This is a genomic window from Micromonospora sp. NPDC049201, assembly GCF_055586805.1.
The window spans coordinates 1-52,444 of sequence record NZ_JBVJHM010000022.1 but is presented as its reverse complement, the minus strand read 5'-3'; the positions used below and the strand labels follow the sequence as shown (position 1 = coordinate 52,444).

At 73.1% G+C, this 52,444-nt stretch carries 49 protein-coding genes and 2 tRNA genes; 32 read left to right on the top strand and 19 right to left on the bottom strand.

Annotated elements, in window-relative coordinates:
* Positions 1-339 precede the first annotated feature (339 nt).
* Positions 340-2,940 (bottom strand): trehalose-phosphatase, encoded by a 2,601-nt coding sequence (gene otsB, locus ACZ6O5_RS30890; protein WP_465981807.1) that lies wholly within the window; start codon positions 2,938-2,940, stop codon positions 340-342.
* Complete coding sequence (locus tag ACZ6O5_RS30885) at positions 2,937-4,337, bottom strand: alpha,alpha-trehalose-phosphate synthase (UDP-forming) (RefSeq protein WP_091069502.1); 1,401 nt, start codon at positions 4,335-4,337, stop codon at positions 2,937-2,939. Before ACZ6O5_RS30885 ends, otsB begins: the two co-directional genes overlap by 4 nt.
* A gap of 331 nt (positions 4,338-4,668) precedes the next feature.
* Between ACZ6O5_RS30885 and ettA the strand changes: the two genes are divergently transcribed.
* From ettA to ACZ6O5_RS30865, 4 genes are all read left to right on the top strand, one after another.
* Complete coding sequence (gene ettA, locus ACZ6O5_RS30880; RefSeq protein WP_281937369.1) at positions 4,669-6,345, top strand: energy-dependent translational throttle protein EttA; 1,677 nt, start codon at positions 4,669-4,671, stop codon at positions 6,343-6,345.
* The gene (locus ACZ6O5_RS30875; RefSeq protein ID WP_107155939.1) at positions 6,338-6,781 is read left to right on the top strand and encodes an acyl-CoA thioesterase; all 444 of its coding nucleotides are present in this window, start codon (positions 6,338-6,340) and stop codon (positions 6,779-6,781) included. Before ettA ends, ACZ6O5_RS30875 begins: the two co-directional genes overlap by 8 nt.
* The gene (locus ACZ6O5_RS30870; RefSeq protein WP_465981805.1) at positions 6,778-7,452 is read left to right on the top strand and encodes a DUF8185 domain-containing protein; all 675 of its coding nucleotides are present in this window, start codon (positions 6,778-6,780) and stop codon (positions 7,450-7,452) included. The genes ACZ6O5_RS30875 and ACZ6O5_RS30870 overlap by 4 nt, the downstream gene beginning before the upstream one ends.
* A gap of 131 nt (positions 7,453-7,583) precedes the next feature.
* Entirely contained in the window at positions 7,584-8,168 is a 585-nt protein-coding gene (locus ACZ6O5_RS30865) for a type III secretion system chaperone family protein (RefSeq protein WP_281937367.1), read from the top strand.
* Between the two features lie 22 nt (positions 8,169-8,190).
* Here ACZ6O5_RS30865 and ACZ6O5_RS30860 read toward each other — a convergent pair whose 3' ends face one another.
* The 3 genes from ACZ6O5_RS30860 to ACZ6O5_RS30850 all read right to left on the bottom strand — a co-directional run bounded on the left by ACZ6O5_RS30860 (position 8,191) and on the right by ACZ6O5_RS30850 (position 11,310).
* Complete coding sequence (locus ACZ6O5_RS30860) at positions 8,191-8,577, bottom strand: globin (protein WP_107155936.1); 387 nt, start codon at positions 8,575-8,577, stop codon at positions 8,191-8,193.
* A 78-nt stretch (positions 8,578-8,655) separates the two neighbouring features.
* Entirely contained in the window at positions 8,656-10,023 is a 1,368-nt protein-coding gene (locus ACZ6O5_RS30855) for an MFS transporter (protein ID WP_465981803.1), read from the bottom strand.
* Positions 10,024-10,254: 231 nt separating this feature from the next.
* Positions 10,255-11,310 carry a mechanosensitive ion channel family protein gene (locus ACZ6O5_RS30850; RefSeq protein WP_465981801.1) on the bottom strand — a complete coding sequence of 352 codons (1,056 nt, stop codon included), beginning with the start codon at positions 11,308-11,310 and terminating at the stop codon, positions 10,255-10,257.
* Between the two features lie 281 nt (positions 11,311-11,591).
* Between ACZ6O5_RS30850 and ACZ6O5_RS30845 the strand changes: the two genes are divergently transcribed.
* A complete protein-coding gene (locus ACZ6O5_RS30845; RefSeq protein WP_107156075.1) occupies positions 11,592-12,131 on the top strand; it encodes an HNH endonuclease in 540 nt (179 codons plus the stop codon).
* A 12-nt stretch (positions 12,132-12,143) separates the two neighbouring features.
* Here ACZ6O5_RS30845 and ACZ6O5_RS30840 read toward each other — a convergent pair whose 3' ends face one another.
* The 3 genes from ACZ6O5_RS30840 to ACZ6O5_RS30830 form a co-directional block, all read right to left on the bottom strand.
* Positions 12,144-12,983: a class F sortase gene (locus ACZ6O5_RS30840; RefSeq protein WP_465981799.1), complete on the bottom strand. Its 840-nt coding sequence runs from the start codon at positions 12,981-12,983 to the stop codon at positions 12,144-12,146.
* A 12-nt stretch (positions 12,984-12,995) separates the two neighbouring features.
* Positions 12,996-13,505 carry a hypothetical protein gene (locus tag ACZ6O5_RS30835; protein WP_465981797.1) on the bottom strand — a complete coding sequence of 170 codons (510 nt, stop codon included), beginning with the start codon at positions 13,503-13,505 and terminating at the stop codon, positions 12,996-12,998.
* Between the two features lie 111 nt (positions 13,506-13,616).
* Entirely contained in the window at positions 13,617-14,063 is a 447-nt protein-coding gene (locus ACZ6O5_RS30830) for an Lrp/AsnC family transcriptional regulator (RefSeq protein WP_405090886.1), read from the bottom strand.
* 141 nt (positions 14,064-14,204) lie between these two features.
* Between ACZ6O5_RS30830 and ACZ6O5_RS30825 the strand changes: the two genes are divergently transcribed.
* From ACZ6O5_RS30825 to ACZ6O5_RS30775, 11 genes are all read left to right on the top strand, one after another.
* Entirely contained in the window at positions 14,205-15,089 is an 885-nt protein-coding gene (locus ACZ6O5_RS30825) for a tryptophan 2,3-dioxygenase (RefSeq protein WP_465981795.1), read from the top strand.
* A 13-nt stretch (positions 15,090-15,102) separates the two neighbouring features.
* Positions 15,103-16,380, top strand: coding sequence for a kynureninase (gene kynU, locus ACZ6O5_RS30820; RefSeq protein WP_465981793.1), 1,278 nt, complete (start codon positions 15,103-15,105; stop codon positions 16,378-16,380).
* Positions 16,377-17,708: an FAD-dependent oxidoreductase gene (locus ACZ6O5_RS30815; RefSeq protein ID WP_465981791.1), complete on the top strand. Its 1,332-nt coding sequence runs from the start codon at positions 16,377-16,379 to the stop codon at positions 17,706-17,708. Before kynU ends, ACZ6O5_RS30815 begins: the two co-directional genes overlap by 4 nt.
* A gap of 20 nt (positions 17,709-17,728) precedes the next feature.
* Positions 17,729-19,210, top strand: a complete 1,482-nt coding sequence (locus ACZ6O5_RS30810; protein WP_465981811.1) for a 2-hydroxymuconic semialdehyde dehydrogenase — start codon at positions 17,729-17,731, stop codon at positions 19,208-19,210.
* 168 nt (positions 19,211-19,378) lie between these two features.
* Positions 19,379-20,176: a 2-keto-4-pentenoate hydratase gene (locus ACZ6O5_RS30805; RefSeq protein WP_465981789.1), complete on the top strand. Its 798-nt coding sequence runs from the start codon at positions 19,379-19,381 to the stop codon at positions 20,174-20,176.
* Complete coding sequence (locus tag ACZ6O5_RS30800) at positions 20,173-21,102, top strand: acetaldehyde dehydrogenase (acetylating) (protein ID WP_465981787.1); 930 nt, start codon at positions 20,173-20,175, stop codon at positions 21,100-21,102. Before ACZ6O5_RS30805 ends, ACZ6O5_RS30800 begins: the two co-directional genes overlap by 4 nt.
* On the top strand, positions 21,099-22,160 hold the full coding sequence (gene dmpG, locus ACZ6O5_RS30795) for a 4-hydroxy-2-oxovalerate aldolase (protein WP_465981785.1): 1,062 nt from the start codon (positions 21,099-21,101) through the stop codon (positions 22,158-22,160). The genes ACZ6O5_RS30800 and dmpG overlap by 4 nt, the downstream gene beginning before the upstream one ends.
* Complete coding sequence (locus ACZ6O5_RS30790; protein WP_465981783.1) at positions 22,157-22,930, top strand: 2-keto-4-pentenoate hydratase; 774 nt, start codon at positions 22,157-22,159, stop codon at positions 22,928-22,930. The genes dmpG and ACZ6O5_RS30790 overlap by 4 nt, the downstream gene beginning before the upstream one ends.
* A gap of 56 nt (positions 22,931-22,986) precedes the next feature.
* Positions 22,987-23,412, top strand: coding sequence for a RidA family protein (locus ACZ6O5_RS30785; RefSeq protein WP_465981781.1), 426 nt, complete (start codon positions 22,987-22,989; stop codon positions 23,410-23,412).
* Positions 23,405-23,929, top strand: a complete 525-nt coding sequence (locus tag ACZ6O5_RS30780) for a 3-hydroxyanthranilate 3,4-dioxygenase (protein WP_465981779.1) — start codon at positions 23,405-23,407, stop codon at positions 23,927-23,929. Before ACZ6O5_RS30785 ends, ACZ6O5_RS30780 begins: the two co-directional genes overlap by 8 nt.
* Positions 23,929-24,951: an amidohydrolase family protein gene (locus ACZ6O5_RS30775; protein WP_425786063.1), complete on the top strand. Its 1,023-nt coding sequence runs from the start codon at positions 23,929-23,931 to the stop codon at positions 24,949-24,951. Before ACZ6O5_RS30780 ends, ACZ6O5_RS30775 begins: the two co-directional genes overlap by 1 nt.
* A gap of 66 nt (positions 24,952-25,017) precedes the next feature.
* Here ACZ6O5_RS30775 and ACZ6O5_RS30770 read toward each other — a convergent pair whose 3' ends face one another.
* Positions 25,018-25,890 carry a poly(ethylene terephthalate) hydrolase family protein gene (locus tag ACZ6O5_RS30770; protein ID WP_465981777.1) on the bottom strand — a complete coding sequence of 291 codons (873 nt, stop codon included), beginning with the start codon at positions 25,888-25,890 and terminating at the stop codon, positions 25,018-25,020.
* Between the two features lie 265 nt (positions 25,891-26,155).
* Here ACZ6O5_RS30770 and ACZ6O5_RS30765 point away from each other — a divergent pair, with 265 nt between their 5' ends.
* From ACZ6O5_RS30765 to ACZ6O5_RS30755, 3 genes are read left to right on the top strand one after another with little or no spacing between them, the layout of a single operon-like run.
* Positions 26,156-27,619, top strand: a complete 1,464-nt coding sequence (locus ACZ6O5_RS30765; protein ID WP_465981775.1) for an amidase — start codon at positions 26,156-26,158, stop codon at positions 27,617-27,619.
* A gap of 55 nt (positions 27,620-27,674) precedes the next feature.
* Positions 27,675-27,977, top strand: a complete 303-nt coding sequence (gene ctaJ / locus ACZ6O5_RS30760) for an aa3-type cytochrome oxidase subunit CtaJ (protein ID WP_465981773.1) — start codon at positions 27,675-27,677, stop codon at positions 27,975-27,977.
* Positions 27,964-28,377: a DUF5130 family protein gene (locus ACZ6O5_RS30755; protein WP_107155922.1), complete on the top strand. Its 414-nt coding sequence runs from the start codon at positions 27,964-27,966 to the stop codon at positions 28,375-28,377. Before ctaJ ends, ACZ6O5_RS30755 begins: the two co-directional genes overlap by 14 nt.
* A 68-nt stretch (positions 28,378-28,445) precedes the next feature.
* Here ACZ6O5_RS30755 and ACZ6O5_RS30750 read toward each other — a convergent pair whose 3' ends face one another.
* Positions 28,446-29,009, bottom strand: a complete 564-nt coding sequence (locus ACZ6O5_RS30750) for a Uma2 family endonuclease (protein ID WP_465981771.1) — start codon at positions 29,007-29,009, stop codon at positions 28,446-28,448.
* 84 nt (positions 29,010-29,093) lie between these two features.
* A complete protein-coding gene (gene pepN / locus ACZ6O5_RS30745; protein WP_465981769.1) occupies positions 29,094-31,640 on the bottom strand; it encodes an aminopeptidase N in 2,547 nt (848 codons plus the stop codon).
* Positions 31,641-31,869: 229 nt separating this feature from the next.
* On the opposite strand from pepN, the gene ACZ6O5_RS30740 reads away from it, so the two are divergent.
* The 4 genes from ACZ6O5_RS30740 (at position 31,870) to ACZ6O5_RS30725 (ending at position 34,887) form a co-directional block, all read left to right on the top strand.
* Positions 31,870-32,493: a mycothiol-dependent nitroreductase Rv2466c family protein gene (locus ACZ6O5_RS30740; RefSeq protein WP_465981767.1), complete on the top strand. Its 624-nt coding sequence runs from the start codon at positions 31,870-31,872 to the stop codon at positions 32,491-32,493.
* Positions 32,494-32,666: 173 nt separating this feature from the next.
* On the top strand, positions 32,667-33,011 hold the full coding sequence (locus ACZ6O5_RS30735; RefSeq protein ID WP_465981765.1) for a hypothetical protein: 345 nt from the start codon (positions 32,667-32,669) through the stop codon (positions 33,009-33,011).
* Positions 33,012-33,140: 129 nt separating this feature from the next.
* The gene (locus ACZ6O5_RS30730; protein WP_465981763.1) at positions 33,141-34,340 is read left to right on the top strand and encodes a DUF1015 family protein; all 1,200 of its coding nucleotides are present in this window, start codon (positions 33,141-33,143) and stop codon (positions 34,338-34,340) included.
* 76 nt (positions 34,341-34,416) lie between these two features.
* Positions 34,417-34,887: a ribose-5-phosphate isomerase gene (locus ACZ6O5_RS30725; protein ID WP_465981761.1), complete on the top strand. Its 471-nt coding sequence runs from the start codon at positions 34,417-34,419 to the stop codon at positions 34,885-34,887.
* Positions 34,888-34,933: 46 nt separating this feature from the next.
* Here ACZ6O5_RS30725 and ACZ6O5_RS30720 read toward each other — a convergent pair whose 3' ends face one another.
* Together ACZ6O5_RS30720 and ACZ6O5_RS30715 are read right to left on the bottom strand one after the other, a co-directional pair.
* Positions 34,934-35,275 (bottom strand): hypothetical protein, encoded by a 342-nt coding sequence (locus ACZ6O5_RS30720; protein WP_465981809.1) that lies wholly within the window; start codon positions 35,273-35,275, stop codon positions 34,934-34,936.
* Positions 35,276-35,619: 344 nt separating this feature from the next.
* The gene (locus ACZ6O5_RS30715) at positions 35,620-36,840 is read right to left on the bottom strand and encodes a GNAT family N-acetyltransferase (protein ID WP_465981759.1); all 1,221 of its coding nucleotides are present in this window, start codon (positions 36,838-36,840) and stop codon (positions 35,620-35,622) included.
* A gap of 100 nt (positions 36,841-36,940) precedes the next feature.
* On the opposite strand from ACZ6O5_RS30715, the gene ACZ6O5_RS30710 reads away from it, so the two are divergent.
* Positions 36,941-37,480 (top strand): hypothetical protein, encoded by a 540-nt coding sequence (locus ACZ6O5_RS30710; RefSeq protein ID WP_465981757.1) that lies wholly within the window; start codon positions 36,941-36,943, stop codon positions 37,478-37,480.
* Between the two features lie 116 nt (positions 37,481-37,596).
* On the opposite strand, the gene ACZ6O5_RS30705 is transcribed toward ACZ6O5_RS30710, so the two are convergent.
* The 3 genes from ACZ6O5_RS30705 to ACZ6O5_RS30695 all read right to left on the bottom strand — a co-directional run bounded on the left by ACZ6O5_RS30705 (position 37,597) and on the right by ACZ6O5_RS30695 (position 43,663).
* Complete coding sequence (locus ACZ6O5_RS30705; RefSeq protein WP_465981755.1) at positions 37,597-38,094, bottom strand: hypothetical protein; 498 nt, start codon at positions 38,092-38,094, stop codon at positions 37,597-37,599.
* Positions 38,095-38,496: 402 nt separating this feature from the next.
* Complete coding sequence (locus ACZ6O5_RS30700) at positions 38,497-40,602, bottom strand: M14 family zinc carboxypeptidase (RefSeq protein ID WP_465981753.1); 2,106 nt, start codon at positions 40,600-40,602, stop codon at positions 38,497-38,499.
* Positions 40,603-40,741: 139 nt separating this feature from the next.
* The gene (locus tag ACZ6O5_RS30695; protein ID WP_465981751.1) at positions 40,742-43,663 is read right to left on the bottom strand and encodes an Hsp70 family protein; all 2,922 of its coding nucleotides are present in this window, start codon (positions 43,661-43,663) and stop codon (positions 40,742-40,744) included.
* A gap of 129 nt (positions 43,664-43,792) precedes the next feature.
* Here ACZ6O5_RS30695 and ACZ6O5_RS30690 point away from each other — a divergent pair, with 129 nt between their 5' ends.
* Positions 43,793-44,443: an MOSC domain-containing protein gene (locus ACZ6O5_RS30690; protein WP_465981749.1), complete on the top strand. Its 651-nt coding sequence runs from the start codon at positions 43,793-43,795 to the stop codon at positions 44,441-44,443.
* Positions 44,444-44,466: 23 nt separating this feature from the next.
* Here ACZ6O5_RS30690 and ACZ6O5_RS30685 read toward each other — a convergent pair.
* Positions 44,467-44,540, bottom strand: a tRNA-Gly gene (locus ACZ6O5_RS30685).
* 153 nt (positions 44,541-44,693) lie between these two features.
* On the opposite strand from ACZ6O5_RS30685, the gene ACZ6O5_RS30680 reads away from it, so the two are divergent.
* From ACZ6O5_RS30680 to clpX, 5 genes are all read left to right on the top strand, one after another.
* Positions 44,694-44,767 (top strand) — tRNA-Pro (locus tag ACZ6O5_RS30680).
* Positions 44,768-44,915: 148 nt separating this feature from the next.
* Positions 44,916-46,262: a trigger factor gene (gene tig / locus ACZ6O5_RS30675; protein ID WP_465981747.1), complete on the top strand. Its 1,347-nt coding sequence runs from the start codon at positions 44,916-44,918 to the stop codon at positions 46,260-46,262.
* Between the two features lie 174 nt (positions 46,263-46,436).
* Positions 46,437-47,078: an ATP-dependent Clp protease proteolytic subunit gene (locus ACZ6O5_RS30670; RefSeq protein ID WP_107155907.1), complete on the top strand. Its 642-nt coding sequence runs from the start codon at positions 46,437-46,439 to the stop codon at positions 47,076-47,078.
* 14 nt (positions 47,079-47,092) lie between these two features.
* Positions 47,093-47,755, top strand: coding sequence for an ATP-dependent Clp protease proteolytic subunit (locus ACZ6O5_RS30665; RefSeq protein ID WP_091069591.1), 663 nt, complete (start codon positions 47,093-47,095; stop codon positions 47,753-47,755).
* A gap of 225 nt (positions 47,756-47,980) precedes the next feature.
* Positions 47,981-49,273: an ATP-dependent Clp protease ATP-binding subunit ClpX gene (clpX, locus tag ACZ6O5_RS30660; RefSeq protein ID WP_281937306.1), complete on the top strand. Its 1,293-nt coding sequence runs from the start codon at positions 47,981-47,983 to the stop codon at positions 49,271-49,273.
* Between the two features lie 23 nt (positions 49,274-49,296).
* Here the strand turns inward: clpX and ACZ6O5_RS30655 are convergent, their stop codons facing one another.
* On the bottom strand, positions 49,297-49,920 hold the full coding sequence (locus tag ACZ6O5_RS30655; protein WP_465981744.1) for a helix-turn-helix domain-containing protein: 624 nt from the start codon (positions 49,918-49,920) through the stop codon (positions 49,297-49,299).
* A 41-nt stretch (positions 49,921-49,961) separates the two neighbouring features.
* Between ACZ6O5_RS30655 and ACZ6O5_RS30650 the strand changes: the two genes are divergently transcribed.
* Both ACZ6O5_RS30650 and ACZ6O5_RS30645 read left to right on the top strand, forming a co-directional pair.
* Complete coding sequence (locus ACZ6O5_RS30650) at positions 49,962-50,795, top strand: EamA family transporter (RefSeq protein ID WP_465981742.1); 834 nt, start codon at positions 49,962-49,964, stop codon at positions 50,793-50,795.
* Positions 50,796-50,834: 39 nt separating this feature from the next.
* The gene (locus tag ACZ6O5_RS30645; RefSeq protein ID WP_465981740.1) at positions 50,835-51,632 is read left to right on the top strand and encodes a carbon-nitrogen hydrolase family protein; all 798 of its coding nucleotides are present in this window, start codon (positions 50,835-50,837) and stop codon (positions 51,630-51,632) included.
* Positions 51,633-51,638: 6 nt separating this feature from the next.
* Here the strand turns inward: ACZ6O5_RS30645 and ACZ6O5_RS30640 are convergent, their stop codons facing one another.
* On the bottom strand, positions 51,639-51,860 hold the full coding sequence (locus ACZ6O5_RS30640) for a hypothetical protein (protein ID WP_465981739.1): 222 nt from the start codon (positions 51,858-51,860) through the stop codon (positions 51,639-51,641).
* Positions 51,861-52,444 lie beyond the last annotated feature (584 nt).

The window sequence follows — 52,444 nt, the reverse complement described above, 5'->3', positions numbered from 1 at the left end:
TGCCTCAAGCGCTACATCGTCCGCGAGGTCCACACCGCCCTCCTCGCTGACTTCACCACCCTCAACACCCCTTGACTTCTATAGGAGCATCCCCCCGGCCCTCCTGCCTTCGCGCCACCGCCCCACTGCGGCGATCTTGCACTTGGTGCCCCCGAGATGTCCTTATTCGCCCGTTTGGCCGGGGCAGTAAGCGCAAGATCGACGCGGTGGGGGGGGGGGCGGGGGGGGGGGGGGGGGGGGGGGGGGGGGGCGGGGGGCGGGGGGGGGGGGGGGGGGGCCCCGGGGGGGGGGGGGGGCGGCCCGGGACGGTGGGGTCCCGGGCCGCGTCAGGGGGTCGGGTTACTGCTTGAGCATGTTGTCCAGGAGCAGGGCGCAGCGGATCAGGCCGAGGTGGCTGTACGCCTGCGGGTGGTTGCCCAGGCCCCGCTCGGCCAGCGGGTCGTACTGCTCCGGGAGCAGGCCGGTGGGGCCGGCCGTGTCGATCATCTGGGTGAACAGCTCCTCGGCGTCGGTGCGGCGGCCGGTGCGCAGGTACGCCTCGATCAGCCACGCCGTGCAGATGTGGAAACCGCCCTCCCGGCCGGGCAGGCCGTCGTCCCAGTGGTAGCGGTAGACCACCGGGCCGCTGCGCAGGTCCGCCTCGATCTTGAGCACGGTGGAGAGGAACCGCGGGTCGTCGCCGGGGAGCAGCCCGGACAGGCCGATCCAGAGCGACGAGGCGTCCATCTCGTCGTGCCCGTACGCGACGCTGTACGCCTCGGCCTCCGGGTGCCAGCCCTCCTCCAGCACGTTGGCCCCGATCCGGTCGCGCAGGTCGACCCACTCCGGCCGGTCCTCCCCGCCGTGCTGCCGCACCACGTGCAGCGCCCGGTCGACGGTCATCCAGAGCATGACCTTGGAGAACACGTGGTGCCGGGGTGGGAGGCGGGCCTCCCAGATGCCGTGGTCGGGCTCGTGCCAGCGGCGGCGTACCGCCTCGACCATGTTCTCCAGCACCCGCCACTCGTCGTCGCGGACCGACCCCCGGGCGTCGGCCACCGCGGCGATCAGGTCCGCCACCGGGCCGAAGACGTCGAGCTGGAGCTGGTGGTTGGCGAGGTTGCCCACCCGCACCGGCCGGGAACCGGCGTAGCCGGGCAGCGTGTCGATGACCGCCTCGGCGCCCAACTCGTAGCCGTCGACGGTGTAGAGCGGGTGCAGCCGCTCCGGGTGCCCGCCGGTGCGCTCCACCACGCCGTCGATCCAGCGCAGCAGCCCCTCGGCCTCCTCGGTGGACCCGAGGTCGACGAGTGACCGCGCGGTCATCGCCGCGTCCCGCAGCCAGCAGTAGCGGTAGTCCCAGTTGCGGACGCCGCCCAGCTCCTCGGGGAGCGAGGTGGTCGCCGCGGCGAGGATCGAACCGGTCGGCTCGTGGGTGAGGCCGCGCAGGGTCAGCGCGCTGCGGGCGACCAGGTCCCGGGCGGTGGTGGGCAGCCGCAGCGAGGCCACCCAGTCCTTCCAGGGCTGCTCGGCGGCGGCCTGCCGCTCGTGCACCGGCACCCGGTGCGGCTCCAGGCTCTGCGTGCCGAAGCGCAGCTCCAGCACCACCTGTCCGCCGGCGGCGGAGAGGTCCACCACCGCCTTCGCGGTCTCGTACCCGGCGTCGTTGGTGACCTCCCACTCGACGCCGGGGGAGTGCAGCGCGACCGGCTCGTTGGAGCCGAGCACCAGCAGCCCGTCGTCGAGCGGCTGGAGCTGCACCGCGACCTGCCCGAACTCGGGGCGCGGGGCGAACTCGACGCGGGCCCGCCCGGTGCCGCTGAGCACCCGGACCAGGGTCGAGTCGCCGCTGACCACGGCCGGGTCGTCAGGCGTGGTCTCCCGAACCGGCAGGTCCAGCCAGTCGGTGACGGTCAGGCCGGACCAGCGGGTCTCCACCGTCATGGTGTTGCTGCGGTAGCGCTGGCCCAGCGGGATGCCGCCGCGCTCCGGGCCGATGGTGAAGTGCCCGGCCGGGCTGCCACCCACCAGGTCGGCGAAGATCGCCGCCGAGTCCGGCTTCGGGTGACACAGCCAGGTGATCTTGGCTTCCGGTGTGACGAGCGCGACCGTACGCCCGTTGGCGAGCATCGAGTGCCGCTCGATCGGCACCGCCCGCTCCCCGAAGAGCCAGTGCCGCCGGGTCTCCAGCAGCAGGCCGAGCGCGCGGGCCGCCTCGATCGGCTCGGCCACCCGGTAGTCCGCCTGGGTGTCGCCGGGGCCGATCTTGATGCCGACGTCCGGCCCGTGCAGGTTGCCGAACGCGTTCTCGTCGGTGACGTCGTCGCCGATGAAGAGCACCGCACCGGCCGCGAGCTGGGTCCGGAGCTGGTCGACCGCGGTGCCCTTGTGGGTGGCCACCACCGACAGCTCGATGACCTCCTTGCCCTGGGTGACGGTGACGCCGTCCCAGGTGGCGGGGCCGCTGCGGACCGCGTCCACGGCGGCGGCGGCGACCTGCGGGTCGACCCCCCGGGTGTGCACGGCGACGCTGGCCGGCTTGCGTTCCAACCGGATGCCCGGGTGGGCCGCGGCGATCTCGCGCAGTTCCTGGCGGAGCCGGTGCCGGACCGCGATCAGCTCCGGGCTGAGCCGCTCGACGAAGCCGATGTCGAACTCGGAGCCGTGGCTGCCGACCAGGTGCACCTCACTCGGCAGCCGGGAGAGGGTGGCCAGGTCGCGCAGCGCGCGCCCGGAGACCACCGCGACGCTGGTCTGCGGCAGCGAGGCCAGCGCGCGGATCGCGGCCACCGACTCGGGCAGCGGTACGGCCCTGGTCGGATCCTCGACGATCGGCGCCAGTGTGCCGTCGTAGTCGCAGGCGATCAGGAGTTGGGGAGTCCGGGCGATGCGGCCGATCGCGGCACGCAGTTCCGGGTCGAGCACGCCACCGGAGGAGGTGGCGGCAGCGGGCGGGGTCACGCAGCCTCCGTATCGGGGACACCGAGCTCGCTGAGGAACGACTTGGCCCAGTGGCCGACATCGTGGCTGCGCAGATGGCGCTGCATGACGCGCATCCGGCGGCGGGCTTCGGGCTTTTCGACGTGCACGGCCCGGAGCAACGCGTCCTTCACCGCGTCCGGGTCGTGCGGATTACACAGGAACGCCTGGCGCAGCTCGGTGGCGGCGCCGGCGAACTCACTGAGCACGAGCGCGCCGCCCTGGTCGGCGCGCGATGCGACGTACTCCTTGGCCACCAGATTCATTCCGTCTCGCAGCGGGGTCACCATCATCACGTCGGCGGCCACGTACATCGCCGCCAACTCGGAGCGACTGTACGACTGATGCAGATAATGAACAGCCGGCACGCCGACCCGGCCGAATTCACCATTGATCCGGCCAACCTCGCGTTCCACCTTCACCCGAAGTGCCTGGTAGTGCTCCACGCGCTCACGGCTGGGCGTGGCGACCTGCACCATAACCGCGTCCGGAACTGTCAACTTTCCGTCAGCAAGGAGTTCCCGGAAGGCCTTGAGTCGAAGCTCGATGCCCTTCGTGTAGTCGAGCCGGTCGACGCCCAGGATGATCGTCTTGGGGTTGCCCAGCTCCTCGCGGATCTGCTTGGCCCGGGCCTGGATCGCCGGGTCCTCGGCCAGCCGTTCCATCTCCCTGGTCTCGATCGAGATGGGGAACGCGCCGGCCTTCACCTGCCGGCCGTCGACCTGGATCATCTGCCCCTCGTAGCGCAGGCCGAGCAGGTGCCGGGCCAGCCGGACGAAGTTCTGCGCGGCCAGCCGCTGCTGGAAACCGACCAGGTCGGCGCCGAGCAGGCCGCGCAGGATCTCGGCGCGGAACGGCATCTGCATGAACAGCTCGATCGGCGGGAACGGGATGTGTAGGAAGAACCCGATCTTCAGGTCGGGGCGCAGCTCGCGCAGCATCGCCGGGACGAGCTGGAGCTGGTAGTCCTGGACCCAGACCGTGGCGCCCTCGGCCGCCACGTCCGCCGCGGCCTCCGCGAACCGGGCGTTGACCAGGCGGTACGCCTCGCGCCAGCGCCGCTTGTAGGCGGGCGTCTCGACGGCGTCGTGGTAGAGCGGCCAGATCGTCGCGTTGGACTGGCCCTCGTAGTAGCGCTCCAGCTCCTCGGCGCTCAGCGGCACCGGGTGCAGCCGGATGCCCTCCAGGTCGAACGGCTCGGGCGCGGCGCCGGTGCCGCCGGCCCACCCGACCCAGGTGCCCTGGTGCTCGGCGAGCACCGGGTGCAGCGCGGTCACCAGGCCGCCGGGGCTGCGCCGCCACTGCCGTCCCTCGGGTGTGCTCACCTCGTCGACCGGCAGTCGGTTGGCCACTACGACAAAGGAGCTACGGACGGTCACGATCGGCCACCTCCGGGTACTGACGGGTCCACCGCGATGAGCGTACTGAGCGTAGCTGCGGCGTCTGATCCCCCGTGCCGGAGTCCACTACCCGCCCCCGGAACCGCCGAACCCTGGCCGTGATCTTGTCGACAGCGGTGCCGAACGGCGGCGCCGCGCCACGCCGTACCAGGGCTGGGGTGGGGTGATGTGGGCGCGGCCGCCCGTACCTGTCAGGATTGACGGCGGCGTGCGCACGGCCGGCTCCCGGCCGGCGGCGGCGGGCGGAGTCGAAGCCCGCGCCCCGCACCCCGCAAGCCCGCGATCGCAACCGACGGAGGTAGCCCGCACCGTGGCTCACTACATCTACGTCCTGGAGAAGGCACGCAAGGCGCACGGCGACAAGGTCGTGCTGGACAACGTGACGTTGAGCTTCCTGCCGGGTGCCAAGATCGGTGTGGTCGGCCCGAACGGCGCCGGCAAGTCCAGCCTGCTCAAGATCATGGCAGGGCTGGACCGGCCGAGCAACGGCGAGGCCCGCCTCATGCCCGGCTTCACCGTCGGCATGCTGGCACAGGAGCCGCCGCTCAACGACGCCAAGACCGTTCTGGGCAACGTCGAGGAGGCGGTCGCCGAGACCAAGTCGAAGCTGGAGCGGTTCAACAAGATCGCCGAGCAGATGGCGACCGACTACTCCGACGAGCTGATGGAGGAGATGGGCAAGCTCCAGGAGGAGCTGGACAACGCCGACGCGTGGGACATCGACTCCAAGCTCGAACTGGCCATGGACGCGCTGCGCTGCCCGCCGCCGGACGCCGACGTGACCCAGCTCTCCGGTGGTGAGCGCCGCCGGGTGGCGCTGTGCAAGCTGCTGCTGGAGGCGCCCGACCTGCTGCTGCTCGACGAGCCCACCAACCACCTGGACGCGGAGAGCGTGCAGTGGCTGGAGCAGCACCTGGCCAAGTACGCCGGCACCGTCCTGGCCATCACGCACGACCGGTACTTCCTCGACAACGTGGCCGGCTGGATCCTGGAGCTGGACCGCGGCCGGGCCATCGGCTACGAGGGCAACTACTCCACCTACCTGGAGAAGAAGGCCGCCCGGCTCTCCGTCGAGGGTCGTCGCGACGCCAAGATGCGCAAGCGCCTCACCGAGGAGCTGGACTGGGTCCGGTCGAACGCCAAGGCGCGGCAGACCAAGTCCAAGGCCCGCCTCGACCGGTACGACGAGATGGCCGCCGAGGCGGAGAAGACCCGCAAGCTGGACTTCGAGGAGATCCAGATCCCGCCGGGCCCGCGCCTGGGCAGCACCGTCATCGAGGCGCACAACCTGACCAAGGGCTTCGGCGACCGGGTGCTGATCGACAACCTGTCGTTCTCGCTGCCGCGCAACGGCATCGTCGGCATCATCGGCCCGAACGGCGTCGGCAAGACCACGCTGTTCAAGACCATCGTCGGGCTGGAGCAGCCGACCGGCGGCGAGGTCAAGGTCGGGCCGACCGTCTCGCTGTCGTACGTCGACCAGAACCGGCAGGGCCTCGACGGGGACAAGACCGTCTGGGAGGTCGTCTCCGACGGGCTGGACCACCTCATGGTGGGCAAGGTCGAGATGCCGTCCCGGGCGTACATCGCCGCGTTCGGCTTCAAGGGGCCGGACCAGCAGAAGCCGACCAAGGTGCTCTCCGGCGGCGAGCGCAACCGGCTCAACCTGGCGCTGACGCTGAAGATCGGCGGCAACGTCATCCTGCTCGACGAGCCGACCAACGACCTGGACGTGGAGACGCTCTCCAGCCTGGAGAACGCGCTGCTGGAGTTCCCCGGCTGCGCCGTGGTCATCTCCCACGACCGGATGTTCCTGGACCGGGTCGCCACGCACATCCTGGCCTGGGAGGGCGACGACGCGAACCCGGCCAGGTGGTTCTGGTTCGAGGGCAACTTCGAGGCGTACGAGAAGAACAAGATCGACCGGCTGGGCGCCGACGCGGCCCGGCCGCACCGGGTGACCTACCGCAAGCTCACCCGTGACTGACCGGTTCGTCTACCACTGCGCGCTGCGCTGGTCCGACCTGGACGCGTACGGCCACGTCAACAACGCCCGCTTCCTCACGCTGTACGAGGAGGCCCGGGTGGCGATGATGTTCGCCGGTGGCCGGGCGTGGGGCGTCGACTCGTTCGCCGACGGGGTGGTCATCCGCCGGCACGAGGTCGACTACCTGCGCCCGGTCGACTACGCGCTCGGCCGGGCCAGCGCGGAGGCGGCGCCGACCGTGCGGATCGAGCTGTGGGTCGACGAGATCCGGGCCGCCTCCTTCTCGGTCGCGTACGAGCTGTACGACGGTGACACGCTGGCCGGCACCGCCCGGTCGGTGCTGGTCCCGTTCGACCTGTCCACCCAGCGCCCGCGCCGGATCTCCGCCGACGAGCGGGTGTTCCTGCTCCGCCACGCCCCCGGGCTGACCGGATGACCGGGACGACGGGCGGGCACGGGTTGACCGGGGTGGCCGACGCCGGCGCGTTCCTCGCCCGGCTGGTCCGGCTCGACCCGGCCGTCCTGGTCCGGCTCCGTCCGGTGCCCGGCGCCGGCCGTACCGCCCTCTGGGCCCGCCTGCCCTGGGGGGTGCTCGTGGTGCGTACCGTGCCCGGGGACGGGCCCGGCGACGTCACGGTCGCCGCCGCGGACCTGTTGGCCGAACTCTCCGCCGGAGGCGCGGCGCTGCCGCGGCGACGCGACGACGGCTGGCGCTGGCCGCTGCCGCCACCGGTCAGCCGCCCGGTCGAGCTGCTCCCCGGCGCGGAGCTGCGCCGGATCGCGGATGCGGCGGCCGGGACGCTGCGCGAGGCGGCCACCCACGGGGTGGCGGGCCGGGCGGTCGGCCAGCGGGTGCTACGGGACGCGCTGCTGGACCACGTCGCGGTGGTGGTGACCCCGGACGGGGAGCCCGGCGCGCCGGTGGAGGTGTCGCAGCGGCTGGTGCAGGGCGTGGTGCGGCTCGGCTTCCTCGGCACCGGCGCCGGCGACGTTCAGGTACGGGTGGCCGGCCACTGGGTCGGGCTGGTCGGGCCGTACGGGGCGGCGTGGTCGCGGACGGTCGCGGACCTTGCACTCACGCCTACCAGAGTTCATCCGAACGGATGACCCGGCATCATTCTTCCGGGCTGGGGCGGCCGGTGGGGGGATGCCTCCTGCCGGCTGTCCGGGTACCGTCCATCCTCGGATCCAACGCACCGTAGGCGGCTGGATCCGCTGGGGAGTGAGGTGCGCGAGCGATGCCGTGGTGGTCATGGCGCCCCGGTCCCGCCGGTGGCGGCGATCCGGAAACCCGAAGCGGGACCACAGTGGACGACAGCGTCCGGGTCGGGCCACCGACCCCACGCCGGCCGGACGACGACGCGGCGGCGCCCGAGCGGCCGGTCATCGCGGACATGCCGGCCACGGTCGCCCCGGTCACACTGAGCCGGGTCTGTGACGCGCTCGACCTGCTCGACGTGCGTTACCTGGCCGACGGTGACGGCAACCTGCTGGCCATGTGGGAGCGGCACGCCGTGCTGGTCGCGCTGGAGGGGCCGGAGGACGAGATCCTCGTGATGCGGGCCCGTCCACACGCGACCGTGCCGCCGGACTGGGCCGACCGGGCCTACCGGGTGGTCAACGAGTGGAACCACACCCGTCGGTTCTGCAAGGCGTACATCGGCGACCCGACCGAGCGTGGCCAGCTCCCGATCTACGCCGAGCTCCAGGTGCCGCTCGGCGCCGGCACGCACGACGCACTGCTGGTCGAGATGCTCGACTGCGGCGCGGCGGTGGCCACCACGTTCGTCGACTGGCTGCACGACGAGGGCGCCCTGCTCTGAGCCCGCGCCGCCGGGCCGCCGGTCAGCCGGCGGCCGGGTCGTCCGCCACGTTCACCATGAAGTACGCGGCCCGCTCCAGGTAGTCCCAGAGTGCGACGGCGAGCTGCGGCGGCAGGTCCAGCGTGTCAACCGCGTGCCGCATGTGGCGCAGCCAGGCGTCGCGTTCGGCGGCGCCGATCCGGAACGGGGCGTGCCGCATCCGCAACCGTGGGTGCCCGCGCTGGTCCGAGTAGGTGCGCGGGCCGCCCCAGTACTGGATCAGGAACAGGGTCAGCCGGTCCGCCGCCGGTCCCAGGTCCTCCTCCGGGTACATCGGCCGCAGCAGCGGGTCGTCGGCGACGCCGGCGTAGAACTCGTCGACCAGCTTGCGGAAGGCGGGTTCACCGCCGATCGCCTCGAACAGCGTCATCGACTCGCCTGGGGAAGTCACGCTCCCATCCTGCCAGGCGCGACCCGGTGGCCGCGCCCGCCCGCCGGGCGGCGGAGGTCACGTCACCGCGTGCCGGTGCCGGGCGGGCTCCCGCCCCCGGTCGTCCCCGGCCGGCTCCCGGGCCGCCGGAGGGCCGTTCCCGGCGGCCGACTCGGCGCGGGCGGCGTCGACGGCCGCCCCGATCGTCGCCGGGCGGGGCCAGGTGACCGCCGCGACGATCATGAGCAGCACCCCGGCCGCGCTCCACAGCCCGACCACCGTCGGAATGGTGAACCGCTCGGCGAGCGCGCCGGTGGCCAGCACCGAGACGCCCTGGAGGATCTGGGTGCCGCTGGCCATCACGCCGAACGCCCGGGCCCGGTAGCCGTCCGGCAGCGCCTGCACGAAGAGGCCGTTGGCGACCGGGACGATGCCCCCGACCGCGAAGCCGCACGCGGCGGCCAGCAGCGCCACCACGACCGGCGGCGGATCGAGGAGCGAGGGTACGAGCACCGCCGGCGCGAGGACCGCCAGCGGCGGCATCAGGGCCAGCCGACGGGCCGGCGTGGCGAGCCGGCCGATCAGCAGCCCGCCGATGACGTAGCCGATCGGGTTGGCGGCCATGATGACCGCCTGGGCGGTGCCGGTGTCCATGCCGCCGTCGGTGCGTTCGGCGGCCCAACCGGCGGCCAGCCCTTCGGGCACGATAGAGAAGAGCATGGCACTGAACACCAGCACCGCGATGGCGCGCAGCACCGGCCGCTCGAAGACGATGCGGAAGCCCTGCGCGGTCTCCCGCAGCAGGTGACTGCGGTGCGCCTCGGTCATCGACGGGGCGCGGTCGCGCAGGCCGAACCGGACCAGCGCGGCCGACAGCGCGAACGTGCCCGCGTTGACCAGCAGCGCGGTGCTCGGATTCAGCACCGCGATGGTCGCCCCGGCGAGGTAGCCGACGACCTGGGCGGCCTGCGCCGCGCTGGTCGAGGCGGCGAGGCCCACCACCAGCCGGTCGCCGGTGAGGACGTGCGGCAGCAGCGCCGAGCGCGCCGCCTGGCTCGGCGGGTTGGCCAGCGTCGCCAGGAAGATCAGGCCGAGGATCGACCAGGCCGGCATGAACGGCATGGCGACCAGCACCATCAGCGCCATCCGGATCAGGTCGCAGAGCACCATGACCCGGCGGTAGCGGTGCCGTTCGGCGAGCGCCGAGAGCAGCGGGCCGCCGATCAGCCAGGGCAGGTAGCTGGCCGCGAAGGCGGCGGCGGAGAGCGCGACCGACTGGGTCTCGCGCAGCACGAGCACGGTGACCGCGGCCTTGGCGAGGTAGTCGCCGACCCAGGACAGGACGTTGGCGGCGAACAGCGCGCGGAACTCCGACTGGCCGAACACGTCACGGAAGGTGGCCGGACTCTCCTCGGCGGGTCGCTGGTCGGACACCGTCGCCTCCATCGTTCCGAGCCGGCCACTTGTGGTGGCCCGACCGGGAACCGTCGTCAGATCAACCGATCGGCGAGGACACGACACACTCCCCGGGGAGCGTGTTCACCGGATTCTGCCCGATCGTCTGACAACTGACTAGGGCGAACGGATTGATCGTCGCATCTCCGACTGAACGAACGGACGATACCCGAGGGGCCGCGCGAGGCGCGACCCCCGGAAATCGGTCGTCCACGCCGGCCCTCAGGCGGCCCCGCCGGTGCCCGTTCCCTCCGGCCGGAGCGGCGCCGGCGGCTGCGGCGGCAGCCCGGGATAGAGCCGGGCGGCGGCGATCCGGGCGGTGATCCCGGAGTTCTCCAGCGCCTCCGCGAGTCGGCGGCGCAGCTCACGGCCGACCGCGAACTGTCCGTCGGCGGTGGTCTTGACCACGGTACGGATCACCGCGCCGTCGACGGTCATCTGTTCCACGCCGAGCACCTCCGGCTGCTCCACGACCTGTGGGGCCAACTCCGGGTCCAGCGCCACCGACGCCGCCGCGGTCCGCAGCACCGCGGTGGCCTCCTCGGTGCCGGCGAAGCCGATCGGCAGGTCCACCACGACCAGCGCCCAGCCCTGGCTCTTGTTGCCGACCCGGATGATCTCCCCGTTGCGGATGTACCAGAGCACGCCCCGGCCGTCGCGGACCGTGGTGACCCGCAGGCCCACCGCCTCCACCACGCCCGTCGCCTCGCCGAGGTCGACCGTGTCACCCACCCCGTACTGGTCCTCGATCAGCATGAACAGGCCGGCGATGAGGTCCTTGACCAGGCTCTGCGCGCCGAAGCCGAGCGCCACGCCGGCGATACCGGCGCTGGCGAGCAGCGGCGCCAGGTCGAAGCTGAACTCCTTGAGCACCATCAGCAGCGCGATGCCGAAGACGAACGCGGTGACCATGCTGCGCAGCACCGACCCGATCGCCTCGGCGCGCTGCCGTCGGCGTTCCGGCACGAACTGCTCCGGGTCGGGGGCGGCGCTGGGGATCCGCTCGCGCAGCGGACGGAGCAAGGTCGGCACCGAGCCCTGCGTGGTGGTGCGCACCAGCCGGTTGATGGTGCGGTGCATCGCCCAGCGGGCGGCGACGGCCAGCAGCAGGATCAGCGCGATCCGCAGCGGCTTCAGCAGGATCCAGTAGCTGCTCTCGGCGAACCAGGCGGAGTTGGTGGCCCGGTACACCCACTCGCAGGAACTGCTGCCCTTGCAGTCCGGGCGCCGGTCGGAGACGGCGGACAGCACGGCGGTGATCAGGTCGGAGACATTCACGGGAAATTCGTACCCCACCGGCGGGGCACGGACCGCACGGACCCGCCCCGATGGGGCGGCCCGGGGCGGCGATCATCCCGGCCGGAACCGGTCATCTTGGCATGCCGGGGTCAGCCTCCCAGCGGGTACCCCGGATTAGTGCGTGCAATCCGGGGCGCGATCAGGGACTATTGGCCCAACGGACGTCGGTGATCCGGCCGGCGCCGGGGCCGTTCCGCGCGGTGCGCGGGGCGGTCTCGGCGTGGTGGCGGCGGGAGGGCTGGACCGGGAGGGTGAGCGCGATGCCTGACATACGACCCACGGCGGGCTCCGGTGCACTCGTTCTCAACGCCACCTACGAGCCCCTGTGCGTCGTGTCGGTGCGTCGGGCCGCCATCCTCGTCCTCTCCGCCAAGGCGGTCTGCGTGGCCGACGGCGAGGGCATCCTGCACAGTGCGCGCAACGCGCTCCCGGTGCCCTCCGTCGTGCGGCTGACCCGCTACGTCCGGGTGCCCTACCGCACCCAGGTGGGCCTCTCCCGCCGGGGGATCTTCGCCCGGGACGGGTGGCGGTGCGCCTACTGTCGCGGGCCGGCGGAGACCATCGACCACGTCTTCCCGCGCAGCCGGGGCGGCCGGCACGCCTGGGAGAACGTGGTGGCGGCCTGCGCGCGCTGCAACCACACCAAGGGCGACAAGACGCCCGCCGAGTTGGGCTGGCGGCTGCACCACCTGCCGGCGGCGCCGAAGGGCAGCGCCTGGCGGGTGCTGGGGCACCGCGCTCCCGACCCGCGCTGGGCCGACTGGCTCGACCTGCGCGAGCCGGAGCCCGAGGCGGCCTGACCGGCCGGCCGCTCAGCGCGCCCGCACCAGCGACGCGTAGACGACCAGGTTGTCGGCGTACCCGGTCTCGCCGCCCACCCAGCGACCACCGCAGGTGATCAGCCGCAGGTTGGGGCGGCTGAAGTCGCCGTAGACCTCCTGCACCGGCAGCTTCTCCTTGCCGTACCGCTCGATCGAGGTCACCTCGAAGACCGCCACCGACCGGTCCTGGCGGGTCACCTCGATCCGGTCGCCGTCGTCGAGTTCCCGCAGCCCGTGAAAGACGGCCGGGCCGGTGGTGGTGTCGACGTGACCGACGAGCACCGCCGGGCCGTACTGGCCGGGGGTCGGGCCCTGGTCGTACCAGCCGACCTCGCCGGCCCGGCTGACGTCCGGCACCGCGATGCTGCCGTCCGGCGCGATGCCCACCCGGTGCACCGGGGCACGCAGGTTCAGCTTGCCGATGGTCAGGTCGGTCGGCGGGCTGGCCGGCAGCACCGGGAACTTCTTCGGCGGTGGGCGCAGGCCGGCGACGATCCGGTCCGGCAGCACGCTCGCGCCGGTCACCCGCTCCACGCCGAGCATCGCCACGATCAGCACCATCAGGCCGGCCACCACCAGCACCGGGACGCCGGGGCCGGGCGTCGGGGCGTACCGGCGGGTGGTGGGCGTGGTGGTGCGGGCCGCAGCCGGGCGGACGTGCGGGTCGGCGGTGGTGACGCTGGCCGAGAACGCGTGCCCGGCGGCGCGGGTGAACCGGCGCGCGGCCCGGGACGTCACGCGGAGCGCGGCGCGCAGCCGCCCGGTCCGGTCCGGCGGGTCGGCGACGGGGCGAGTCCGGCCGCGGCGGGCGCGGCGCGTTGAGCGGGCCATGGCCGCGTCCCGTCAGACGCGGCCACCGGGCTTGCGGCGGGCACTCACGCCGGCCACCACGGCCACCGCGGCCAGGCCACCGACCAGCAGCAGCGAGCCGGTGCCCCGACCGCCCGCGGTGCCCCCGCCCCCGGTCGCCGGCCCCTTGCTCGGCTGCGACATGTTCAGCACGGTGAGCATGGTCGAGGCGGTGTTGCCGTTGGCGCAGTCCAGGTTCACCGGGTAGTCGCCGGGCGCCTTGTTGCCGGGCACGGTGACCGAGCCGGTGAGGAAGCCGTTGTTCGACCGCAGCGTCACCCGGCCGAACGCGTCCGAGGTGACCTGGGCCTGGCGGTTGTTGTTGGCGTCGCAGCCGGCCCGGAGGTTCACCCGCGAGCCCGCCTGGACGCTGTTCGGCGTCACCTCGATGAAGACACTCTCCCCGGCCCGGGCCGGTACGGCCGTGGTGAGGACGAACGCCGCGACCAGGCCGAGCAGGCCCAGTACGGATGACAGCGCGCGATGTGACAGGAGCCCTGGCATGATTCCCCCCTCCCGGTGCGACGGCGCACCGGAATCCTGCTGACGGGCAGCGGGGGCTGCCTTCCCGGCCGGCCGGGGAGTTAACCGGGGCCCGTTCCTCTACCGGAGGCGTTAACCGGGGGCCCCGCCTTTCACCACGGGGTGCCAGGAGAGGGGGGTGGAGAGGACCATCGTGCTGGAGGGCTGGCCGTAGGGGGCCAGGCGGTCTATGACGGCCTCGAAATCGCCCATCGAGGCGGCGGCGACCTTGAGCATGCTGCACGCGTCGCCGGTGATCCGGTGGATCTCCATGATCTCCGGCCACCGCGTCACCCGTGGGTCGTTGAGGATGCAGCGCGCGCCGTAACAGGACATCCGGATCAGCGCCAGCACGGTCCGCCCGGCCCGGGCCAGGTCCACGTGGGCGTGGTAGCCGGTGATCACCCCGGACTCCTCCAGCCGCCGGACCCGCTCGGCGACGGCCGGCGGGGACAGGTGCACCCGGCGGGACAGCTCGCTGAACGAGAGCCGGGCGTCGGCCTGGAGTTCCCGGAGCAGCGCCCAGTCCATGTCGTCCACGCGGCGGCCTTTCTTCCGTGAAGTCGGAGACCCGAGATGCTTTCGGCTCGTGAGGTCAGACCACCATACCGCCGTTGAACCGGCATTCCCTCGGCCCGCGTACCGGCGAGATCATGGCGATTACCCCGCGCACGGACGGAGATGACTGTGGAACAGACGACGGCGGTGCGCCCGGCCACCCCGCAGCAGCGGGCGGCCCGAGCGGCGCGCAACGGAGGCGAGCCGACGCTGGAGTTCGCCGAGCGCGTGCCGTACGACGCGTACGTGCACGCCAGCACGCTGCACCAGCTCCAGCAGCCGCTCAGCGACGACCCGGGCGAGATGTCCTTCCTGATGGTCAGCCAGATCATGGAGCTGTACTTCAAGCTGACCTGCCACGAGCTGCGGCACGCCCAGCGTGAGCTGCGGGCCAACCGGATCTGGGAGGCGCTGCCGCCGCTGCGCCGCGCCGCGCTGCACCTGGAGGGGCTCAACGCCGCCTGGCAGGGGCTGCGCTGGATGACGCCGGCCGACTTCAACCGCTTCCGGGACCGGCTGGGCGAGGGGTCGGGCTTCCAGTCCGCGATGTACCGGCAACTGGAGTTCCTGCTCGGCCTGCGGGACCCGGCGCTGATCCGACCGTTCCGCCGGCAGACCGACGTGCACGCCGAGCTGACCGCCGCGCTGGCCACGCCGAGCCTCTGGGACGACGTGGTGGCGCTGCTCGCCCGCCGTGGCTTCCCGCTGCCGGCCGAGCTGCTGGAGCGGGACGTCGCGGTCGAGCACGAGTCGCACCCGGCGGTCGAGGCGGCCTGGGTGCGCGTCTACGTCGACGGCGGCCCGGACAACCACCTGCGCCTGCTCGGCGACGCGCTCACCGAGGTGGCCGAGCAGTTCGGCGACTGGCGGTGGAACCACGTCAAGGCGGTGCAGCGCACCATGGGCGCGAAGGTCGGCAGCGGCGGTTCGGCCGGCCTGGCATGGTTGCAGCGCAGCATGGCCCGGGTGGTCTTCCCGGAGCTGTGGTCGGCCCGTACCGCGATGTGACCGGAGAAACACGATGATCACCCCCGAGAGCGAAGCCCACCGGCTCGACGCCGCCGACGCCGGTCACCGACACCTGTTCCACGTGCCGCCGGCCGAGGGCGGGCGGCACCCCGAGGTGGCGTACCTGGCCGGCAACTCGCTGGGCCTGCAACCCCGGGCCACCCGCGACGAACTCGTCGCCGACCTGGACGCCTGGCGTCGGCTGGGTGTGGAGGGGCACCTGGAGGCGGAGCGGCCCTGGCTGTCGTACCACGAATTGTTGACCGCGCCGGCCGCGCGACTGGTCGGCGCGCTGCCCACGGAGACCGTGGTGATGAACTCGCTCACGGTGGACCTGCACCTGCTGATGGTGAGCTTCTACCGGCCCGCCGGGGAACGCACGAGGATCGTCATCGAGGACAGCGCGTTCCCGTCGGACAGCTACGCGGTGCGCAGCCAGGCCCGGTTCCACGGCCTGGACCCGGACGCCACGGTGGTGCGGCTGAAGCCGCGCCCCGGTGCGGACACCCTGCGCACGTCCGACGTCACCGACTTCCTGGCGGCCGAGGGGCACACGGTGGCGTTGCTGCTGCTCGGCGGCGTCAACTATCTCACCGGCGAGCTGATGGACATCCCGGCGATCACCGCCGCCGGGCGGGCCGCCGGCGCGGTCGTCGGCTGGGACCTGGCGCACGCGGCCGGCAACGTGCCGCTGGCCCTGCACGACTGGGACGTCGACTTCGCCGCCTGGTGCTCCTACAAGTATCTGAACTCCGGTCCGGGCGCGCTGGCCGGCGTCTTCGTCCACGACCGCCACCTCGGCGACGCGTCGCTGCCCCGGTTCGAGGGCTGGTGGAGCACCGAGGCGGCCACCCGGTTCGAGATGACGCCGGTGTCCCGCCCGCCGGCCACCGTGGAGGCGTGGCAGATCTCCAACCCGCCGATCCTCGCGATGGGCCCGGTACGCACCTCGCTGGCGCTGTTCGACGCCGTCGGCATGCCCGCGTTGCGGGAGCGCAGCCTGCGGCTCACCGGCTGGCTGGAACGGCTGCTCGACGAGGTGACGCCCGGCCGGCCGCTGACCGTCATCACGCCGCGCGACCCGGCCCGCCGGGGTTGCCAGCTCTCCGTCCGGATTTCCTCGGGTAGTGCGAGCGAGCTGACCAAGCGGCTGCGGCACGAGCACGGCGTGATCGCCGACGCCCGGGAGCCGGACGTGGTCCGGTTCGCGCCGGTGCCGCTCTACTCGACGTACCACGACTGCTGGCGGGTCGCCGACGCGCTGGCCGCGACCGTGGAGGCCGCCTCATGAGCACGGAACGCGACGAGATCGCGGTGGTCGGCGCCGGGCTGGCCGGCTGCCTGCTGGCCTGCTTCCTGGCCCGGCGCGGCTACCCGGTGGCGCTCTACGAGCGGCGGGGGGACCCGCGCACCGGCACCGTCGAGCGCGGGCGCTCGATCAACCTGGCGCTCTCCGAGCGCGGCCTGGACGCGTTGCGCCGGATCGGCCTGGACGAGCAGGTGATGGCGGACGCGCTGCCGATGCGCGGCCGGATGATCCACCCGGTCGAGGGTGAGCCGCAGTTCCAGTCGTACAGCGTCTCCGGCGACCGGGCGATCAACTCGATCAGCCGGGGCGCGCTGAACAACGCGCTGCTCGACGCCGCCGCCGCGCTGCCGGGCGTGCGGGTCGCGTTCGACCACCGGCTGGTCGGCCTCGACCCGGTCGGCGGCGAGATGACGTTCGAGACCCCCGAGGGCAAGGTCACCGCCACCGCGTCGGTCGTCCTCGGCGCGGACGGCGCCGGCTCCGCGGTGCGCGGGCAACTGCTGGCGTACGGGGGGCTGACCGAGAGCCTGGACTTCCTCGACTACGGCTACAAGGAGCTGACCATCCCGCCGATCGGCGGGGAGTTCGCCCTGGACCCGGGCGCGCTGCACATCTGGCCGCGCGGCACGTCGATGATGATCGCGCTGCCGAACCCGGACCGCTCCTTCACCTGCACGCTGTTCTGGCCCACCCACGGCAGGAGCAGCTTCGCGTCGCTGAGCAGCCCGGCCGCGATCGAGCGGTTCTTCGCCGACCACTACCCGGACCTGGTCCCGCTCGCGCCGAACCTGGTCGACGACTACCAGCACAACCCGGTCGGCGTGCTCGGCACGGTGCGCTGCACGCCGTGGCAGGTGGCCGGCCGGGTCGGCCTGCTCGGCGACGCCGCGCACGCCATCGTGCCGTTCTACGGCCAGGGCGCGAACTGCGCGTTCGAGGACGTGGTCGAGTTGGACCGCTGCCTCGACGAGTGCGACGACGAGTGGGCCGCCGCGCTGCCGCTGTTCCAGCACCGCCGCCAGGACGACGCGGAGGCGATCGCCCGGATGGCGCTGGCCAACTTCGTGGAGATGCGGGACCAGGTCGCCTCGCCGGTGTTCCGGGCCCGCAAGACGGTCGAGCACGCACTGGAACGGGCGCTGCCCGGCCGCTACGTCTCCCAGTACGAGCTGGTCTCGTTCTCCACCACCCCGTACGCGCAGGTGCGCCGCCGGGTCCGCCGGCAGTACGCCGCCGTCGGCGCGGTCGCGGCCGGCGCGGTGGCGCTGCTGGCCGCCGGTGTCGGCGCGGCGTTGGGGAGGCGGCGGTGACGCGCTGGGACCCCCGGCTGATGACCGGGCACGCGCCGGACGGCCCCGGCCTGCTGCGCAACTTCGTCGGCGGCGCGTTCGTCGACGCCGGCCCCCGGTTCACCAAGCGCAGCCCGGTCACCGGCGAGCCGGTCTTCGAGGTGGCGGAGGCGTCGGAGTCGGTGGTCGACGACGCGGTGGCCGCCGGCCGGGCCGCGCTGCGCGGCCCGTGGGGCCGGATGGGGGAGCGGGAACGCGCCGAGGTGCTGCGCCGGGTCGCCGACGAGTTGGAGCGCCGCTTCGACGACCTGGTGGCGGCCGAGGTGGCGGACACCGGCAAGGCCATCTCGCAGGCCCGCACGCTGGACATCCCGCGCGGCGCGGCCAACTTCCGGGCGTTCGCCGAGATCGTGGCGACCGCGCCGACCGAGTCGTTCACCACGGTCACCCCGACCGGCGGCCGGGCGCTCAACTACGCGGTCCGCAAGCCGGTCGGTGTGGTCGCCGTCATCGTGCCGTGGAACCTGCCGCTGCTGCTGCTCACCTGGAAGGTCGCCCCGGCGCTGGCCTGCGGCAACGCGGTGGTGGTCAAGCCCAGCGAGGAGACGCCGGCGTCGGCCACGCTGCTGGCCGAGGTGATGGCCGCGGCCGGCGTGCCGGACGGCGTGTTCAACCTGGTGCACGGCTTCGGGCCCGGTTCGGCCGGCGAGCACCTGACCCGGCACCCGGGCGTGGACGCGATCACGTTCACCGGCGAGTCGGCCACCGGCAGCGCGATCATGCGGGCCGCCGCCGACGGCGTGAAGGCGGTCAGTTTCGAGCTGGGCGGCAAGAACGCCGGCCTCGTGTTCGCGGACGCCGACCTGGACGCGGCGGTCGCCGGCTCGGTGCGCTCCAGCTTCACCAACGGCGGCCAGGTGTGCCTCTGCACCGAGCGGATCTACGTGCAGCGGCCGGTCTTCGAGGAGTTCACCGCGCGGCTGGCGAAGCGCGCCGACGAGCTGGCGTACGGCTGGCCGGCGGACGAGGCCACGGTGAACATGCCGTTGATCTCGCACGCCCACCGGGACAAGGTGCTCGGCCACTACGCGCTGGCCCGTACCGAGGGCGCCGAGGTGCGCGCGGGCGGCGGCACGCCGCGTTTCGGCGACGCCCGCGACGGCGGCGCGTACGTGCAGCCGACCGTGCTCACCGGCCTCGGGCCGGACGCCCGGACCAACCGCGAGGAGATCTTCGGGCCGGTCGTGCACGTCGCGCCGTTCGACTCCGAGGACGAGGCGTACGCGCTGGCCAACGGCACCGACTACGGCCTGGCGGCGACCGTCTGGACCCGGGACGTGGGCCGGGCGCACCGGGCCGGGGCGCGGCTGGACGCCGGCATCGTCTGGGTCAACACCTGGTTCCTGCGTGACCTACGCACCCCGTTCGGCGGCGTGAAGGCGTCCGGGGTCGGCCGGGAGGGCGGCGTGCACTCGCTCGCCTTCTACTCGGAACTGACGAACGTCTGCGTGGACCTGGCGTGAGCGCGAGGAGTGAGCCGGGTTCGCGAGCCCCGCAGTCGCGAACGAAGGGTGGACCTGCGTGAGCGCGAGGAGTGAGCCGGGTTTGCGAGCCCCGCAGTCGCGAACGAGGGGTGGACCTGCGTGAGTGAGAATGGCCGGCAGCCCGAGGACCGTGAGCGAGGAGCCGACATGACCGTGGACATCGAGGCCGCCAACCGGGAACTGGCGGTGGCCCGGCAGGAGGGGAGACCCTGCCCGCCGCTGCGCGGCCGGCTGCTGCCGGAGGGCGACGTCGAGGCCGCGTACCAGGCGCAGCAGGTCTACACCCGGCAGCGGCTCGGCAAGGGGCACCGCCGGGTCGGCGCGAAGATCGGCCTGACCTCGCGGGCGGTGCAGGAGAGCTTCGGCGTCTTCCAGCCCGACTTCGGGATCCTCTTCGACGACATGGCCGTCGGCGACGGTGTGGAGGTGCCGATCGACCGGCTGCTCCAGCCCCGGGTGGAGGCGGAGATCGCGTTCGTGCTCGGCGTGGACCTGCCGGACGAGCGGGTCACCACCGTCGACCTGGTCCGGGCCGTGGACCACGTGCTGCCGGCCATCGAGATCGTCGACTCGCGGATCGTCGGCTGGGACATCTCCATCGTGGACACGGTCGCGGACAACGCGTCCAGTGGGCTGTTCGTGCTCGGCACCGCGCCGCGCCGGCTGGCCGACGTGGACCTGCGGCTGTGCGGCATGGTGCTGGAGCACGCCGGCGAGCCGGTCTCGGTCGGCGCGGGCGCGGCCTGCCTCGGCAACCCGCTGCACGCGCTGGCGTGGCTGGCCGGCACGCTGGCCCGCGCCGGTGACCCGCTGAAGGCCGGTGACGTGGTGCTGTCCGGGGCGCTCGGCCCGATGGTGCCGGTCACGCCCGGCGCCGCGTACGAGGCGCGGATCTCCGGGCTCGGCTCGGTGCGGACCTGTTTCTCGAAGGAGACCAGCTCATGAGTGTCGGCGTGGCGGTGCTCGGGTCGGGCAACATCGGCACCGACCTGATGATCAAGGTGCTCAGACTGAGTACCGAACTGCGGATGGTGGCGATGGCCGGCATCGACCCGGCCTCGGACGGGCTGGCGCGGGCCCGCCGGCTCGGCGTCACCACCACCGCCGACGGCGTCGACGGCCTCGTGGCGCTGCCCGAGTTCGCCGACGTGGAGCTGGTCTTCGACGCCACCTCGGCCGGCGCGCACCGCCGCCACGACGAGGTGCTGCGCGCACACGGCCGGACCGTGGTCGACCTGACCCCGGCCGCGCTCGGCCCGTACGTGGTGCCGCCGGTCAACCTGGACGAGCACCTGGCCGAGCCGAACGTCAACATGGTCACCTGCGGCGGGCAGGCCACCGTGCCGATCGTGCACGCGGTCGGCCGGGTCACCCCGGTCGCGTACGGGGAGATCGTCGCGTCGATCGCCTCGAAGTCGGCGGGGCCGGGCACCCGGGCCAACATCGACGAGTTCACCGAGACCACCGCGCGGGCCATCGAGGTGGTCGGCGGCGCCGAACGCGGCAAGGCGATCATCGTGCTGAACCCGGCCGACCCGCCGCTGCTCATGCGGGACACCGTCTACTGCCTCTGCCCGGACGCCGACGCCGACCGGGCCGCGATCGCCGCCTCGGTGGCCGACATGGTGCGGACCGTGCAGGAGTACGTGCCCGGCTACCGGCTCAAGCAGGAGGTGCAGTTCGACCCGGTGGACACGTACGCGCCGGTGCTCGGCCGGCACGTCTCCGGGCTCCAGGTCTCGGTGTTCCTGGAGGTCTCCGGCGCCGGGCACTACCTGCCCGCGTACGCCGGCAACCTGGACATCATGACGTCGGCCGCGCTGCGCACCGCCGAGCGGCTGGTCACGCTCCGGAAGGCGGCTGTGCGATGACCGACCTCTACATCCAGGACGTGACGCTGCGCGACGGCATGCACGCCATCGCCCACCGCTACACCGTCGACCAGGTCCGCACCGTCGCCGCCGCGCTCGACGCCGCCGGGGTGGCCGCCATCGAGGTCGCGCACGGCGACGGGCTGGCCGGCTCCAGCGTCAACTACGGCCACGGCGCGGCCTCCGACGCGGAGTGGATCTCGGCCGCCGCCGAGGTGCTGACGAACGCCCGGCTCACCACGCTGCTGCTACCAGGCATCGGCACCATCGCCGACCTGAAGGCGGCGAAGGCGCTCGGCGTGACGAGCGTGCGGATCGCCACCCACTGCACCGAGGCGGACATCAGCGCCCAGCACATCGCCTGGGCCCGGGAGAACGACATGGACGTCGCCGGGTTCCTGATGATGTCGCACCTGAACGACCCGGCCGGGCTGGCCGCCCAGGCCAGGCTGATGGAGTCGTACGGCGCGCACTGCGTCTACGTCACCGACTCCGGCGGCCGGCTGCTGATGTCCGACGTGGCGCAGCGCGTCGACGCGTACCGGCAGGTGCTGGCGCCGGAGACGCAGATCGGCATCCACGCGCACCACAACCTGTCGCTGGGCGTGGCGAACAGCGTGCTCGCGGTCGAGCACGGCCGCGTGCTCGGCGACGGTCCGCTCGGCTCGCCGTCCGGGCGCACCGTGCGGGTGGACGCGTCGCTGGCCGGCATGGGCGCGGGCGCCGGCAACGCCCCGCTGGAGGTCTTCGTGGCGGTCGCCGAGCTGCACGGCTGGAAGCACGGCTGCGACGTGTTCGCGCTGATGGACGCCGCCGACGACCTGGTCCGCCCGTTGCAGGACCGGCCGGTCCAGGTGGACCGGGAGACGCTCTCCCTGGGGTACGCGGGCGTCTACTCCAGCTTCCTGCGCCACGCCGAGCGGGCCTCGGCGAAGTACGGCGTGGACGTGCGCTCGATCCTGGTCGAGCTGGGTCGCCGCCGGATGGTCGGCGGCCAGGAGGACATGATCGTGGACGTGGCACTGGACCTGGCCGACGGCAAGGAGAAGACCTCATGATCGGGCCGGACGTCGCGGGGATCGCGGAGAAGCTGGGCGCGGCGGCCGACTCCGCCACCGCCATTCCGCAGCTCGCCGCCGAGACCGGCCTCGACGTGGACGCCGCGTACGCGGTGCAGGCCGCGTTGGTGCAGCGCCGCCTCGACCGGGGCGAGCGGCTGGTCGGGCTGAAGATGGGGCTGACCAGCAGGGCCAAGATGGCTCAGGTCGGCGTGGACGAGGTGATCTGGGGCCGGCTCACCGACGTGATGCGGGTGCCCGACGGCGGGACGGTCGACACCGGCGGCTTCATCCACCCCCGGGTCGAGCCGGAGGTGGCGTTCCTGCTGGACCGGCTGCCCGAGCCCGGCGAGCCGGTCGGCTCGTTCACCCGGGCGGTCCGCGCGGTCGCCCCGGCGATCGAGCTGATCGACTCCCGGTACGCGAACTTCACGTTCTCGCTGCCGGACGTGGTCGCGGACAACACCTCGGCCGCCGCGTTCGCGATCGGGCCCTGGTCACCGGTGCCCGACGGGCTGGACAATCTGGGTGTGCTGCTGGAGATCGACGGGCGGGTGGCGCAGGTCGGCTCGACCGCCGCCATCCTCGGTGACCCGCGCCGCGCGCTGGACGAGGGCCTGCGGCTGGCCGGCCGGTACGGTGTGCGGCTGCGCAAGGGCTGGGTGTTCCTGGCCGGCGCGGCCACCGCCGCGGTGCCGCTGCGTCCGGGCGCACACGTGCGGGCCGTGGTGGAGAAGCTCGGTTCCGCCTCCCTGAAGGCGCTCCCGTGAGCGCGAGGAGTGAGCCGGGTTTGCGAGCCCCGCGGTCGCGAACGAAAAGCGGCCCCGTGACCGCCCGCGTGGTGGCCGGGAAGGCCGTGCCGCGCGGCGCGTTCCCGCACGTCAAGGTGGCGGGCGGGTTCGTCTTCGTCTCCGGTACGTCGTCGCGCCGGCCGGACAACACGTTCGCCGGTGTGTCGGTGGACGAGTTCGGCACCACCGACCTGGACATCCGGGCGCAGACCCGGGCCGTGGTCGAGAACATCCGGGACCTGCTCCGGTCGGTGGGCGCGGAGCTGACCGACCTGGTGCAGGTCACCAGCTACCTGGTCAACATGAACGACTTCGGCGGCTACAACGAGGTGTGGGCGGAGTTCTTCGACGCCGCCGGGCCGACCCGGACCACGGTGGCCGTGCACCAGCTTCCGCACCCGCACCTGCTGATCGAGATGCAGGCCGTCGCCCTACTTCCGTCGGGAGGTTCCCATGAGTGAGATCGCCGAGCCGTTCAGCTTCTCCGGCTGGATCGGCGAGAACCAGCACCTGCTCAAGCCCCCGGTGGGCAACAAGGAGATGCTGCCCGGCAGCGACGACTTCATCGTCATGGTGGTGGGCGGGCCGAACCAGCGCACCGACTTCCACGTCGACCCGTACGAGGAGTTCTTCTACCAGGTCAAGGGCAACATGCACATCAACCTGATGACGCCCGAGGGGCCGCGTACGGTGCACGTGCGCGAGGGTCAGATGTGGATGCTGCCGCGCAACACCCCGCACTCGCCGCAGCGTCCGGAGGCCGGTTCGATCGGCATGGTGATCGAGCGGGTCCGCGAGGAGGGCACGCTGGAGAGGTTCCAGTGGTACTGCGCCGAGTGCAGCAACAAGGTGCACGAGGTCGAGTTGCAGGTGCGCGACATCGCCGCCGACCTGCCCCCGGTCTTCGCCGCGTTCTACGCCGACGAGAAGGCCCGCACCTGCGGCAACTGCGGCGCGCTGCACCCGGGCAAGGGCTGATGCCGGTGCCGGTCGTCGATGTGCACACGCACGTCGTACCGAAGGGATGGCCGGACCTCGACGCGGCCTGCGGCGGATCCGGTTGGCCCTGGTTGCGGGTCGACTCCGAGCGCGCCGCCATGATCATGGTGGGGGAGACGGAGTTCCGGCCGGTCGGCGCGGCGTGCTGGGACGCGCCCACCCGGCTCGCCGACATGACCACCGACGGCGTCGACGTCCAAGTCGTCTCGCCGACCCCGGTCTTCTTCGGCTACGACCGTCCGGCCGACCAGGCGGTCAAGGTGGCCCGGATCTTCAACGACCTCACGCTGGAGGTCACCGCCGCCGGTGGCGACCGGCTGGTGCCGTTCTGTCAGGTGCCGTTGCAGGACCCGGACGCCGCCTGTGCCGAGCTGGACCGCTGCCTCGCGGCCGGGCACGCCGGGGTGGAGATCGGCAACCACGTCGGCGACCGGGACCTGGACGACGCCGGCATCGTGGCGTTCCTGACCCACTGCGCGGAGGTCGGCGCGCCGGTCTTCGTGCACCCGTGGGACATGCCCGGCGGGCCCCGCCTGAACCGGTGGATGGCCCGCTGGCTGACCGGTATGCCGGCGGAGACGCACCTGTCGGTGCTGGCGTTGATCCTCGGCGGCGTGTTCGACCGGGTGCCGGAGACGCTGCGGATCTGTTTCGCGCACGGCGGGGGCAGCTTCCCGTTCTGGCTGGGCCGCGCCGACAACGCCTGGCACCGCCGCGGCGACCTGGTACGCGGCGCGTCCGCCGCGCCGCCCAGCTCGTACGTCGACCGGTTCAGCGTCGACTCGGTGGTGTTCGAGCCCGCCGCGCTGCGGCTGCTGGTGGACACCATGGGCGTCGACCGGGTGCTGCTCGGCAGCGACTACCCGTACCCGCTGGGGGAGCGGCCGGTCGGGCAGGTGGTGCACCGGTCCGACTTCCTCACCGACGCGCAGCGGACCGCGCTGCTGGGCGGCAACGCCCTGCGCTTCCTCGGCCTCGACCGGGGCGCCTTGCGGTCCTGACGGTCTGGGTGCGTCCGGGGTCGCCCCGGCGACCCCGGACGCACCCAGAGCCTCGGCGAGGCGGCGTCAGGAGTGCGGGCAGGTGTCGCGGTACTCCTCGATGGCGCTGCCCCGGGGCGCCGGGCAGAGGAACTGCTCGTAGCGGGTGTCGTCGTCGACGAACCGCTTGAGCCAGGAGATGCTGTACTTCGCGACCGTCACGTTCGGCGAGGTCGGCGCGGAGTGGGTCGCCGCGTTCAGCTCCAGGTACGCCTTGTCCAGGGTGGCCGGCAGGCTGGTGTAGAACGGCTCCGAGTGCGACGCCACCGGCGCCACCGTGTCGTTCTCGGCGCCGACGACGAGCGTCGGCACGCGTACCGACGACCAGTTCTTCACGGTGTGCCAACCGGTCAGCGGGATCGCCGCCTGGAGCGTGGGGCGGGTGTTGGCCGCGGACAGGCTGCCGCCGCCGCCCATCGAGTGCCCCATCACCGCGAGCCGGTTGCGGTCGATCCGGGTCCGTACCGTGCTGGTGGCGGTCAGGTAGTCCAGGGCGGCCAGGAGTTGGGTGCCCCGACTGGCCGGCTGGTCGTAGACGGAGAGCGTGTCGATGGTGATGACCACGAAGCCCTGGGAGGCCAGGCGCGGTCCGAGCCAGGCGACCGAGGACTGGCTGGCGGTGAACCCGGGGGAGACGGCCACCGCGCCGAACGTGCCCTCGGCGGTGCTGGTCGGGTAGTAGATGGTGCCACCCCGGAATCCGCTCACGGCCGACGCGGCGACCGTGGTCTGGGCGATGGCGAACGGACCCCGGGTGGCCTCGATGCTGGCCACCGTGGGCGCGGGACCCCGCTCGTAGGGGTTCGCGGCCAGCGCGGCGACCGGGGCGCCGTCGCGGGCCCCGGCCGGCGCGGCGGGCAGCGCGGTGAGCCCGGCGGCGGCCAGGGCGAGGGCGAGCAACGGGCGGAGGGTACGCGCGAGACGGCGGCGGTGGGCCGGCCGGCCCCGGGATGGGCGGTCGTGCGGGGTGGTGATGGGTTGCACGGCATGCTCCTGGCGGTGGTCGGGGTGAAAATCGATCGAAGCTGACCGATGAATTGATGGTCCGTGCCGCGTCCGTCGCGCGGCAATCCCGATCCGGTCATGCCAGCCGGGTATGGCCGGGCCGCCGCACGGCTAGACGTGTCGGCCGGCGATCCCGCCACGAAGCGGGCAGGATGGTGGCATGGCCGAGCCGCACGACCTGACCGCGCTGGAGCAGGCCGCCGCGATCCGCCGGGGCGAACTGTCCAGCCTGGAACTGGTCGAGCACCACCTGCGCCGGGTCGACTCGCTCGGCGACACCGTCGGCGCGTTCGTCACGGTCACCGCCGAGCGCGCCCGAGCCGCCGCGCGGGCCGCCGACGCCGTGCCGACGGACGCCCGCGGGCCGCTGCACGGGGTGCCGACCGCGATCAAGGACCTCACGCTGACCGCCGGCGTCCGGACCACGTTCGGCTCGGCCGCGTTCACCGACTTCGTCCCGTCCGTCGACGCCGACGTGGTGCGCTTCCTGGCCGGCGCCGGGCTGGTCAGCCTCGGCAAGACCACCACCTCCGAGCTGGGCTGCTCGCTCTACTCCGAGGGACGGGTCGCGCCGCCGGCCCGCAACCCGTGGGGCCTGGCGTACACCGCGGGTGGATCCAGCGGCGGCGCGGCGGCCGCGGTCGCCGCCGGCCTGGTGCCGGTCGCGCAGGGCTCCGACGGCGGCGGCTCGCTGCGCATCCCGGCCGCGCTCTGCGGCCTGGTCGGCCACAAGCCCAGCCGGGGCCTGGTCTCCGGCGGCCCGCTCGGCTTCGGCGCGTTCGGGCTGCCCACCAACGGCCCGCTCGGCCGCACCGTCGCCGACGTGGCGGCGCTGCTCGACGTGCTGGCGCAGCCGGTGCCCGGCGAGCCCTACCTGCCGCCGGCCGCGCCCGCCGGCGGCTACCTCGGCGCCGCCCGCGCCGCCGGGCCCGGCCGGCTGCGGGTCGGACGCTTCATCACCGGAATGCTCGCCGACGAGCCGGTCCACCCCGACTGCGTGGCCGCCGTCGACCGGGCCGCCGCGCTGCTCGCCGACGCCGGCCACGACGTGGTCGAGGTTCCCGCGCCGCTCGGCCCGGAGGCGTGGCCGATGTTCGAGACCGTCTGGTACGCGCTGGCGCTCGCCCCCGTCCCGGCCGGTCGGGAGGGCGAGCTGCTGCCGCTGACCCGGTTCCTGCGCGAGCGGGGCGAGGCGATCGGCGCCGCCCGACTGATGGCCGCGCTCGGCGAACTCCAGGCCCAGGTCCGCCGGGGCGCGCGCCGGACCGCCGGCTGTGACCTGCTGCTCTGCCCCACGCTGACGGCCCCGCAGGCACCTGTCGGCGCGTTCGCCGCGCTCGACCCGGCAACGGATTTCGACAGGCAGCGGCGTTTCTCGCCGTACTGCGCGGTCTTCAACGTCACCGGCGACCCGTCCGTTTCGCTGCCGGTCGGCCGGACCGCCGACGGCCTGCCGGTCGGGGTGCTGCTCACCGGCCGGTACGGCGACGACGCCACGCTGATCGCCACTGCCGCGCAACTGGAGCACTGCTGTGGCGGGTGGGATCAGCACCCCGCAATCTGGCGGGCCGTCGACTCCGCTAACGTGAACATCACAAGCGAGGTCGGGCGCGGCCCGTCGTGACCGTCCACCCGACCCGGAACATTCCTGGTCTCTCTTCCGCCTGGGGGCGTTGGGATTGTCTGTTACCGAGACGTTGGTGGTCTTCGTCGGCATCCCGGTCGCCGCGGTGCTGGTGATCGCCGGTCTGGCGGCCGCCGGCAGCCGTGGCCACGGTGGCGGCGCCAAGCGCTACCGGCCGGGTCGGTCCTTCGACTTCACTCCGGTCTGGTTCCTGGGCCGCCCGGAGCAGCTGGCCGACTCGGCCGGCACCGCGCTGACCGCCGGCGCGCAGGCGCCGGCGCTGACCAGCCACAAGCAGGAGCAGGCCGGCCGGGAGGCGCCGGCCGGTGGAACCGGAGGCGCAAGTGACCGTTGGTGAAGCGCGGCCCACGACCGGGACGGGCACCCCGCCCGACGTGCTGGACGGGCCGTTCTCGACCCGGCAGCTCCTCCGCATCGACGAGGCGCTCCGCCTGGCCGACCAGGGCACCGGCCTGGTCTTCTCGGTCTACGTGGGCGGCCTCGACGAGCCGATCCGGGAGCACGCCGAGCGGCTGCACCGGCAGCTCGCCGAGCCGGACAAGTCGGTGCTGATCGCGGTGTCGCCCAACCAGCGGCAGCTGGAGATCGTCACCGGCAAGTACGCGCGCAAGCGCATCCCGGACACGTACGCGAAGCTGGCCGCGCTCTCCATGGTGGCGTCCTTCGGCGGCGGCGACCTGGCCGGCGGCGTCATCCAGGGCCTCGACCAGCTCGCCAGCCACGCCGGCAAGGGCTGAGCAGCCGACCGCACACACGATGAAGCCCGGCCCGCGCGGTAACGCGTGGGCCGGGCTTTCTCGTCGGCTCAGCGGGGCCAGGCGGAGGGGTCCAGCCGCATCGGCCACGGCTCGTCGATGTGCGCCGGATCGTCGGGGCCGAGAGTCCCGACCAGGTCGTAGTGCACGCCCTTGACCAACTGGTAGCGGTAGAGGACAGGGCCGAAGTCCCCCTGCTCAACCCGCCAGTAGTGCGGGATGCCGGCCTCGGCGTAGAGCGCGGGTTTGGTGAACCGGTCATGCCGTCGGCTGTTGGGCGACTCCACCTCGATGACCAGGGCGACGTGCGCCGGTTCTGCCCACATCTGCTTCCGAGGTGCACCCGACCTGAGCACGGTGATGTCCGGGATCAGATTGCCCTCGGGTACCCGTACTCCGATCTCGCGAATCACCCGCCACCCCTCCGGGGCGACTTGGCGCAGGGCCATCCGGATGTCGTCCGCGAGTTCGTGGTGCTCCGGCAGGGCCGGTGGGGTCACGTGCAGACTCCCGTCGATGATCTCGTAGCGGTTACCGTCCTCGGGCAGGTCGGACAGATCCTGCTCCTGCCACGGTCGTTCCGGTGGGCGCCACTCATGGGTCGGCTGTGCCATCACGTCCACCTCCTCCGTACACGATAAAGGGCCGGGGCCGGCGCGGGCTTCCACCCGCGCCGGCCCCGGCCGTCGTACCCCTGCTCAGGCGCTGCGGGCGTCCCGCTCGCGGGCCTTCAACGCGCGGACCACGCCGTCACGGCCCTCGGCCACCAGCCGGCGCAGCGACGCCGGCTGACCGTCGCGGGCCAGCCACGCGTCGGTGGCCGCGACGGTGTCCTCGTCGACCAGGTACGCCGGGTAGGCGAGCTGCACGAACTCCTGCGCCGGCTCGCTGTCCCGCTGCGCCCACACCTGGTCGACGGCGGCGAAGTAACGCTCCCGGTAGGGCGCGGTCAGCTCCACCTGCGCCGGGTGGGTGAGGCCCTGCAACAGCGCGCGGTTGCGCCAGTTGGGCAGCGCGTCCGGGCCGGTGAGCTGCGCCCACACCGCGGCCTTGTTCGCCTCGGTCGGCACCAGCGCGTACGCGTACGCGGCCTCCCGCTCGCCGCTGGCGGTGCGGTCGCTCGCCAGCTCGGCCTCCACCTCGGCGGCCCCGGCCGCGCCGTTGGCGACAAGCGACTGGAGCACGGTCCACCGCAGCTCGGTGTCGACGGTCAGGCCGGCCGGCACCCCGCTGCCGTCCAGCCAGCCGCGCAGCGTCGCCAGGTCCTCGCCGGAGCGGGCCGAGGAGGCGTACGCCCGGGCCCAGGCGAGCTGGAAGCCGCTGCCCGGCTCCGCCGCGGCCAGCGCGGTCCGTGCGGTCCGGGCCAGGTCGGCCCAGCCGGTCGGCGCCCACTCCGGGTCGGCGTAGAACGTGAGCGCGGTGGACGCCTGCCGCAGTGTGGCGGTCACCAGGTTGATGTCGGTCTCGGCGGTCAGCCCGGCCAGCACCAGCGCCACGTAGTCGCGCGCCGACAGCTCGGCGTCCCGGGTCATGTCCCAGGCGGCCGTCCAGCACAGCGCCCGGGCCAGCGACGAGTCGAAACCGGCGATGTGCTGCACCACTGTCGACATGGACCGCTCGTCCAGCCGCAGCTTGGTGTAGGTGAGGTCCTCGTCGTTGAGCAGCAGCACGTCGGCCGCGGGCCGGCCGTGCAGCGCGGACAGCTCGGTCAGCTCACCGGTCACGTCCACCTCGACCAGCTCGCGCCGGACCAGCCGGCCGTCGGTCAGGTCGTAGAGGCCCACCCCGATCCGGTGGGTCCGCAGCGTCGGGTGCCCGGCCGGCGCCTCCTGCCGCACCACCACCCGCTCGTACGCACCGTCGGCGCCGATGGCCACGTCCGGGCGCAGCGTGTTGACCTGCGCGGTCTCCAACCACTGGGCGGCGAACTTGCGCAGCTCCCGGCCGGAGGCCGCCTCCAGCTCGGAGAGCAGGTCGTCGAAGGTGGCGTTGCCCCAGGCGTGCTTGCCGAAGTAGGCCCGCAGGCCGGCCACGAACGGCTCCTCGCCCACGTACGCGACGAGCTGCTTGAGCACGCTGGCGCCCTTGGCGTACGTGATGCCGTCGAAGTTGACCTCGACCGCCTCCAGGTCCGGCATCTCGCAGTAGACCGGGTGGGTGGAGGAGAGCTGGTCCTGCCGGTAGCCCCAGTTCTTCCGGATCGACAGGAACGTCGTCCAGGCGTCGGTGAAGCGGGTGGCGTGGGTGTTGCACCAGTGGCTGGCCCACTCGGCGAACGACTCGTTCAACCACAGGTCGTTCCACCAGCGCATGGTGACCAGGTCACCGAACCACATGTGCGCCAGCTCGTGCAGGATCGTGTTGGCGCGCTGCTCGTACTCGAAGTCGGTGACCTGCGACCGGAAGATGTAGTGCGACTCGGCGTGCGTGACGCAGCCGAAGTTCTCCATCGCGCCGGCGTTGAAGTCCGGCACCCAGAGCTGGTCGTACTTCGGCAGCGGGTAGCGCACGCCGAACTTCTCCTGGAAGAAGTCGAAGCCCTGCGTGGTGATCAGGTGCAGGTCGTCCGCGTCGAGGTGAGGCGCCATGCTGGCCCGGCAGAAGTAGCCCATGTCGATGCCGTCGTGGGTGTGGCGCACCTCGTGGTACGGCCCGGCGCACAGCGCGGTGATGTAGGTGCTCATCCGCTCGGAGCGGGCGAAGTGCAGCGTCTTCATGCCCTCGTCGGCGGCCTCCTCGCGGGCCACCGGCATGTTCGACACGACCTTCCAGTGGTCCGGGACGGTGGCGTGCCAGGTGTAGACGCTCTTCAGGTCGGGCTGGTCGAAGCAGGCGAAGACCCGCTGCGCGTCGGCGGTCTCGAACTGGCTGTACAGGTAGGTCTCGCCGTCGACCGGGTCGACGGTGCGGTGCAGGCCCTGCCCGCTGTTCGAGTAACCGAAGTCGGCGTCGACCACGAGGACGTTCTCGGCGGCCAGGCCGGTCAGCGTGAGACCCTGCTCGGCGGACCAGTCGGACAGGTCGACCGGCTCACCGTTCAACGTGGCCGACCGCACCGTGTCGGCGGCGGCCTCGATGAACGTGGTCGCCCCCGGCTCGGCGCAGCGGAACCGGACCTCGGTCACCGAGCGGAACGTGCGGCCGGTGGGCTGCACGGCGGTCGACAGGTCGAGGCTGATGTCGTACCCGGTCACCTCGAGCAGGCGGGCCCGCTCGATCGCCTCGACCTGGGTCAGGTTGCGCACTCCCGGCACTGTTCGTCTCCATCCCAGTCGTCTCGCCGCGCCCCGCGGCACCGGCCTCCCCGTCCGCTCGTGACGGGCGGTCCGAAACCGAGTCTTCCATGCAGACGCCCCATTCGGCGGCCGAGGTCAGGCTCTCATTCGGGTGCGTGTCGATGGGGTGCGGGGTGAGACTCGACAGGAGAAGGCGCCGGGAGCCGGCGCGGGGGGGAATACTCGAAGGGACGATACCGTGACCGAACGTATCACCGCGGACATGTGGTTCGACCCGCTCTGCCCGTGGGCCTGGATCACCTCCCGTTGGCTGCTCGAGGTCGAGCAGGTCCGGGACGTGGACATCCGGTTCCACGTGATGAGCCTGTCCGTGCTCAACGAAGGCCGGGACCTGCCCGAGGAGTACCAGGACATCATGCGCAAGGGCTGGGGTCCGGTACGGGTGTGCATCGCCGCCGAGCAGGCGCACGGCGCCGAGAAGCTGGCGAAGCTCTACACCGCCATGGGCACCCGGATCCATCTCGGTCGGCAGGACCTGGACCGGGACATGCTGGTCGGCGCGCTCACCGAGGTCGGGCTGGACCCGGCGCTCGCCGACGCCGCCGAGTCGACGCAGTACGACGACGCGTTGCGGGCCAGCCACGAGGCCGGCATGCGTCCGGTCGGCACCGAGGTCGGCACCCCCGTGGTGCACGCGCCCGGTCCGGACGGCGGTCAGGTCGCGTTCTTCGGCCCGGTGATCACGCCGGCGCCGAAGGGCGAGGCCGCCGGCCGGCTCTGGGACGGCGTGCTGCTGGTCAGCGCCACCCCCGGCTTCTACGAGTTGAAGCGCACCCGCACCCAGAACCCCATCTTCGACTGAGGTGCAAGGAGGGGCCCCCGCTTAACGCCTCCGGTATAGGCGGGGGCCCCTGCTAACACCCGCCGAGCCCCGCGCCCGCCCGTCACCGGGCCGGTGCGGGGCTCGTTTCACCGGGTGTCCCAGCCGGCGGCCCGCTTCCGGCCGCACCACGGCAGCTCCTGGAGGCGTTCTGAATGGGTAAGCACCGCCGCCTGTCCGACGACGCGACGCAGCCGGCGACCGAGGATTCCGGTGCGACGTACTGGTCGGTGGCCGAAGGTGACTGGCCCGCCGGGCCGGCCGGGCTGGCCGACCTGCTGGCCCCGCCGATCGTGGTCGGGGTGGCCCGGGTGGTGGCCACCTCGCGGATCACCCCGCCCGAGGCGGACCGCCCCGCCCGCGTTCCGACCCGGTTCGGCCCCGCCGCCCCGCCGGTCGCCGCCGGGGCGACGACGGTACGCCTCAACGCCGGCTCCCGCCCGTCCACGCCACCCCGTCGACCGGCCGGTCCCGGCCGCCACCGTGACCCCGTCGCGTGAGCCGCCCGGCTGTTGAGAAGGGGCCCCACCTCTACCTGAGGCGTTAACCGGGGGCCCCTCCTTTCACCTGGTGGAAGGAGGGCGAGTCCGGTGAGGGGGGCGGGGCGGGCGCGGGTAGCGTCAGCGGACATGACGGTCGTGCATCCGATCGCCCGGGCCTGGATCACCACTGGCGGCACCGGCGCGCAGAACTACGACGAGTTCGCCGACGACGCGGAGATCACCGCCATCGTCGAGGCGAATCCGCACAGTGCCCTGGGCATCGAGATGCCCCACCGGGCCCCGGGCAGCCTGGGGAAGTCCTTCCTCGACGCGCTCCCGGACGCGGTGTCCCGCCTCGCCGAGGCCAAGGCGGACGGCAGCTACACCCCGGCCGAGCAGGTGGTGGTGCTCTACCGGATCAGCGCGCCGGGGGAGGAGAACGCGTACGGGCTGTGGGCCATGGTCGACACCGACCAGATCTCCACCCGCGCCGAGGAGCCGGGCCTGGTGATCCGCAACGAGGACGTGTTCATCGCCAAGGTGCGGGAGCGCGTCGCGCTGGCGGAGGCCGTCGGCCACCTGCTCTCACCCGTACTCCTGCTCCAGACCGGACGCGGTGACGAGCTGCACGCGGCGCTCGCGGCGGCGACCGAGACGGCCGGCGCGCCCGCCGCGACCGACGTCGACCAGTCCGGCCGGACGCACGCCATCTGGCTGGTCGGCCCCGGCCCCGCACAGGACGAGCTGACCGCGCTGGCCGGCGGCGGCGAGCTGGTGGTCGCGGACGGCAACCACCGCAGCCTGGCCGCGCAGACCGGCGGTTTCCCGCGCTTCCTCGCGGTGGTCACCACCCCCGCGTCGGTCGCCATCCAGCCCTACAACCGGCTGGTCAGCGAGCTGACCACCACCCCCGACGAGCTGCTCGACCGGCTCCGCGCCGCCGGCGCCGAGGTCACCGAGGCCGCCGGCCCGGTCGGCGTCCCGGCCACCGGCGGCGTCGTGCACCTGCACCTCGCCGGCCGGGGGTACGCGGTGACGCTGCCGCACGTCGGCGCCGGCCGGCTGGAGAACCTCGACCACGCGCTCGTCGAGCGGCTGCTGCTGCGCGACGCGCTGGGCCTGGACCCGGGCGACAAGCGGATCACGTACGTGGGCGGCGACTACCCGGCGAGCTGGCTCACCGGTGAGGTCGACGCCGGCCGGGCCGAGCTGGCCGTGCTGGTGGCGCCGGTGACCGTGGACGACTTCGTCGCGGTCAACCTGGCCCGGGAGAAGATGCCGCGCAAGAGCACCTGGTTCACCCCGAAGGCGCGGGCCGGCCTGGTCGTCGCCGAGCTGCCCCGCTGAGCACCCGTGTGACGAATCCGCCTCCGGGTCGCCGCCCGCGCGTCGGCCCGGGGGCGGGCCTGTCAGACTGCGCGGTATGCGCGTCTATCTGGGATCCGACCACGCCGGTTTCGAGCTGAAGGTGCACCTGGCCAACCACTTGGCCAAGCAGGGCTACGAGGTGGTGGACGTGGGTCCGCACGCCTTCGACCCGGACGACGACTACCCGGCGTTCTGCCTGCACACCGGCGACCGGGTGGTCGGCGACCCGGGGAGCCTCGGCGTGGTGATCGGCGGGTCCGGCAACGGCGAGCAGATCGCCGCGAACAAGGTGGCCGGCGTCCGGGCGGCGCTGGCCTGGAACATCGACACCGCGCAGCTGTCCCGGGAGCACAACGACGCCAACGTGGTCGCGATCGGCGCGCGACAGCACACGCTGGACGAGGCAACCGCCCTGGTCGAGGCGTTCCTGACCACGGTGTTCTCCGGCAATCCCCGGCACAGCCGGCGCATCGCCCAGGTGGCCGACTACGAGCAGAGCGGCCGGCTGCCCGAGCTGCCGGCCTGACGCGTCCGGCCGGGCGCCGGGAACCCGGCGCGGCCCGGCGTGGTGGTCAGCGTCCGCCGCGCGGCAGGTCCTCGCGGGGCACCCAGTTGCGGCGCACCAGCACCACCCGTGCCTCGGCCGCGGCGAGGTCGTCCTCGCTGGGGCGGGCGGCGTCCCGGGCCCGCAGCGCGGCGGTGACGCTCACCTGCGACGACCCCGAGCCGACGAGGCCGCGTAGCCCTCGTTCGCCGTCGTCGGCGGACGGGGCGCCGCGACGCCCGCGAGGCTCCGACGATTCCAGCTCGGCGCGTCTGACGCCGCGCGACGCCCTGGGGCCGTCGTCCGACGATTCCAGCTCGGCGCGTCTGACGCCGCGCGACGCCCTGGGGCTGTCGTCCGACGATTCCAGCTCGGCGCGTCTGACGCCGCGTGGCGTCCTGGGGCTGTCGTCCGACGATTCCGGTTCGGTGCGCCTGGTGCCGCGTGGCGGTCGGGGGGCGACGTCGTCGTCGACGGCGGCCGTGGCCGCGCTGGTCTCCCCGGCCGCCGACGGCTCGGTCGCCTCGCCGTGATGCCGCAGTCTCCGCCGCCGCCGCTCCGCCTCACCCACCCCCCGACCGTACCGCCCGACCGCGCCGCCCACCGGCCTCGTCCGTCCGCGTCCACGCCGGACGATCATGAAGTTGGCAGGGACGATCCGGACACACCGCACCGCCAACTCATGATCGTCGACGAGGCGCGGGACCGGATGGGTCAGAAGTTCTCCATCGGGGACGGGGCACGGTGCCAGGTGAAGGCGGGGGTGGCGACGGTCAGCGTGTTCGGGAGCAGTTCGCGGACGCGGCCGGCGGCGGCCAGCGCGGCCGGCGTGGTGCCGCCCAGCAGAAGTTCGCCGAGCGCGCGGACGTCGCAGGCCAGCCCGGCCGGCGCGGTGGTGGCCGTGCACTCGGCGCCGGCCGGCCCGCCGGTCAGCCGCCACCGGCCGGTGTTCTCCGGCAGCAGTTCGTCGGTGACCTCGATCACCACGTCCACGTCGGTGGCGTACCGGCGGGCGGCGAGCGCGGCCGGCACGTCCACCACCCGCACCCAGAGCGCGTCGGCGAGCTGCGGGGCCAGTTGGCGCGGCTCGTCCACCAGGCGCAGCAGCGGCTCGTCCACGGCGGCGGTCGGGAACGACAGCCGCCGGGTCAGGTCGACCGAGAGCAGCAGCCGCCACAGCGCCAGCGACGCCTCCGGGGTGACGGCCACCACCTCGCCGACCTGCACCTCGCCCCGGGGGACGTCGCCGACCCAGTCCTCCTTCGTCCGGTAGAGCGCATAGCCGTCGAGCCCGTCCGGCCCGTCGTGCAACAGCACCCGGCGCTCCGTGGCGCCGCCCCGGCGTCCCTTCGCGTCCAACAGCACGTACGCCCACCAGCGCTCGTCCCGTCGGGACCAGCCGGGGCGGTCGGCGCGCGCCCGCTCGTACAGCCGGGCCAACTCGTCGGTGTGCGGGGCCGGCCGGTCCAGGCGCAGCGTGCCCTCGGCGGGCGTCGGGGCGGGCAGCCGCAGCCCGGTGGTGTCCGCGGTCAGCATCAGCCGCTGCGCCGCCGAGCCGTAGCCGAAGCGGGGATAGATGCGGCCCTCGCTGGCCCAGAGCACCGCGACCGGCTCCCGCCCGGCGTCGCGGATCTCGCGCAACTGCCGCCGCATCAGGTTGGTGAGCAGACCGCGACGGCGATGCGTCGGGGCGACCGCCACCATGCTGACGTGCGCGGCCGGCACGCTTCCGCCCGGTACGGCCAGGTCGCGGCTGAACGCGCCGGCGTGCGCGACCGCCGTCCCGCCGTCGCGGATCAGCAGGGAGCGTTCCGGCTCGAAGATCGGGCGCTCGACCTCCTGCACCTCGGGGTCGGTGTCGCCGTGGAAGCAGAGCGCCAGGAAGGCGGCGATCTCGTCGAAGTCGTCGGCCCGGGGCACCACCGCGTCGGTCATCGCCCGTGTCTACCCCATCCCCGCCGGGGTCGGCACCCTATTTGCCGGGTGGCTACCCTCGACAGCGGAGGCGGACGTCGGTCGAGGGGGAGGACGAAGCATGGCGGACCAGACACAGCCGTGGGCGGAGCGCACCGTGGAGGTGACGCCCCCGCCGGGGGCGGTGCCCTCCCAGCGGGACGCGTTCCAGCGCGGGGTGGCGGCGGTCGGCCGGCCGCGTACGCCCCGGACGGAGCAGTTCCCCACCGTCGAGCACGGGGTGTCCGGCGACTGGGCCGACGCGTCGACGCCCCGCCGGTCGATGAGCTGGCACCTCGCCCAGGCCCGCCGGGGCGGGGAGTGGAGCGCGGCGGGCGCCCTGTTCGCGTTCGTCTGCTGGGGCATCTGGGCGATCTCCGGCCGGGGCAACCTGGTCGCCCCGCTGCTCACGTTCGTGCTCAGCCTGCTCACCGCCGTCGGCCTGTTCGCGTTGGCCCGGCTGCTCGGCCGGCTGATCCTGGAGCGGCAGCTCGGTCGGGTGCGCCGCAGCGCGCGGGGCGCGCACATGATCACCGCGCTGTTCCTGGCCGGTGTCGGGGTGGCCTACCTCCAGCAGACCGAGTGGGTGGTCTCGGCCTGGAACTGGGTCACCGGCAACTGACGTCCGGGACGCGCGGGCCGGTCGGCTTCGGTGCCGCCGCCCGCGCGTCGTCCGTCGACACGTCGGGCCGCCCCGGAAACGGCCCGCGCGTGGACGGTTCGGAACGGTCGGACGGGTCAGAAGACGGTGGTGACCCCGGCCGCCTTGCAGGCCGCGTTGAAGTCCTCGCCGGCCTTCGCCATCGCGGGGTTGTCGGCGGCGGTGACCGGGTCCGGCGCCGCCGCGGCCTTGGTGACCTCCACGCTGAACCGGCGCAGGGCGGCAGCCGCCTCGCCGTCACCCGCGGTCCTGGTCAGCGCGCTGACCTTCTGCCCCAGCTCGGTCATGATCTTCGCGAGCTGCGTGTTCGCGTCGCCGCCGGACTGCATCGCGGTCACCACCTTCGCCCGCATCTCGTCGCTGGCCTTCTTCGCGGACGTGCAGAGCTCCCGGTCGCCGACGGCGTTCGCCGCGGCCGGCGAGGAGGCCGCGGCGGAGGGGGTGGCGGGGGCGGCGGACGGGGCCGGGGCGGTGGAGGTCGCCGCGGCGTCGGCGTTCGTCGGGGTGTCCTCGCCGCCGCAGGCGGTGAGCGCCGTGGCCGCGACGCAGGCCAGGACGACAGGGAAGATGCGCATCGGTTTCACGTGAGCGCACGCTAGTCGATGCCGATTCCATGATCAACGAGGATGCGCGGGCGCTCGCCGCGGGCGGGCGGCGCTGCCGCCGCCCGCCCGGGCCCCGGTCGCGGTACGCCGCGACGCCAGCCGTCACTCCACCAGGACGGCGCTCGCATTACCCCGCGCCGCGCGGTTCATCCGTCGCCCGTTGGGCTGAGGGCTCACTGTTCCCCGGCGTCGACCTTCGGCGAGCTGTTCCCCGGCGTCGGCCTTCGGCGAGCTGCTTCCCGGCGTCGGCCTTCGGCGAGGCGACCCGCGCGGCGGGTCCCCGACACCCGGCTCGCCGTGACCGCCCCGCCCCCGCCCCGTGGGCCGGAAACCGCGGTCCCCGGCCGACGCGCCGGCCGGGGACCGCCCGGCTCAACGCGCCCCGGCCGCGTAGTCGCGGGCCACCCGGACCAGTTCCACCAGGCCGCCGGCGTACTCCTGGGACTCGCCGTGCGCCTCGTCGAAGGGCGGCTGGAAACCGACGCCCTCCCACTGCCCGGTGGCCTCGTTCCAGCGGTCGTTGCCGACCTCGAAGTCCCAGGCGAAGATGCCCAGCTCGTAGTAGAGCTGGTCGGCCGAGTTGCCGGCGGCCGAGTAGAGCACGTCGGCGACCGGGCCGGTCTGCGACGGCCAGGTGACCGTGCCGCGCTCGGTGGCGATGGCCCCGACGATGCGGCGCGCGCTGGCCAGGAAGAGCGTCGACTCGTCGATCGACGGTCGCGGCAGCGTCACCCGGCCGTCCGCCCGGTACGCGCCGGGCGGCCACATGAAGTAGCCGCCGTAGGAGTGCACGTTCATCGCGAACTTGATGTTGGGGTGCGCCCGGGCCAGGTCGATCACGTTGCGGCTCTCCGCCTCGGACAGCTCGGCGGTGCCCGCGTAGTTGCCGGACAGGCAGTTGGCGCTGGCGCCCACGTACCCGTCGAACAGCGACCCGACCGTGTAGTTGCGGTTGACGTCCACGCCCCAGGTGGTGCGGTATCTCGGGTCGCGGGCGGTGCCGGTGCAGTGGTTGACCAGGTTCTTGCGCTGGAGGTTGTAGTCGTGGAACGAGTAGTTCGCGCCGTCCGGGTTCACGGTCGGGATCACGAACACGTCGACCTGCTCCAGCAGTTGCCGGGTCGCCGCGTCGGTGCGGGCGTTGGCCAGCAGCCGTTCCGCGAACTCCAGCGTGACCAGTGGCGTCGCCCACTCCCGGGCGTGTTCCTGCGAGTACGCGAGCACCCCGACCCGGGAGCCGTCCCGGTGCCTGCCGATCCGCAGCGCCTGCACGGTCCACGGACGGGTCGGCACCTCGGTGCCCTGGAGGCCGTCGTCGAGGCGTACCGGGCCGGCCACCGGCATCGGCAGTCCGGCCGAGCCGTCCTCCACGGTGGCCCGGAAGCGGCTGCCCTGCCGCGCGTTGATCGCGGCGGCGACGTCGTCGGTGCTGCTGGTCACCTTGCCGGCGGCGTCGGTGGCCAGGGAGACCGTGAGCACCCGGTCCCGGTACCGCACGGTCAGCGGCCGGCTGGCCCGACCCGGGTCGACGGTACGCGCCTGCACGCCGTTCATGCCCTGGTCGCCGAAGCGCACCGACTCCACCACCAGGGCGGCGACGGCCGGGTCGCCGAGGTACGCGGCGGCGGTGCGTCGGTAGCCCTGGGTGCGGTTCGGCAGGTCGATGACGTCGACCAGGTCGCGGTACTGGCGGCCCAGCCGGGCGATCCGCGCCCTGATGTCGACGGGCGTCAGGTAGGCGTCGATGAAGTCCTTCTGGTAGCCGGCCGGCTGCGGCGGCGGGGTGGCGTCCGGCCAGCGCGCCGGGGTGACCGGCCGGCTCGTGCCACCCAGGCTGGAGGTGGCGGTGAACTGCACCGGCCGGCCGGGCACCGGCTGCGGCAGCGCGTAGTGGTACTGGTACTCGCCGGAGTCCTCGAACCGGTACAGCGGGAAGGAGCCGGTGGCGCCGTCCGCCGTCCGCCAGCTCACCGTGATCTCCACGTCCGGGTCGTCGGTGGCGGTGGTGGCCACCTGGGCCTGGAGGTACGTCTTCCCGCCGGTGGTCCACCAGTACGCCTGGAGGAACTGCAGCGTGTCGGTGCCGTCGGCGGCGCGCAGTCCGGCGCGGGTACGGGCCTGCGCGGCGCGGGCGCTCTCGGCGAGCCGCCGGGCGCCGTCGTCGGCGCGCTGCACCACCTGTAGCGCGTCCGCCCCCTGCCGGGTGAGGTCGGCGAGCTGCCGGCCGGTGAGGACAAGGTCGGCGACCGGGTGGCCGTCGCGGGAGCGGGGGCGGTTGGCCAGGTCGGCGCCGCCGGCGACCAGGCGGGCGAGCTGCGCCTCGTCGGCCAGGCGCACCCGGACCAGGGCGGTCTCGGTGGGGGCGAGGGTGATCGCGGGGGCGGCCGGCGCGGCCACGCCGGGGCCGGGGTGGGACAGGGCGGCGGTGATCAGGATGCCGGTGGTGGCGAGTGCGGTCCACCGTCGTCGGACGAACAAGGTGCCTCCTGACGGACGTCGATCTCACTGCCCACCAGACCAGTCGAGACATCGACGCCTGTCAAGCTCACTTTCGGTCGCGCCGGTCGCCGGTCGGCCCGTGGCGCACCGGCGGCCGGCGGCGCACCGGCGGCACCGGTCAGCCGGCGAACCGGTACAGCCGGAACTCCTTCTCCGCGCCGCACACCAGCACCTCGGTGGTCCAGGAACACGACTCGCTGCGGATCTGCTTCACCTCGCCCATCTCGACCGGCTTGCCGTCCACCGCCAGCCCGGCGAGCACCCGGTCGTCCTCGTAGCCGCTGGGCGCCTTGCCGAAGATCAGCAGGTTGCCGGCGTCCAGCCGGACCGCCACCCCGTCCCGGTCGCGCAGCACCGGCTTGCCGTCCGGGCCGAACACCGTCACCGCGTCCCGGGGCGTGTCCCGGGCGGCCAGCAGGTGGTCGCCGAGCGGGACCAGCCGCTGCGCCCCCGGGGCCGGCCAGCGCCGGCTGTCCTCGCCGTCGGCCACGACCACCACCCGGGTGCCGTCGGCGCCGGCGCTCGGCACCTCCAGCAGGCAGGCGCGATGCTCACCACAGGTGACCAGCGCCCGCGCCCGGCTGTCCCGTTCCGTCGCCTCGTACCGCACGTCCGGCGTGCCGAGACCGCCGAGGTCGTAGGAGACCAACCGCAGGCCCCGGTCGCTCTCCGCCACGTACAGCCGGTCGTCCCGGGCGGCCACCGGGTCGTCCAGGTCGGCCACGTTGCCCCGGCTGCGCAGGATCTTCCCGTCGTCCATGGCCACCACCCGCACCGACCGGTCCGCGCCCACCTGGACCAGCCGGTCGGCCTCGCCCGACCAGGGCGCACGGGGCGAGCCGTCCGGGTACGCCGTGCCGTCGAGCGCCGCCCCGGTGGCGACCGGCACCACCACGGTCCGGGCGTCGCCGTACTCGGTGCGCGGATTGGCCTGTTCCCACCGCTGCCGGCCGTTGTCCAGCCGCAACCCGACCAGGCGGTTGGCGGCGCGGTCCAGCCGGACCACCGTGTCGGCGCCGACGAAGATCTGGTCGTCGCCCTGGATGCTCACCTCCCACCGCTGCTCGCCCGAGTCGCCGTCGAGCACCGCGAACGGTCGGGGGGTGCTGCTGCCGGACGCGTCGGCCACCGCGGCCACCCCGTCCGGCAGCGCCCGGACCCCCGCCCAGCGGTCGGCGCTCGCCCGGGTCTGCTTCTCCCAGATCCGCCGGCCGGTGGCGGTGTCCACCGCGACCACGTTCAGCCGGTCGTCCGGCCGCGACCAGGCCAGGTAGGCGCGGTCGCCCACCGTCGCGGTGAACATCTCGCCCGGTCGCTCGTCGCCCGCGGCCACGGTCCCGACCAGCTCCGGCGGGTGGAAGTCCAGCGCCGGGTGCCGGTCCCGGAACACCCAGAGCAGCGTCGCCGCCGCCACGCCGACCACCGCGAGCGCGGCGCCCAGCGCGAGCCACCGGCCGCGCCGGCCGCGCCGGCCGCCGCCGGAGGACGCGCCGTCCGGCGTGCCGGCACCGCCCGTCGGGGGCGCCCAACCCGGGGGTACGCCGGGCGCGGCGTACGTCGGCGCGGGCTGCCCGGCCGACGTCGCGGGAGTGCCACTCCCGGCGTACGCCGGCGCGTGTTGGGCGGGCGGCGTGGCGTACCCCGCAAGGGTGGGGCCGGCCACGTCGGCGACCAGCGTGCCGTGCGGGCCGCCGGGCGCGGTGGTCGCCGCTCCGGCGGGCGGGCCGGCGACGGTGGTCGCCGCGCCGACGGTCGCCGCCCGGTCCTCGAACGTCGGGTCGGGCGTCGGCTGGGCCACGGTCGGGGCCGGCGTCGACGCGCCGGCGGCCGGTGCATCCGCGCCCCCCGCCGGGGCGGCGGGGCTCCCGGCGGACGGCCGGGCACCGGGCCGGCCGGCCCGGCGGGGCAGCGGCAGATCGGTCAGCGCCCCCTCGGCGACCGGGAGTTCCGGCTGCTCCAGCACGGTCGGCGCGATGCCCAGCTCGGCGTGGAGCAGCCGGGCCACCAGCGGGATCCGGGTGGAGCCGCCGACCAGGAACAGGCCGGAGAGCTGCTCGGGTCGCACCCCCGCGGCGGCGGTCACCTGCCGGGTCTCGGCGACCGCGCGGGCGAGCAGCGGCGCGGCGAGGCGCTCGAAGTCCTCCCGGGTCAGCGACACGGCCGCCTCCACCCCCGGCACGGCCACCGGCGCGACCATCACCCGGGAGAGCATCTCCTTGGCCCCGCGCACGTTGTCCCAGAGCTGCTGCCGGTCGCGCCGGTCGGCGGTGGTCGCCGGGGCGGTCAGCCGGGCCCAGCGCCCGGGGTGGGCCGGACCCACCAGCTCGCCGAGCCGCCCGAGCAGGGCCGCGTCCAGGTCGAGGCCGCCCAGGTCGGCGATCCCGCCGGTGGCGACCAGATGGAAGCCGGAGTCGCCCCACGGGTCGGCGCCCTCGTTGCGCAGCACGGCCACGTCGAGCGTGCCGCCGCCGAAGTCGAACACCGCCACCGCGCCGCCCACCGGCACCGGCCGGCGCAGCACCTGGGTGAAGTAGCGGGCCGCGGCCACCGGCTCGCGCAGCAGGCGGGTGCCGGGCGCGATCGGTCCGGCGAGCGTGTGCTCGGCGGCGGCCGGCCAGCCGGCCAGTTCCAGCGCGTCGTGCAGCACCTGCCGCCGGGCCGCCGGCCAGGCCGCCGGATGCGTCACCACCGCCGGGGGCAGCAGACCGACCGCGGCCACCGCGGCGTCCGCGACCGTCCGCAGGGCCGTGGCCAGCAGCTCCGCCGGCCGGTACGCCCGCCCGCCCAGCTCGACGGTCTCCTCGTCGACCCGCCGCTTCGGGTTCGGCTCGTAGCCGGCCGGGTCGGCCTGGGCCAGGCGCTGGGCGTCCCGCCCGACGTGCAGGTGGCCGGCGGTGTCGGCGTACACGCCGGACGGCAGGATCGGGTGGCCGTCCACCAGCAGCGGCCGGGTGGTCCCGTCCGGCCGGCGCAGCACCGCCACCGTGTTCGAGGTGCCGAGGTCCACGCCGAGGGCGAAACCGTCCTGCTGGCCTGACATCCGTCACTACCTCCACCCGACGAGGGCACGTCCGGCCCCGCATCGTACGCAGCCCGCGCCGCCCCGCCCCTCGCCCGGTACGCGGAATCGGGTGGCCCGGTCGGCCGGTCAGCGCCTACCGTCGCCGCCATGAAGGTGCTCTCCGTGAACGTGGGCCGGCCCCGACCCAACCCCTGGAAGGGGATCGCGTCGACCGGCATCGACAAGCGACCCGTCGACGGCCCGGTCGCGGTCAGCGCGCCCGGCCCCAAGGGCGCCGGCGAGGTCGGCCTGGCCGGTGACCGGGTCTACGACGTGGCCCACCACGGCGGCACCGACCAGGCGGTCTACGCGTACGCCCGGGAGGATCTGGACCGCTGGCAGGCCGAGCTGGGCCGGCCGCTGGGCAACGGCAGCTTCGGCGAGAACCTGACCACCACCGGGGTGGACGTGAACGGCGCGCTGGTCGGCGAGCGGTGGCGGGTCGGGGCGGAACTGGTCCTGGAGGTCACCTGCGCGCGCATCCCGTGCGGCACGTTCCAGGGCTGGCTGGGCGAGCAGGGCTGGATCAGGCGGTTCACCCGGGCCGCGGTGCCGGGCGCGTACCTGCGAGTGGTCGAGCCGGGCGCGGTCCGGGCCGGCGACCCGGTGGAGGTCGTGCACCGGCCGGACCACGAGGTGACCGTGGCGTTCCTGTTCCGGGCCGTGACGACGGAGCCGGACCTGCTGCCCCGGGTGCTGGTGGCCGACGCGCTGCCGGCGGATGACGCGGAACGGATCCGGAGACGACTCGGCGGCTGACCGCCGGTCGGGCGGTGGAGCGGTGGAGCGGGCGACGGGAATCGAACCCGCGTAGTCAGTTTGGAAGACTGAAGCTCTACCATTGAGCTACGCCCGCGAGCGCCCCGCGACGACGGGGCACACGCGACAGCGTACCGAATCCTCCGGACCGGACGCGCATCCCCCACCGGCGGACCGCGCGCCCCACGCGGGCCCGTGGTGCCCCGGTCACCCGCGGGAGGGCCCGGACGGCATACACTCTTTGTCGCCACGGGGTGTGGCGCAGCTTGGTAGCGCACTCGCTTTGGGAGCGAGGGGCCGTGGGTTCAAATCCCGCCACCCCGACTGTCGTTCGCGACCGGATCGTCCCGGGAACCGCCGGTTTCTCCGCGCGGTACCCGGGCCCTGCCGATGCCGCAGGCCGACTCGCCTACACTCGATGCGCGCAATCACGCCCCAGAATCGACACCCAGATCCGTCAAGGAGTACGCCTGTGAAGAGCACCGTCGAGACTCTGAGCCCGACGCGCGTGCGGCTCGCCATCGAGGTGCCGTTCGTCGAGCTCGAGCCGAGCCTCAAGAAGGCGTACCGGGAGATCGGGCAGCAGGTCCAGGTTCCCGGCTTCCGCCGGGGCAAGGTTCCCAGCGCCGTGATCGACCAGCGGGTGGGCCGGGGGACCGTCCTCAACGAGGCGATCCAGGAGGCCATCCCGCAGAACATCCTCGCCGCGGTCCGGGAGCACGACCTCAAGACGCTCGGCCGTCCCGAGGTCGACATCACCGAGTTCAACGACGGTGACTCGCTCAACTTCACCGCCGAGGTCGACGTCCGTCCGGAGATCACCCTGCCGGACCCGGCCACCATCGAGGTGACCGTCGACGAGATCGAGATCGCCGACAGCGAGATCGACGAGCAGGTCAACAGCCTGCGCGAGCGGTTCGCCACGCTGAAGACGGTGGAGCGCGCCGCCCAGGACGGCGACTTCGTCCAGATCGACCTGAACGCGACAGTCGACGGCGAGGACGTGCCCGGCGGTTCGGCGAGCAACATCTCGCACGAGGTCGGCAGCAAGCAGCTCCTGCCGGGGCTGGACGAGGCGCTTGTCGGCCTGGCCGCCGGCGACAGCACCACCTTCACCACCCAGCTCGTCGGCGGCGACTTCGCCGGCCGGGACGCCGAGGTGGCGGTGACCGTCCGCACGGTGAAGGAGAAGGAGCTCCCCGAGCTCGACGACGACTTCGCGCAGATGGCCAGCGAGTTCGACACCATCGAGGAGCTGCGCGCCGACCTGCGCGAGCGGGTCACCCGCGGCAAGCAGGTCGAGCAGATCTACGCCGCCCGCGACAAGGCGCTGGAGCAGATGGTGGCCGCCGCCGAGGTGCCGGCGCCGGAGGGTGTCGTCAAGGAGGAGGTCGAGAGCCGCAAGGCCGCGATGGTCGACCAGCTCGAGCGCATCGGCGCCTCCCTGGAGGAGTACCTCGCCGCGGAGGAGAAGACCGAGGAGCAGATCGACGCCGAGCTGACCGAGGCGGCCAACGACGGCGTCAAGATCCAGCTGCTGCTGGACACGCTCGCCGACGCGGAGGACGTGCAGGTCTCCGACGACGAGTTCGGCCACGAGATCGTGCACCGGGCGCAGCGCGCCGGGATGGCCCCGCAGCAGTACTACGACCAGCTCGCGCGCTCCGGCGCCGCCGCGGCCGTCTTCGGTGACGTCCGTCGGGGCAAGGCGCTGGCCGCGGTGATGGAGAAGATCAAGATCAAGGACGCGGCGGGCAACGAGGTCTCCCTCGACGCGCTGCGGGCCCAGAACGAGGCCGAGCACGACCACCAGCACTGACCGTTCCGGCGACGGCCGCCGTCCCGCGCTGCGCGCCGGGCGGCGGCCGAAACCCTTTCCGGGGTACGCCGTGCGGGTGACTGCGCTGAGAGCGAACAGTGCCCCGACCGGGAGTACGCCCGTAGGGCGAGCGGTTAGTGTCGGACAGGACGGTACGGAGAGCGAAGGGCTGCCATGACCGACATGCACATCCCCAAGAAGTCGCTCCGGGCGATCGAGGCCCGCGGTGGCGACTCCATTGGCAACCTCGACGACTCGGTCTACAACCGGTTGCTCAAGGAACGCATCATCTTCCTGGGCAGCGAGGTGAACGACCAGGTGGCCAACCGCATCTGCGCGCAGCTGCTGCTGCTCGCCGCGGAGGACCCGGACCGCGACATCTTCCTCTGGATCAACTCGCCGGGTGGTTCGGTCTACTCCGGCATGGCGATCTACGACACCATGCAGTACATCGACAACGACGTGTCGACCGTGGCCATGGGCATGGCCGCATCGATGGGTCAGCTGCTGCTCTGCGCCGGCACCAAGGGCAAGCGCTACGCCCTGCCGCACGCGCGGATCATGATGCACCAGCCCTCGGGTGGCCTCGGCGGCACCGCGTCGGACATCGCGATCCAGGCCGAGCAGATGCTCTACACCAAGCGGATGTTCCAGGAGCGGGTCGCGCACCACACCGGCCAGTCCCAGGCGCAGATTGAGGCGGACTCGGACCGCGACCGCTGGTTCACCGCCCAGGAGGCCATGGACTACGGCTTCATCGACAAGGTGATCATCGGGGCCACGCAGGTTCCGGATGGCGCCGGGACCCTGAGCTGACCGAGGAGCTGACGATGACCGACCTGAGCCTGCCGCCCCAGTTCGCGGCCGTGCACAACCGCTACGTCCTGCCGTCGTTCGTCGAGCGCACGTCGTACGGGATGAAGGAGTCCAACCCCTACAACAAGCTCTTCGAGGACCGGATCATCTTCCTCGGGGTCCAGGTGGACGACGCGTCGGCCAACGACGTGATGGCCCAGCTGCTGACGCTTGAGGGCACCGACCCGGACCGCGACATCATCATGTACATCAACTCGCCCGGTGGCTCCTTCACCGCCATGACGGCGATCTACGACACCATGCAGTACGTCCGGCCGGACATCCAGACCGTCTGCCTCGGGCAGGCGGCCAGCGCGGCGGCGGTGCTGCTCGCGGCCGGCACGCCGGGCAAGCGCATGGCGCTGCCGAACTCGCGGATCATCATCCACCAGCCGGCCACCGAGGGCGGCTACGGCCAGGGCTCGGACATCGAGATCCAGGCCCGGGAGATCCTGCGGATGCGGACGCAGTTGGAGGACATGCTGTCCCGCCACTGCAACCGGCCGATCGAGCAGGTTCGTAAGGACATCGACCGTGACAAGATCATGACGGCCGAGGAGTCCAAGGAGTACGGGCTGGTCGACACCATCCTGACCAGCCGCAAGAAGGGTCTGCTGGCGACTCACGCCGCGGGCTGAGCACGGACGGGGTCGGAGGTCGGCCGGGGGCGGTTCCCGACCGACCTCTGACACACCCGTTTTGGGGGTCGGAGAAAACCCGGCCACCGGGTAACGTCGGGTCTGTACCGCTCCGGGGTCGGATCGGGGGATCCGACAGCACAGCAGGACGACAGGACGGACGGGCGCGGTGGCGTCCGCAGGTCAGGGCCGGCGCTTCGGCCGATGAGTGCAGGGAGAACGTAGGTGGCACGGATCGGTGACGGCGGCGACCTACTGAAGTGCTCCTTCTGTGGCAAGTCACAGAAGCAGGTCAAGAAGCTCATCGCAGGCCCCGGGGTCTACATCTGCGACGAGTGCATCGATCTCTGCAACGAGATCATCGAGGAGGAGCTGGCCGAGTCCGGCGAGGTGAAGTGGGAAGAGCTTCCCAAGCCGATGGAGATCTGCCAGTTCCTCGACAACTACGTCGTCGGTCAGGAGCAGGCCAAGAAGGCGCTCGCCGTCGCGGTCTACAACCACTACAAGCGGATCCAGGCCGAGGCCGCGGGCGCGCCCGGCTCCGGCAGTGACGGCGTCGAGCTGGCCAAGTCCAACATCCTGCTGCTCGGCCCGACCGGTTGCGGCAAGACCCACCTGGCGCAGACGCTGGCCCGGATGCTCAACGTCCCGTTCGCGATCGCCGACGCCACCGCGCTCACCGAGGCGGGCTACGTCGGCGAGGACGTGGAGAACATCCTCCTCAAGCTGATCCAGGCCGCCGACTACGACATCAAGCGCGCCGAGACCGGCATCATCTACATCGACGAGGTCGACAAGATCGCCCGCAAGTCGGAGAATCCGTCGATCACGCGCGACGTCTCCGGCGAGGGCGTGCAGCAGGCCCTGCTGAAAATGCTGGAGGGCACGGTGGCCAACGTGCCGCCGCAGGGCGGTCGGAAGCACCCGCACCAGGAGTTCATCCAGATCGACACCACAAACGTGCTGTTCATCTGCGGTGGCGCGTTCGCCGGCCTCGACCAGATCATCGAGTCCCGCACCGGCTCCGGCGGCACCGGCTTCGGCGCCCGGCTCCGGTCGGTCTCGGAGCGGTCGACCGACGACATCTTCAGCCAGGTCATGCCGGAGGACATGCTGAAGTTCGGGCTGATCCCGGAGTTCATCGGCCGGCTCCCGGTGATCACCAACGTGCGCAGCCTCGACCGCAGCGCGCTGGTCCGGATCCTCACCGAGCCGCGCAACGCGCTCGTCCGGCAATATCAGCGCCTCTTCGAGCTGGACGGCGTCGAGCTGGAGTTCGAAGAGCCGGCGCTGGAGGCCATCGCCGACCAGGCCATGCTCCGCGGCACCGGTGCCCGTGGCCTGCGGGCGATCATGGAGGAGGTGCTCCTCTCCGTGATGTACGAGGTGCCGAGCAACCCCGACGCCGCCCGGGTGCTGATCACCCGCGAGGCTGTCCTGGAGAACGTCAACCCGACGATCGTGCCCCGTGAGTTCACCGGCCGGCGTCGCCGGGACCGCGAGGAGAAGTCGGCCTGACCGCCCGCCGAGACCGCGCCCGGTCAGCTCGGGCGCGGTCCGCGTGAACGGGTCCGGCGGTCCCACTCGCCCGACGGGGTGACCGCCACCATCATCAGTCGCACCGGCTCGTCGCCGGCCGTGCGGTAGCCGTGCTCCCGGTCGGCGTGGAACTCCACCGTCTCGCCGGTGTCCACCCGGTGGTCGACGCCGTCGACGGTGACCGTGACGGCGCCGTCCAACACGTGCAGGATCTCCCGGGTGCCGTGGGCGTGGTCGGGGGAGTGCAGCGCCTCGCCGGGCCGCATCCGCCAGTCCCAGAGTTCCACCAGGTCGGGCTCGCCCAGACCGCTGAGCAGGCGGGCGACGCCGCCGTGCGCGCCGCGCCACAGCACCGGCGCCTGGTCCGCCGGGGTGATCCGGACGGTGCTCTCCTCGGCCGGCTCCAGCAGCCGGGCCATGCTGACCCCGAACGCGTCGGCGACCCGGCAGAGGGTGCCGATGCTCGGGTTGGTGCGGGCGCCCTCGATCTGCACCAGCATCCCCTTGCTGACCCCGGACCGGCCGGCGAGTTCCTCGAAGGACCAGCCGCGCGCGGCTCGCAGTTCGCGTACCTGCCGGGCGACCGCAGCGGTCACCGCGCCCACCCGCCCACCGCTCTCGGTCATCATACCATCCTTCACGGTCACTATTGTGATACGACTGTCGGATGCTTCCCATTGTGCTCGCCGCGGTCTCCGCGATCGCGTTCGGCACGGCCGACTTCTCCGGCGGCAAGGCCTCCCGGCACGCCGACCCGATCGCCGTGACCGTGGTGTCGCAGATGATCAGCCTGCCGCTGCTCGGTGTGCTGGTGCTCGTCGTGCCCGGCACACCGACCGCCGGCGACCTGGCCTGGGGCCTGCTCGCCGGCGTGGCCGGCGCGGCCGGCGTGGTGCTGCTCTACCGCGCGCTCGCCGTCGGCGTGATGGCGGTCGTGGCACCGGTCACCGCGATCACCGCCGCGATCGTGCCGATCGTCGCCGGCCTGCTCGTCGCCGACTCCCCGGGCACCGTCGCGCTGGGCGGCGCCGGACTGGCCGTGGTGGCGATCGCCCTGGTGAGCCTCGGCGAGCGCGGTGGCACCGGCCGCGTCTCGGGGCGGATCATCGGCATCGCGCTCGCCGCCGGCCTGCTCTTCGGCGTCTTCTTCGCGCTGCTCGGGCAGGCCGACGAGCGCGCCGGCATGTGGCCGGTGCTGGCGCTGCGCGTCAGCTCCATCGCGTTCGGGCTGGCGCTCGCCGCCCGCGCCGGCGTCCGCCTGCGGCTGGGCCGGCGGGTGCTCGGCTGGGCCGCCGCGGCCGGACTGCTCGACTCCGCGGCGAACGCGCTCTACCTCGCCGCCGCCGCGCGGGGCCACCTCAGCGTGGTGGCGGCCATCGCGTCGCTCTACCCGGCGAGCACGGTGCTGCTCGCGCTCGCCGTGGACCGGGAACGGCTACGACCGGTGCAACTGGCCGGGCTCGGATTCGCCGCCGCCGCGCTCGTACTGGCCAGCGTCTGAGCCCTGTCGTCCCGTGGCCGCCGGCCGTACCCTCTCCTCATGCGCGTCGCCGTCTGCCAGCTCAACGCCCGAGACGACCGGGCGGCGAACCTCGCCGCCGCCGAGGCCCTGCTGGTCCGGGCCGCGGCGGCCGGCGCCGACCTGGCCCTCCTGCCGGAGTACGTGGACTACCTCGGCCACGCCGACCGGATGCCGCCGGCCGAACCGGTCGACGGCGAGGTGGGCCGGTTCTTCGCCGAGACCGCCCGTCGGCTCGGCCTCTGGGTGATCGCGGGTTCGTTCCACGAGGCCGGCCCGGACCCGGCGCACACCTGGAACACCTCGCTGGTCTTCGACCGTGCCGGCGCGCTCGCCGCCGCGTACCGGAAGATCCACCTGTACGACGTGGAGATTCCCGGCCGGGTCTCCTATCAGGAGTCGGCCACGGTCGCCCCGGGGGAGAAGCCCGTGGTGGTCGACGTCGAGGGTCTCCGCGTCGGCCTGTCGATCTGTTACGACCTGCGGTTTCCGGAGCTCTACCGGCAGCTCGCCGTCGACGGCGGCGCCGAACTCCTGGTCGTGCCGGCCGCGTTCATGATGCACACCGGGCGGGACCACTGGGAGGTGCTGCTGCGGGCCCGGGCGATCGAGAACCAGTGCTTCGTGGCGGCGGCCGGCCAGACCGGTGACCACGACCCGGGCCGGACCTGTTTCGGGCGGAGCATGGTGGTGGACCCGTGGGGGACGGTGGTGAGCCAGGTTCCGGACGGTCCGGGCCTGGCGGTCGCCGAGGTGGACCTGGACCGGCTGCGGACCGTCCGGGCCGAGCTGCCCAGTCTCGCCAACCGCCGGCTCTGACCCGGCTCAGGTCTCCAGGAGCACGCCCAGCACCGCGAAGCAGGCGATGGCCGCGGCGGTGACCAGCAGCGCGGTGGCCATCCGGGACGGGCCCCGGCGGACCAGCCGTCCCACCGACAGCACCAGCACGGCGAGCACGAACGCGCCGATGACCAGCTGCCAGAACGGCAGCAGGAGACCGAGCAGAGCCTCCTCGGCGAGGGTCGGGAGCCGGGACAGGTCAGCCATGCGGACCACTCTGGCACGGCGGGTCCCGATCCGGACCCTCCCCGCGAGCGCCATCCCCGGAACCCGGGTCGCCACAGACAATGACGATCATTGATTTGCCTTCCTGGGCGGCTCCGCGTAACTTTCTCTCTGCACGCGGGAAGCCGGGGCAAACCGGCCGAGAGCGGGCACCAGGATGGTGGCGGTGACGCCGAGCCAGACTGAGGATTCGGGCGGTGCGGTAAGACTCCGGGAACACGGGGTTGCAAACGCGAAGCCGACCGGGTAAAGTGCGGAAGCCGGCAGGGAGCCGGGCGGGTGACTGCGAAAGCGGCGCCGGCCGGTCCGCCGGAAACCACGACAGCAACGACCGCCGGGTACGGCGTGCGTCAGCGTGGATCGGCTCGAACCAAGGTGATCGCCTCGAACCTGAGGTTGACAGCGAAAGTCGAGCCGGGTAAGTTAGAGAGGTTGCCCCAAGCGGGGGTCCTGCGATGCGGGGCTTCGGGTTGGTGTGTGGTTGTTCTTTGAGAACTCAACAGGGTGCTTGATAAGCCAGTGCCAATTGTTTTATACCCCGGACTGGTCGGGCTTTGGTCTGATTG

Bases quoted from the DNA above. Each gene is read 5' to 3' on its own strand.
- ACZ6O5_RS30870 (WP_465981805.1), top strand. From the start codon at position 6,778: ATGACCGGGACGACGGGCGGGCACGGGTTGACCGGGGTGGCCGACGCC.
- ACZ6O5_RS30865 (WP_281937367.1), top strand. From the start codon at position 7,584: ATGCCGTGGTGGTCATGGCGCCCCGGTCCCGCCGGTGGCGGCGATCCG.
- ACZ6O5_RS30860 (WP_107155936.1), bottom strand. From the start codon at position 8,577: ATGACGCTGTTCGAGGCGATCGGCGGTGAACCCGCCTTCCGCAAGCTG.
- ACZ6O5_RS30855 (WP_465981803.1), bottom strand. From the start codon at position 10,023: ATGGAGGCGACGGTGTCCGACCAGCGACCCGCCGAGGAGAGTCCGGCC.
- ACZ6O5_RS30845 (WP_107156075.1), top strand. From the start codon at position 11,592: ATGCCTGACATACGACCCACGGCGGGCTCCGGTGCACTCGTTCTCAAC.
- ACZ6O5_RS30840 (WP_465981799.1), bottom strand. From the start codon at position 12,983: ATGGCCCGCTCAACGCGCCGCGCCCGCCGCGGCCGGACTCGCCCCGTC.
- ACZ6O5_RS30835 (WP_465981797.1), bottom strand. From the start codon at position 13,505: ATGCCAGGGCTCCTGTCACATCGCGCGCTGTCATCCGTACTGGGCCTG.
- ACZ6O5_RS30825 (WP_465981795.1), top strand. From the start codon at position 14,205: ATGACTGTGGAACAGACGACGGCGGTGCGCCCGGCCACCCCGCAGCAG.
- kynU (WP_465981793.1), top strand. From the start codon at position 15,103: ATGATCACCCCCGAGAGCGAAGCCCACCGGCTCGACGCCGCCGACGCC.
- ACZ6O5_RS30815 (WP_465981791.1), top strand. From the start codon at position 16,377: ATGAGCACGGAACGCGACGAGATCGCGGTGGTCGGCGCCGGGCTGGCC.
- ACZ6O5_RS30810 (WP_465981811.1), top strand. From the start codon at position 17,729: ATGACCGGGCACGCGCCGGACGGCCCCGGCCTGCTGCGCAACTTCGTC.
- ACZ6O5_RS30805 (WP_465981789.1), top strand. From the start codon at position 19,379: ATGACCGTGGACATCGAGGCCGCCAACCGGGAACTGGCGGTGGCCCGG.
- ACZ6O5_RS30800 (WP_465981787.1), top strand. From the start codon at position 20,173: ATGAGTGTCGGCGTGGCGGTGCTCGGGTCGGGCAACATCGGCACCGAC.
- dmpG (WP_465981785.1), top strand. From the start codon at position 21,099: ATGACCGACCTCTACATCCAGGACGTGACGCTGCGCGACGGCATGCAC.
- ACZ6O5_RS30790 (WP_465981783.1), top strand. From the start codon at position 22,157: ATGATCGGGCCGGACGTCGCGGGGATCGCGGAGAAGCTGGGCGCGGCG.
- ACZ6O5_RS30780 (WP_465981779.1), top strand. From the start codon at position 23,405: ATGAGTGAGATCGCCGAGCCGTTCAGCTTCTCCGGCTGGATCGGCGAG.
- ACZ6O5_RS30775 (WP_425786063.1), top strand. From the start codon at position 23,929: ATGCCGGTGCCGGTCGTCGATGTGCACACGCACGTCGTACCGAAGGGA.
- ACZ6O5_RS30765 (WP_465981775.1), top strand. From the start codon at position 26,156: ATGGCCGAGCCGCACGACCTGACCGCGCTGGAGCAGGCCGCCGCGATC.
- ACZ6O5_RS30750 (WP_465981771.1), bottom strand. From the start codon at position 29,009: ATGGCACAGCCGACCCATGAGTGGCGCCCACCGGAACGACCGTGGCAG.
- ACZ6O5_RS30735 (WP_465981765.1), top strand. From the start codon at position 32,667: ATGGGTAAGCACCGCCGCCTGTCCGACGACGCGACGCAGCCGGCGACC.
- ACZ6O5_RS30730 (WP_465981763.1), top strand. From the start codon at position 33,141: ATGACGGTCGTGCATCCGATCGCCCGGGCCTGGATCACCACTGGCGGC.
- ACZ6O5_RS30725 (WP_465981761.1), top strand. From the start codon at position 34,417: ATGCGCGTCTATCTGGGATCCGACCACGCCGGTTTCGAGCTGAAGGTG.
- ACZ6O5_RS30715 (WP_465981759.1), bottom strand. From the start codon at position 36,840: ATGACCGACGCGGTGGTGCCCCGGGCCGACGACTTCGACGAGATCGCC.
- ACZ6O5_RS30710 (WP_465981757.1), top strand. From the start codon at position 36,941: ATGGCGGACCAGACACAGCCGTGGGCGGAGCGCACCGTGGAGGTGACG.
- ACZ6O5_RS30705 (WP_465981755.1), bottom strand. From the start codon at position 38,094: ATGCGCATCTTCCCTGTCGTCCTGGCCTGCGTCGCGGCCACGGCGCTC.
- ACZ6O5_RS30695 (WP_465981751.1), bottom strand. From the start codon at position 43,663: ATGTCAGGCCAGCAGGACGGTTTCGCCCTCGGCGTGGACCTCGGCACC.
- ACZ6O5_RS30690 (WP_465981749.1), top strand. From the start codon at position 43,793: ATGAAGGTGCTCTCCGTGAACGTGGGCCGGCCCCGACCCAACCCCTGG.
- ACZ6O5_RS30670 (WP_107155907.1), top strand. From the start codon at position 46,437: ATGACCGACATGCACATCCCCAAGAAGTCGCTCCGGGCGATCGAGGCC.
- ACZ6O5_RS30665 (WP_091069591.1), top strand. From the start codon at position 47,093: ATGACCGACCTGAGCCTGCCGCCCCAGTTCGCGGCCGTGCACAACCGC.
- ACZ6O5_RS30655 (WP_465981744.1), bottom strand. From the start codon at position 49,920: ATGACCGAGAGCGGTGGGCGGGTGGGCGCGGTGACCGCTGCGGTCGCC.
- ACZ6O5_RS30650 (WP_465981742.1), top strand. From the start codon at position 49,962: ATGCTTCCCATTGTGCTCGCCGCGGTCTCCGCGATCGCGTTCGGCACG.
- ACZ6O5_RS30645 (WP_465981740.1), top strand. From the start codon at position 50,835: ATGCGCGTCGCCGTCTGCCAGCTCAACGCCCGAGACGACCGGGCGGCG.
- ACZ6O5_RS30640 (WP_465981739.1), bottom strand. From the start codon at position 51,860: ATGGCTGACCTGTCCCGGCTCCCGACCCTCGCCGAGGAGGCTCTGCTC.